The following is a 57277-nucleotide window of genomic DNA, read 5'->3' as shown; positions in this document are numbered from 1 at the left end:
CAGGGTGTTCACGGAGGCGGCGGCGTCCAGGCTGGCGCCGGGCAGCGGCAGCGGGCCGTCCAGGTCGGCGATGTGGGCGCGCACCCGCGCGTCGAGCAGGAGGTCGTCGTCGAGGGTGGCGGCCACGTCCACCGCGTGGACGAGGGCGGCGGGGGAGTCGAGCAGCACGCGGGTGAGGCGCCCGGGTCCGCAGCCGAGGTCGGCGACGACGGACCGCGGTCCCGGCTGGGCGAGTCTTGCCACGTTCTCGAACCGTCCCACGCCCCCGAGCGTAGGGGGAGGAGCCACCGCCGGCGCCTGGTCGGGGGGCTGCACCGTACGTGAAGTGCTCGTCGCACGGCGTCGCCACGCAGGCCCGTCCGCGTGAATTCCCTGCGCCGATCCGGGGAAGAACGCCCCGTCCAACCCTCACGTAGCGTGCGAGTCGCCGGAGCCGACCTAGCATGGCGGTCCACGCCGGAACGGGTCGCGGGGGGTCCGCACCGGCGTCCCGGTGGGCGCGCGGCGGGACCGCGCAGGCCGCGGCGGGGAGCGCACGGAGCGCGGGCGTCGTGGGGCGGCAGGCCGCACGGCACACGAGGGGGGCGGACATGGACACCAGCACGACGGCTCGGCCGCGGCACGCGAGCGCCGAGGTCCCCACGCCGCGCAGGCGGCGCGGCAGGCTCGTCGCCGGCGCCCTGGCGCTGGTGCTGGCCGGCGGGGCGGCGGGCTGGACCGCCCGCGGTGCGCTCGACCCCGCCCCGCCCGCCGCCCCGAACCCCGGTGCCGCCCAGGCCCCCTCCCAGGGTGCCGCGCCGTCGTGGATGCCCAACCCGCACGTGCCCGCCGCCGAGCGCGACACCAAGTGGACCTGCACGCAGACGCACACCGTCTCCGACGTCGCCGCCTTCGAGCAGTACCTCGGCCGCCCGGTCGACTGCGTCGTCGTCTTCAGCACCGACAAGGACTGGGGCACCCTGACCCTGCCGTGGTTCGCGGTGAACTCCCCCGAGGGCAAGGACTGGGGCGCCTGGGTCGGCGAGGCACCCGAGGAGCGCACGCTCGTCATCTCCCAGTCGCTGGTGCCCAACGAGCCCCCGTCCGACTGGCGGGCGCGCGGTGCCGCCGGGGAGTACGACCGCTACTGGCGCCAGTTCGGCCAGACCCTCGTCGACGAGGGCCTCGGCCGCTCCGTCATCCGCCTCGGGTGGGAGTTCAACGGCGACTGGTACGAGAACCACTACGTCGGCGCGAGCGCCGAGGAGCGGGAGCAGTGGAAGGAGTACTGGCGCCGCGCGGTGCGGGCGCTGGAGGTCCCCGGCTCGCAGTTCGAGATCGACTTCAACCTCGCCGAGGGGCTGCAGAACTCCGTCGCCGTCGCCGAGCTGTACCCCGGTGACGAGTACGTCGACATCATCGGCGTCGACGTCTACGACTCCTACCTCGCGCCCATCGACCCCTCGGCCCGCAACCAGGCGCGCAACGCCAAGGAGAACGGCGTCGCCGACCTCGTCGCGTTCGCCCGCGAGCACGACAAGCCGCTCAGCCTGCCCGAGTGGGCCATGGTCTCCCCGGACAGCGGCACGCAGGGCGGCGGCGACAACCCCGTCTTCATCGACCAGATGGCCGACTTCGTGCGCGACAACCCGGTGCGCTACCAGGGCTACTTCAACGTGCCGGACGGCGGCGTCGGCATGACGCTGGCCGACGCGCCGCAGGGCTCGGCGCGCTTCCTGGAGCGCTTCGGCCCCTCGGGCGACGCGGCACCGACCGGCTCGTGAGGGCGGTTACCCTCGTGGCCGCCTTCGTCAGCGCGCGCCCCGCGGGGTGCCCCGTGCCCAGGGATGGTGCCGTGCCCCTCGAGTGTCCGACCCTCCCGCGGGGACGTGAGCGGTGAGCCTGCTCGCGAAGCTGCGCTCCGGTGGCGCAGGCCGCGTCGTGTGGAACCTGGGCGACCAGGTGGTGTGCAGCGTCAACAACGCGCTGCTGTTCTTCCTGATCGCCAACGCCTTCCCCGCGGCGGGCAGCCCGCACGTCGGCGCCTTCGCCATCGCCTTCGTCGCGTACGTGATCGGGATCGGCGTCACCCGGGCCCTGGCGACCATGCCGCTGGGGATCCGCTTCGCCGGTGAGCCCCCGGAGCGGTTCCGCCCCGCGGCCGCGGGCGCCCTGGGCACGTCGCTGCTGCTGGGCGTCGTCGGCGGGGCCGCCAGCGCGGTGGTCGGCTGGACGCTGGGCGGTGCGCTGGGTGCCGCCCTGCTGGCTCTGGGGGCGGCCCTGCCGGCGCTGCTGCTGCAGGACTCCTGGCGCCAGGTGCTGCTGGCCCTGAAGCGCCCCGCGGCCGCCCTGGCCACGGACACGGTGTTCCTGCTGCTGCAGATCGCGGCGCTCGTGCTGCTCATGCGCTCCGAGCACGGCTCGGTGGCGCCGTTCGTCCTGGCGTGGGGTGCGGCGGCGCTGCTGGCCTCGCTGCTCGGCGTGTTGCAGCTGCGCCTGCTGCCGAGGCCCGCGTCGGCGCGCCGGTGGGTGCTGGACCAGTGGTCGGTGACGCGCTACCTGGTGCCGGAGTTCGTCCTGCAGCAGCTCGGGGTCAAGCTCGTCATCCCGGTGGTGGCGTTCCTCAGCACGCTGGGTGCGGCCTCGGCGCTGCGGGCGGGGGAGTCGCTGACCAGCCCGGCGACGATCGTCGCGGGCGGCCTGCTGTCCTTCGCGATCCCGGAGCTGTCCAGCCGCCGCCACGACCTGGGGGTGCGGGGCTGGCGCCTGGCCGCGACCGCGGTCTCGGGGCTGGTGGTCCTCACCGGGCTGGCGTGGGGCGCGGTGGTCCTGCTGCTGCCGGACACGGCCGGCACGTGGCTGCTGGAGGGCACGTGGGAGGGCGCCGAGGCCGTGCTCCTGCCGATCGTCGTGGGTCAGGCCGGCGCGGCCGCCGCGGTGGGACCGGCGGCCGCCCTGTACGCGATGGACCGCGCGGCCGTGACGTTCCGCATCAACGGCGTCTACGCGCTGCTCGCCCTGGTGTTCTCGGCGGTGGGTGCGGTCCTCGACGGGGCACCGGGTGCGGCGTGGGGCGGCGCGGCGGCGTTCTGGCTCGTGGTGCCGTGGTGGTTCCTCGCGGTGCGCCGCGAGTCCGCGGCCGTGGTGGCGGCGCGGGCCGGCGGGCAGGGCGACCCGAGCCCCTCCGAGGGGGCCGGCGCCCACGCCTGACGCCCCTTCCCGGGGCGCCCGCGACCCGCACGTGCCCGACCCGCACGGTGGTGCTGCGTGCACGCACGGGGGGGCCCGGTGGCCGCACCCGGCCACCGGGCCCCCTCGTGCGTGCGGCCGGTGTCAGCGCTGGTGGCCGTCGCGGGCGAGCTCCTCCAGGACCGTGCGCTCGACGGCGGCGCTGTCGGCGGGGTTCATGTCGGTGAACTGCACGACGGCCTCACCGGCGCCGGCCCGCAGGACCTCGCCGCGGGCGTGGACCTCGACACCCTCGTCGAGGGTGACGCTGACCTCGACGGTCTCGTGGGCCGCGGGCAGGTTCTCGCCGCCCAGCCGCACACCGGTGCGGGAGATGTCGATCGTGGTGACCTCCTCCTCGAAGCCTGCGCCGACGACCTGGGCGGGGCGCCGGGTGTGGGCGCGCACCGCGCCGCGCCGGGCTTCGTTGGCGAGCAGCACCACCCCGGTGAGGGCGAGCTCGTCGTCGCGGTGGGCCTGGGCGACGGCCTGGAAGACGGCGAGGGAGCCGCTCTGCTCCATCCGCGCGCTGGCCCAGACCCGGCGGCCGTCGAGCATCTCGACGGTGCCCGGGTCCATGCCGACCTGGCTGGTCACCACGAGGCCGGACGCGCTCGCCGTCCACGAGCGCACGGTGCCGACGTGGACGACGGCCGTGCCCGTGGGCATGAGGGTGACCTCGGTGCCGGGGGCGGGGCCGTCGGCGGTGAGGACGTCGCTGTGTTCGAGTTCCATGCGCGCTCCCGTCCAAGTAGCTGTCCAATGACGCTACGTCACAAGAGGAGCATGGCACGACCTGACGCCCACGGGCGGAGCAACGGCGCGGACGCCGGGGCGCGTGCAGGTACCGGACCTCAGGGGCGCCAGACCCCCAGGCCGTTGGGGGCGGCCGGCTGCAACGTCGGGCGCACCGGCGCCGGGGCGGTCGCCTCCTGCGCCGCGCCCCGGTGCGCCGCGCTCCCCCGTCGCCGGCCCGCGTCGAAGCGGCTGCCCACGAAGAGGGTGCACAGCGGCAGCAGCAGGTAGAGGATCTGCGGCTGCAGCAGCCCGGCGAACAGGATCGAGTCGGCGAAGACGCCGCCGACGGCCAGCGTCGGGGAGGGCGCGCGGCGCAGCACCGCGACGGTCACGAAGACCGTGAAGAGGAGCGAGGCGGGGACCCCGTACTCCAGGACCAGCTTCGGGGCGCCGGCGAAGTTCAGGGGCAGGCCGGTGGCGGCGAAGACGGCGTCGGCGGCGGCGTCCGCGCCCCCGGGGCCCAGGCCCGTCAGGAAGGTGACCGGGTCCTCCCGCCAGGTGCGCTCGATGAATTGGAACGGCTGCACGAAGCGCAGGCTGGCGCTGGAGTTGGTGTAGGACGTCTCGTCGCTGCGGTCGACGAAGATGTCCCCGAGCGGGGTGGCCAGGGCCGCGAGGAGCAGCACCGCACCGCCGCCGGCGACGCGCACCGTCCACCAGCCGCCCCGGCGCACCGCCAGCACCAGGAGCCCCACGGCCATCAGCAGCAACCCGGTGCCCGCGACGGCGCAGACCAGCCCCCCGGTGAAGAGCAGCACCCGGAGCGGCCGGGCGCCCCGCACCAGCGTGGAGAGCAGGGCGAGGGCCAGGAACTGGGAGAAGATCGACGGCTCGACGAAGACGAAGGCGTTGGCCTTGATGACGCTGGAGCCGTACTGGATGGGGTAGGAGGTGTTGTAGCCCGCGAACGTGAAGTCCGGCGGCAGCGCCTCCTGCACGTAGTCCGTGTAGGCCCACACCCCCGCGAACTGGGCGAGCACCTGGCCGATCCCCACCACCGCGAACACCATCATGATCTTCTCGAAGCGGTCCAGGACCCGCGGGTAGAGGTGGTGCGCCGCGGGGTGCACGCGGAAGCAGAACGCGGACCAGACGACGACGAGCAGCAGCAGGGACGGCACCGAGGCCTGGGCCCCGAGGAGGAACGCGCCGATCGCGGCGAGGCAGCAGCCGGCCACTGCCATCAGGTACGTCCGGACGGCCCTGGCGTGCTCGACGACGTCCCCGAGGTACAGCAGCCACGCGAGCACCGGCAGCACCACGAGCATCGACAGGGCCACGGGCGCGCCGAGCGGGAGGGCGACGCGCTGCAGGACCGTGGCCGCGAGGACGATGACGGTGCAGGCGGCCAGGACGCGGCGCTCGGTGGCCGGGCCGGCCCGCACGATGCGGACGTCCTGCGCGTGCGGGGACTTGCCCGTCGGTTCCACCATCAGCCTGCGCACGTCCCTCGTCGTCGGATCGGTCGTCGGATCGGTCGTCGGGTCGGGGCGGTCCTCGGCGCTGCGCCGTCGGGGCGGCGGGTCCCGCGACCCACCATGCTAGGCGCGCGCTCCCGTGCGGCGGTCCGGTCGCGGAGGAGGCTCTGCGCGGATCGTGGGCCTCTCACGCGTTCGGGTGAACGCCGGTGTGGCATTCGTGGAGGTCGGACGGCATCCGGTAATGCGGTGCGCCCGGGATGGGATAGTGATTCGGGACCGGCGCCGACGGGGGGCACGGCGGGCGCCTGCGGAACCCTCGCGCGGCGGCCGGCTGTGCTCGTCGCCGGAGAACCGGTACACGACGTTCGGTGCCCGCTCGGGCACGCGGAGCACCACGGGAGGGCGGACAGTGGCGACACCCACGGGGTCGGGGGACAGGGCGGGTGCCAGCGCGCTGGCGGCGATCGTGCGGCACCGGCGGCGGCTGCTCGCGGTGGCCGCCCTGTGCGGCATCGCGGGGTTCGCCGGGGGCAGCGCCGCGCTGACGCCCAGCTACTCGGCGACCGCGGTCGTCACGCTCTCCTCGGACCGGCCCTTCGACCCGCAGGGCAACAGCGGCCCGCTGGGCGACCCGACGAAGTGGGCCACCGCGCAGTCCGGTGTCGCGCAGTCCCGCGCCGTCTTCGACCGGGCCCGCCAGCGGGTGCCGGCGCGCGAGCGCGAGGAGTTCCGCGACCAGGTCGAGATCCTCCCGAACAACGAGTTCAACCAGGTGGCGGTCACCGCGACGGCCGCCGACGCCGCCGACGCCGCGGCCGTCGCCGACGCCGTGGCCCTGGCCTACCGCGAGCTGCGCGCCGACACGGTCCGCACCCAGACCGCACAGGCCCTGACACAGGTCAGCGACGCGGCGACGCGCCAGCGCATCCAGCTGGCCTCGGTGACCTACGGCGACGGTGTGGCGATCCTCGACAACGCCGAGGTCCCCACGTCCCCGTCCTCGCTCTCGCCGCTGGCGCTCGGCGCCCTCACCGGCCTGGCGGGCCTGCTCGCCAGCGGTGCCTTCGTCGCGTGGCGGGCCCACGTGCGCCAGCGGGTGGCCGGCTCCCCCCTGCCCGACGTCGCCGAGCTGGGGCGCTGGCCCAGCGCGCCGTCGTTGCAGGCCCTCGCCGATCCGCACGGCGCCCAGGCCCAGAGCGGTGGGGTCGTCCTCGTCGGCATCCAGCACCTGGGGCACCTGCGCACCCCGCGCCTGGAGGTCGGCAGCATCCTGGTGACCGCCGTCAGCGGTGAGGGCGGCGGCCTGGCCGTGGCCCTGGCCGCCGCCGCGGCGCGCTCCGGCCGCAGGGTGGTCCTCGTGGACGCCGACGAGCGCGGCAGCCGCCTGTCGGCCTTCAACGCGCCCGTGGACGTCCAGCCCGCCGGGCGCCGCGCCGCCGTGGACCGGCCCCGGCCCTGGGTGATCGGGGTGGGTGCGACCGTCGACGTTCTGGCGCTGGGCGTGCGCCACCTGCAGCCGCGGGCCGTGGGTCTGGCGCTGCAGCAGCTCGTGGAGGACGGCTACCTCGTGATCGTCGTGGGCGGGTCCGTGCTGGACAGCCCGGCGGCCTTCGCGGTGGCCGGCGAGGTGGACGCGGTGCTCGTGCAGGTCGAGCCGGAGCCGTCCGCGGACCTGGTCAGCAAGACGGTCCAGCGCCTGCAGATCGCGGCGCCGGCGGTCGTGGCGCAGGTGGTCGTGGAGGACGCCGCGGAGCGCCTGCCGCTGGAGGCCGCCGAGGCGCCCCAGCCGGCGCTCCGCCGGGCGCCCGAGGAGCAGGGTGGCGTGGACAAGATCTTCGCCCCCACGGAGCCGAGCACCCGTTCCTGACGGGCGGCGACGCGAGAGGGCCCCGGGCGCACGCCGCCCGGGGCCCTCTCGCGTGTCGCACCCCCTGGGGGCTCAGCCGGTGGGGGCGACGTCCCCGGCCCAGGCGGCGGTCTGCCTGGCGACGCCCTCCCAGTCCCCGGGGGCGAGCCAGCCCGCCTCGGCGTGGGTGGCCAGCGGCACGCGCGGGGCGAGCAGCACCCTGCGGCGGGAGGGCCGGCGCAGCGCCCGGACGTCGACGGCCGCCTTCATCGCCGTCAGGTAGACCGAGCGGGCGAGCCTGCGGGCGGGGTCGGTGCCCTCCGCGGCCGCGTGGTGCCGCACGAGGTCCAGCGGCCCGAAGCGGGGGATGCCCTGCAGGGTGAGGCAGCTGGTGTGGTCGAAGTCCCCACCCGACAGGGAGCACAGCGTCAGCAGCCGCTCGTCCTCGCGCAGGGTCCCCGCGCGGGCGGCGAAGGTGCTGGTGGTGCTCACGCACGGGACCCACCCGTACCCGGCGGGGCCGTCGGTGCCCGCGGGCGGGTACCGGGAGGACCAGTAGGGGGTGAAGTAGTCGCCCCACGTCCCGCCGGCCCCCTCGCCCAGGCCGCCCAGGGCGCCGGGCGCCCACAGGTAGTCGTCCTCGGCCAGGAGGACCAGGTCGGCGGCGTCCCAGGCGCGCTCGCGGGGCAGGGCGAGCCCGCGCAGGTAGCTGCGCCGGTTGCTGCCCGCCGTGATCGGCACGGTGCTCCCCCAGGCCTCCATGACCTCGAGCCGCTCCGCCGGGAGGGGGCCGTCGTTGAGGAAGACGACGTCCACCTCGCCCTCGCCCCGGGCGACCTCCACGGCGCGGCAGAAGGACTGCAGGCACGACAGCTTGCTGTACCAGCCGGGCCGGTTCTTGGAGTTCTCACCGCCGTGGGACCGGTAGATCGCGTGCAGTCTCACGCCAGCCTCCGCTCGCCGGGTGCGGGCGGCGCCCGTCGCGCGGCCTCGGTCCCCAGGGCTCCGGCAGCCCTTCGACCATCGTATCGAGGGGACGTCGCCCGGCGGTGCATCGGGTGGGCGGCGGAGGGCGTTACAGAACAATCCGGCGCTTCCCCCTCAAGGAGCAGCGCCACCGGCCCGATCCCTCATGTGTCAGCAACAACGCAGGACCCGCCAGACGCAGCAGCGCCTCCCGGCCCCAGCGTCACGACACCTTTGAGGTTGATCCCGCCATGTCCAAGCTTTCCCGCTTCCTGCTCGGCACGGTGGCCGTCGCCACCGCCTCCACCGGTTTCACCACCGTCGGTGCTTCCGCGGAGACCCTCGACACCCACCGCATCGGCACGGGCACCGCCACCGTCACGGACGCGGCGGGCAACGTCTGGTCGGCCGGCCGGAACTTCGTCGGCGGCAACCAGGTCGCGGTCGCCACGACCGCCGCCATCGCGGGCACCACCTCCCCGAAGCTGTACCAGTCGGAGCACTACGGGATGTCGGCCTTCAACCTGCCGGTTCCCGCGGGCAGCTACGACGTGACGCTGAAGATGGCGGAGACGTACTTCAACGCCGCCGGGCAGCGGGTGTTCTCGGTGAACGCCGAGGGTGCGCGCAAGCTCACCGACGTGGACATCTACAAGGAGGCCGGCAAGAACCGCGCCGCCGACAAGACGTTCGCCGTCGACGTGGCCGACGGGACGCTGAACCTCGGTTTCGCCGCCCGGGTCAACCACCCCAAGGTCTCCGCGATCGAGGTCAAGCGCGTCGCCCGCACGACCGTCCCCGCCGTGCCGACCGCCGTCCGCGTGAACGCCTCCACCGCTGCGGTGCAGGACTCCGCAGGTGCGACCTGGGCCGCCGGCAACGGTTTCACCGGGGGTTACCAGGTCTCCGGCGCCACCACCGCGGACATCGCGAACACCGTCGACGACAAGCTCTACCAGTCCGAGCACTGGGGCATGACGGCGTGGAAGACCCCGGTCCCGCAGGCCGGCACCTACGAGGTCACCCTGAAGATGGCGGAGACCTTCTTCGGCGCGGCCGGGCAGCGCGTGTTCTCCGTCGACGCCGAGGGTGCGCGCAGGCTCACCGACGTCGACATCTTCCGCACCGTCGGCAAGAACGTCGCCCACGACCGCACCTTCCTCGTCGGCGTCACCGACGGGACGCTGGACCTCGGCTTCTCCGCCAAGGTGAACAACGCCAAGGTCGGCGCCATCCAGGTCAGGCTCGTGGACAGCGTCGTGGCCCCGGCCCCGGCTCCCGCCCCGGCCCCGGCCCCGGCTCCCGCCCCGGCCCCGGCCCCGGCTCCCGCCCCGGCCCCCGCCCCGGCCCCGGCTCCCGCACCGGCCCCTGCCCCCACCCCCGTGACGTCCGGTTCGTGGAAGTCCGGTTCCGCCGGTGTCGGCATCGCCGACGGCTCCTTCGGCGCCTGGCGCGGGACCCCGGTCGCGATCGCCGCGACCTGGGTCGACAACAACGCCGCGGCCGCCGGCATGTGGCAGCTCGACGCCGGCAAGGAGTTCGGCGCCTGGCAGAAGGACCTGGACATCGCCGTCGGCGCGTTCGACCACGGGGAGAGCTGGCACGCTGCCGCCGCCGGTTCCTACGACGCGCGCTGGCGTTCCTCGCTGGAGACGCTGAAGCGCAAGTGGGGCACCCGTCCGGGCACCGTGTACATCCGCTTCGCCCACGAGATGAACGGCAACTGGTACCCCTGGTCCGTCAACTCCGGCAACGTCGAGGCGTTCAAGGCCGGCTGGAAGCGCTACCGCGCGATCCAGCAGCAGGTCTTCCCGCAGAGCAAGCTCGTCATGAACATGAACCGCGAGTCCGTCGGCTCCGGCTTCGACTGGCGCCGGTCCTTCCCGGGCGCGGGCCAGGTCGACGTCATGGGCGTGGACTACTACAACAACTACCCGTACGCCGGCACGGTGGAGTCCTTCCGCTCGCACCTGTTCCAGACGGACGGCTGGGGCGCCCCCAAGGGCCTCGGTGCGCACCTCGCCCACGCCCAGAGCGTCGGTCTGCCGCTGAGCATCTCCGAGTGGTCGGGCAACGCCGACGCCGGTGACTCCGCGGGCTGGATCCAGGGCATGCACGAGTTCTTCAAGACCAACGGCGGCACCGGCGCGGGCAAGTTCCTCTACGAGGTGCAGTTCAACGTCGACCGCGACAACCGCCGCTGGATCCTGACGCCCGGCGTCACCCGCATGCCGGCCTCGTCCGCGAAGTACCGCGAGCTCTTCTGATCCTCGCCGCACGGCTGTACCCACCTGTGACCGGCGCTCCGGTCGAGGTGTCCGCACGTCCCCGCTGAGGGGAGCAGGTGCCGGGCCGGGATCCTCCCGGCCCGGCACTTCTGCGTGCGGGGCGGGGTGTCCGGGCGCGGGGCTCGGGTGTTGAGTTGGAGGGGGGTCGCCATCCAGCATCTCTGCGTGGTGGGGACATCACTAAAAGTAGCAGCCCCTGGGCCAAGTTGTCCACCCGTGCGAGCGAATTGGATGCGGAGCGTGGTGATGTCCCGCATTCGGGCTAGGTGGGTGGCGAAGTTCCGGTCCGGCCACCCCGGCCCTGGCTACACTCGGTCGCGCCGCACGGCTGGCCGGGGGGGCCTCCGACGGGCTCGCGCCCCGCGGTCGACGGCTCGCACGCACTCTGGGGGGACCATGGCCGCCACGCGGACCATCGCTGCAGCAACGCTCCTGGCCTCGACCATGGTCGGCCACGTCCTCTATCCCGTGGCGCTGCACGCGGTCGCCCGCCGCAGGCCGCAGCCGCAGGTCCCCGCGCCCCGGGAGTGGCCCGCCGTCACGGTCCTGGTCCCGGCGTACCTGGAGGCCGGCGTCATCGCGGCCAAGGTCGACAACGTCCGCAAGAACGGCTACCAGGGCGAGCTGGAGATCCTCGTCGTCGCCGACGGTGACCCCGAGACCGCACGGATCGCCGAGGCCGCCGGTGCCCGCACCCTGCTGCTGCCCGAGCGCCGCGGCAAGTCGCAGGCCCTCAACGCCGGGGTGGCCGCCGCCTCGCACGAGATGGTCGTCATCAGCGACGCCAACAGCGAGCTGGAGTACGACGCCCTCGGCTACCTCGTCTCGGCCCTGCTCGTCCCGGGCGTCGGGGCCGTCGCGGGGGAGAAGCTCGAAGGTGACGGCGGCGAGCTGGCCTACTGGCGCTTCGAGTCCTGGATCAAGCGCAACGAGGGGCGGATGGGCACCACGCTCGGCCTGGACGGAGGGCTGTGCGCCGTGCGGCGCTCCGCGTGGCGGGACATCCCCGCCGACATCTCCAACGACGACTTCTGGGTCGCCCTGGACCTCATGGAGCGCGGGCTGAACGTGGCCTACGAGCCCAAGGCCCTCATGCGCGAGGAGTCCATCGGGGAGCTGGGCCTGTCGTGGGAGCGCAAGACGCGGGTCCTCGGTGGCGGCCTGTGGGTCATGTGGCGCAAGAAGCACCTGCTCTCCCCGCGGACCGGGTTCGTCGGCGTCCAGCTGTGGGGGCACAAGGTCTGGCGCTCCACCCTCGGCCCCCTCAGCCACCTCGGGCTGCTCGGTCTGGCCGCGGCCTCCGCGCGCCGCAGCAGGCTCGCGCGCCTCTTCCTCGCCGGCCACGCCGTGGCCGGCGGCGCCCTCCTGGCACAGGAGAAGGGCGCGCAGGTGCCGCTGCCGGGCAAGGTGGCGGCGCAGGTCCTGTACCTGCAGGCCGTCGCGCTCGGCGGCATGCGGCGCTGCCTCAAGGGCGACCGCGTCCTGCGCTGGAGCAAGCCCGCCCGCTGAGACCGGTCGTGGGCGCCGGGCGGTCCCCGGCGTTCTCGCCACCGTGCGACCGGTACACCACGTGCGGGGTTCGCGACCTCCGCCCCCGCGGGGACCGTTCCCCACCCTCCCGTCGCGGGAGGGCCTCAGCGACCCGTCCGGGTCACTCCATCACGACCCTGCCCGCGACCGTGGCGCGGCCCGTCGTGACCCCCTTGACGTACGCCCAGTGCTGGCTCGCGAGGTCGCCCTCCCGCGTGAGGGTGCGCTGGAGGGCGCGTGCCGCGTAGCCGGAGGCCAGCGCGAGCGTGAGCGTCCGGGCCGCGGTGGGGGAGTGGTGGCGCCTCAGGTACCGGGCCATGGCGGCCCCGCGCAGGCGCAGCATCTCCAGCGACGGTGCGCCGGAGCCTCCGGCGGAGTGCCGGACCAGGACGTCCGTGCGGAGCTTCTCGTACATCCCCGCCGTCCGCGCCTGCCGGCCGTAGGCCACGTCCTCGTTGTAGACGTAGAAGTCCTCGTCGAAACCGCCCAGGTCCAGGAACGTGCTGCGCCGCACCGCCATGCACGCCCCCGTGGTCCAGTCGACCTCGATGGGCTCGTGGGGTTCGGGGCGCGCGAACAGCCCCGCGCGGGGGAACAGCTTGTGCAGGCCCGCGCTGTGCACCAGGGCCCGGCGCACCGTCGGCTCCCACCCGCCGACGCCGAGCTCGACGCGGCCGTCGGTCCCGACCATGGTGGCCGCGCTCGCCGCGCAGGTGGGGTCCTGGGCGACGTCGGCGACGATCGCGGTGAGCGCCTCGAGGGTGGGCCGGGAGTCGGGGTTGCCGAAGACGAGGAACTCGTGCCCGGACGTGCGCGCACCCATGTTGGCGGCCCTGGCGAACCCCTTGCCGCCGCCGGAGTCGACGTAGCGCCCGTGCGGGCGGGCCTCGACGAGCTCGCGCACGCCGTCGACGTTCTGCGCGTTGTCCACGACGACGACCGGCAGGTCCACGGGCAGGCCCTCGAGGAGGCCCTGGATCTGGGGGGCGCTGCGGTAGCTGACGAGGACGAGCTCGACGTCGAAGCGTCCCGGGCCCGCGGGGGTGCCCTGCGGCTGCCCCTGCACCTCGGTCGTCATGTTCCGTTCCCCCCGTCGAGCGGCCGCCCGCCGTGCCTGACCGGCACCGTGATTCTCCGTGCTGGCGCACGCCGCAGTCCAGTATCGGCGCAGGCCCGTTGCCTCCGGCACCGGTATGGGCGGACCCGTCCGCCTGCGGGCGCGCTTTCACCCGTCCGGCGGTCCGTCCGCCCCCCGGCGGGTGTGCGCGGGCGGCCCGCCGGGCGCCGTCTGGTAGACCGGAGGCCGGGCGGGGGCCGCTCGTGGCCACCGTGCGTGCTCGCGCGGTGGCGCAGACGTGAGGGGGAGTGCGTGGGGGACGTCGACGGGCGCCGGGCGTGGGTCGTGGCGAAGCAGCTGCCGGCCAGGACGGACTCCGGGGGGCGCCAGCGCATCCGCGCGGTCGTCGACACCTACGCGGAGGTCTTCGACGACGTGCAGGTGGTCGGGTTCGAGGGCTGGGACGACTGGCGCTCGCAGGTCCCGGCACACGTGACGGTCCACCCGGTGGACGCCCCGCGGCCGACGGCCCCGGCGCTGCTGCGCAGCTCGGTGTTCGCGGGCAAGTGGTTCTCCATGGAGGTCCGCTCGCTGCTGGCCTCGCAGGTGCGCGGCCGGGACGTCGTCCACGTCGACTTCCCGCAGATGGTCGTGAACGTGCCCTCCGACGTGCGGATCGACGTGCTGGACATGCACAACGTCGAGGCCGACCTGCTGCAGCGCAGGCTGAGCACCGAGCACCCGCGGGCCCGCTGGCTCCTGCAGCCGGAGGTGGCCCGCTTCCGCCGGTTCGAGCGGGCCGTCGCGCGCCGGGCCGAGCACGTCACCGCGTGCAGCCGGCGCGACCAGGAGGAGCTCGCCGCGGCGGGGATCGGGAGCATCCTCGTGCCCAACGGCGCCTCGAGCGCGCACGGCGAGGTCGCCCCGCAGCCGGGGAACGCCTCGGCCCTGTTCGTCGGCGCCGCGGACTACGGCCCCAACCGGGCCGGGCTGCGGTGGTTCCTCGACGAGGTGTGGCCCGACGTGGTCGCGCGCCTGCCGCACGCCCGGTTCACGGCGGTGGGCCGCTCGCTGGCCGCGGCGCACCCCCGGCCGGAGGGGGAGCCGGCCGGGGCGGAGTTCCACTCCGACGTGCCCGAGGTCGACCCGTACTACGACGGCGCCGACGTGTGCGTCGTGCCGCTGCTGTCCGGCGGCGGCACCAAGATCAAGCTGGTGGAGGCGATGTCGCGCGGGCGGGCGGTCGTCACGACGTCCCTGGGGCTGGAGGGCCTGGAGGAGCACCGCGACGCGGTGCGCGTCGCGGACGGGGCGGGCGCCTTCGCCGACGCCCTCGTGGAGCTGCTGGGCGATGCGGCGCAGGCCCGCCGGCTGGGGGCCGCGGCGGCCGCCGCGGTGGACCGCGACTTCTCCTGGCCCACAGCCATGACTCCGCTGCGTGACCTGCTGCTACGTCTGCGCGACGACTGACGTCCGGGCGGGCGATCGCTGGTCTGACCTGGTGAATGTCACCGGGAGTGATCGATCACGTGTAGTACTGTCTGGCGCGCTGTGCTCGTGCGCAGGAGCCACAGGTTCGGACACAGGTCCCGGCGCGGATTCGTGGGGGGTACGCGTCGCCCGAGGGGCTGTCCGCGCTGCCTGCGACACCCCCGCTCTTCCACGCCCGGCCCGGGGGGGCCGGGCAGGCCGGAACAGACCGAGTGAGGGAATCCAGGCATGACCGAAGCGACCAGTCCGCGTGACATCCCCGTCGTCATCCTCTGCGGAGGCATGGGGACCCGCCTGCGCGAGGCCAGTGAGAAGCTGCCCAAGCCCCTGGTGGACATCGGCGGGCGCCCCGTCCTGTGGCACATCATGAAGCTCTACAGCCAGCACGGCTTCCGCAAGTTCGTGCTGTGCCTCGGCTACAAGAGCGACATGATCAAGCGGTACTTCCTCGACTACCGCCTCAACGCCGGGGACTTCACGATCAACCTCTCCACCCAGGACGAGCCGGAGTTCCACTCCCTCGGCGTCCAGGAGGACTGGGAGATCACCTTCGTCGAGACGGGCCTGACCACGGCCACCGCCGCCCGCATCTTCCGCGTGCAGCAGCACCTCGACGCCCCGCGCTTCTGCCTCACCTACGGCGACGGCATCGGCGACGTCGACATCACCAAGACGCTGAAGGACCACGAGGCCGGCGGCCGCCTGGCCACCGTGACCGCCGTGCACCCCTCCAGCCGCTACGGCGAGATGCACGTGCAGGACGGCGCCGTCGTGGAGTTCAACGAGAAGCCGACCCTGGCCGACGGCTGGGTCAACGGCGGGTTCTTCGTCTTCGAGCGCGAGTTCGTCGACCGCTACCTCGAGGACGACCCCGAGGTCATGCTGGAGTCCCGGCCCCTGCAGCGCGTCGCCCGCGACGGGGAGCTCACCCTCTCCGCGCACGAGGGCTACTGGCTGGGCATGGACACCTACCGCGACTGGACCGAGCTGAACAAGCTGTGGGACTCCGGTCAGGCGCCGTGGAAGACGTGGGAAGACTGAGGCTCGAGGGAACCGGAGAAGCACCGTGAAGATCGTCGTCACCGGGACCGAGGGCTACCTCGGCTGCCTGCTCGCCCCCACCCTGCTGGACGCCGGGCACTCCGTGCTGGGCATCGACACCGGGTACTACAAGAACGGCTGGCTCTACAACGGCGTGTCCGCGTCGGTGGAGACCCTCGCCAAGGACATCCGGCACATCACCGAGGCCGACCTCGAGGGCGCCGACGCCGTCGTGCACATGGCCGAGCTGTCCAACGACCCGCTCGGCGAGCTCATCCCCGACGTCACCTTCGTCGTCAACCACCAGGGCTCGGTGCGCCTCGCCGAGACCGCCAAGCGCGCCGGCGTGGAGCGCTTCGTCTACATGTCGAGCTGCTCCGTGTACGGCGTGGCCGAGGGCACCGTGGACGAGACCTCCCCGGTCAACCCGCAGACCGCCTACGCCGAGTGCAAGGTGATGGTCGAGCGCGACCTCGCCCCGCTGGCCGACGACGACTTCTCGCCGACGTTCATGCGCAACGCCACCGCCTACGGTGCCTCCCCGCGCCAGCGGTTCGACATCGTGCTGAACAACCTCACCGGCCTCGCCTGGACGACCGGGAAGATCGCCATGACGTCCGACGGCTCGCCGTGGCGCCCGCTCGTGCACGGTCTGGACATCGCCAAGTCGATCCGCGCGGTGCTCGACGCCCCCCGCGAGGTCGTGCACAACCAGGTGTTCAACGTGGGCGACTCGAAGCAGAACTACCGCGTGCGCGAGATCGCCGAGGCCGTGGGCCGCGCCCTGCCGGAGGCGCAGATCACCTTCGGTGAGAGCAACGGCGACAACCGCAGCTACAAGGTGGCCTTCGACAAGATCCACTCCGAGCTGCCGGGCTTCTCCTGCGACTGGGACGCCGACAAGGGCGCCGCGCAGCTGGTCGAGGTGTTCCGCGCCATCGACCTGGACGCGGAGACCTTCACCGGCCGCGGCCACACCCGGCTCAAGCAGCTCGAGCACCTCATCCGCACCGAGCAGCTCGACAAGGACCTGTTCTGGCGGAACTTCGCCGGCACCGCGGCGGAGGGGCGCGCGTGAAGATCACCACCACGCACGTCGAGGGCGTCGCGATCATCGACCTGGAGACCCGCGAGGACTCCCGCGGCTTCTTCGCGCGCACCTTCTGCCGCGAGGAGTTCGAGCAGGCCGGTCTCGTCCCGGCCGTCGAGCAGTGCAACCTGTCCTACAACCACAGGGCCGGGACGCTGCGCGGCATGCACTTCCAGGTCGACCCGGCCCCCGAGGCCAAGCTGGTCCGCTGCACCGCCGGCGCGGTGCAGGACATCATCGTCGACATGCGCCCGGGGTCCCCGACCCGCCTGCAGCACGTCGCGGTGGAGCTGACCGCGGACAACCGCCGCGCCCTGTACGTCCCGCCGTACTTCGCGCACGGCTACCTCACGCTGACCGACGGCGCCGAGGTCTTCTACCAGGTGAGCCAGAGCTACACCCCCGGCACCGAGCGCGGCCTGCGCTACGACGACCCGGACCTGGCCCTGCCGTGGGCCGTGCCCGTCACCGTCGTCAGCGACAAGGACCGCAGCTGGAAGCTGCTGTCCGAGGGGGCGGTCACCGAGTGATCATCGTCGACAGGGCGCTGCAGCAGCGCCAGGCCGAGGGCCGCCCGATCCGCGTCGCCCTCGTCGGTGCCGGCTTCATGGGCCGCGGCTTCGTCAACCAGGTCGTGAACTCCGTGCCCGGCATGGAGCTCGTCGCCATCGCCAACCGCACCGTGTCCAAGGCCCGCGACGCCTACGAGCAGGCCGGCGTCACGGGCGTGGTGGAGGCCGACGACGTCGCGGGCGTCGAGCGGGCGATCTCCGCCGGGACCCCCGTCGTCAGCGCCTCCTACGAGGCCGTCGTCGGCGCCGGGCAGGTCGACGCGGTCGTCGAGGCCACCGGCAACACCGAGTACGGCGCGCACGTCGTCCTGCACGCCATCGAGTCCGGCAAGCACGTCGTGCTGCTCAACGCCGAGGTCGACGGCACCGTCGGCCTCGCCCTGCGCACACGCGCCGAGAAGGCCGGGGTGCTCTACACCGGCTGCGACGGCGACCAGCCGGGCGTGCAGATGAACCTGCTGCGCTTCGTCAGGGGCATCGGCGTCACCCCCCTCGTGGCGGGCAACATCAAGGGCCTGCAGGACGAGTACCGCAACCCCACCACCCAGGAGGGGTTCGCGAGGCAGTGGGGGCAGGACCCGTACATGGTCACGAGCTTCGCCGACGGCACCAAGGTGTCGTTCGAGCAGGCCCTCGTCGCCAACGCCGTCGGGTTCAGCGTGGAGAAGCGCGGCATGCGCGGCGCCGACCACCGCGGGCACGTCGACGAGCTCGTCAAGGCGTACGACGTGGACGCGCTCAAGGAGCTCGGCGGGGTCGTGGACTACGTCGTCGGGTCGAAGCCCGGCCCCGGCGTGTACGTCCTCGGCACCCACGACGACCCGAGGCAGAAGCACTACCTGAACCTGTACAAGCTGGGCGAGGGCCCGCTCTACAGCTTCTACACCCCGTACCACCTGTGCCACTTCGAGGTGCCCCTGACGGTGGCCCGCGCGGTGCTGTTCGGCGACCCGGCCATCCAGCCGTCCGACCGCGTCACCGTCGAGGTCGTCACGAAGGCCAAGACGGACCTGGAGGCGGGCAAGGAGATCGACCGCCTCGGCGGGTACGACACCTTCGGGGTGGCCGAGCGCGCCGACGTCACCGCCTCGGAGCGGCTGCTGCCCATGGGTGTGGCCGAGGGGTGCGTCCTGAAGCGCGACGTCGCCAAGGACGAGGTCCTCACCTACGACGACGTGGTCCTGCCCGAGGGCCGTCTCATCGACGCCCTGCGCGTGGAGCAGGCGGCGATCCTCGCCGGCTGACCACCCGCACGCGCGCGCGGCCGCCGCTCCTCCCCGGGGCGGCGGCCGTCGTCGCGTCCGGGCCTCCTACGGTGGCGCGGTGACGACTCCTCCTGCGGGTGCCCGCGAACCGGCGGGCACCCCGGCGCCGCCCGGCCGCCTCGACGTCGGCGTCCTCGGCGCCGGCCGCGTCGGGCCCGTGCTCGCCGCCGCCCTGCGCGGGGCGGGCCACCGCGTGGTCGCGGTCGGCGCCCGCAGCACCGCCGGTGCCGAGCGCGTCGCGGCCCTGCTGCCCGGCGTGCCGCTCGTGGCGCCCCCCGCCGCCACCCGCGCGGACCTGGTCCTGCTCGCCGTGCCCGACGACGCCCTCGCCCCGCTGGTGGCCGACCTGACCGCGGCCGGTGCCTGGCGGGCGGGGCAGCTCCTCGTCCACACCAGCGGCCGGGTGGGCACCTCCGTCCTGGCCCCCGCCGCCGCGGCCGGGGCGCTGCCGCTGGCCCTGCACCCGGCCATGACGTTCACCGGGACGAGCCTGGACCTCGCCCGGCTGGCCACCGCCTGCTTCGCCGTCACCGCGCCCGCGGCGCTGCTGCCGGTGGCCGAGGCCCTGGTGCGCGAGTGCGGTGCCACGCCGGTGGTGGTGGCCGAGGAGGACCGCCCGCTCTACCACGCGGCCCTGGCGCACGGGGCGAACCACCTCGTCACGCTCGTCGCCCAGGCCGCGGAGGCGCTGCGGGCCGCGCTGCCGCAGGCCGACCCGCAGGCCGGTCCCGAGGTCGTGGAGCGCGTCCTGCGACCGCTGCTGCAGGCCGCGCTGGACAACGCCCTCGCCGCCGGGGACGGAGCCCTGACCGGCCCGGTGGCCCGCGGTGACGCCGGGACGGTGGCCACCCACCTGGCGGTGCTGCGGGCGCGGGCGGGCACCGGGACCGCGGCCGTCTACGCACGGGTGGCGGGGGCCGCGCTGGAGCGCGCCACCGGGTCCGGCAGGCTGGCCCCGGCGGCCGCCGCGGCCGTCCGGGCCGCGCTGGAGGTGCGGCCGGAACTCGGGGCGCCCGGCGGCGCCGGGGAGAGGAGCGACGGGTGACCGACCTCGTGGTGGCGCGCACGCGGGCCGAGCTGGACGCCGCGCGGGACGCGCTGAGCGGGCCGGTGGCGGTCGTGATGACGATGGGCGCCCTGCACCGCGGGCACGCCGAGCTGGTGCGCCGGGCCCGCGAGCGGGCGGCGAGCGTCCTGGTGACGATCTTCCTGAACCCGCTGCAGTTCGGGCGCGGGGAGGACCTGGCGCGCTACCCGCGCACCCTCGACGCGGACCTGGAGCTGTGCCGCGCCGAGGGCGTCGACGTGGTGTTCGCCCCCGGCCCCGACGTCGTCTACCCCGAGGGTGAACCGGGGATCCGCGTCAGCGCAGGCCAGCTGGGCACGGTGCTGGAGGGCGCCAGCCGCCCCGGCCACTTCGACGGCGTCCTGACCGTCGTGTGCAAGCTCCTGCACCTGACGCGCGCGGACCAGGCGTACTTCGGGCAGAAGGACGCCCAGCAGCTGCTGCTGGTGCGCCGCATGGTGCGCGACCTGGACCTCCCGGTGGAGGTGGTGGGCGTCCCGACGGTCCGCGAGCCGGACGGCCTGGCCCTGTCCAGCCGCAACACCTACCTCACGCCGTTCGACCGCGAGGTCGCGCTCTCCCTCAGCCACAGCCTGCGGGCGGCGGCGGAGGTGGCCGCCGAGGGCCCCAGCGCGGTCCGCCGGGCGGCGCGGGACGTGCTGCGCGCGGAGCCCGCCGCCCGGGTGGACTACCTGGCGCTCGTGCACCCGGTGACGCTGCAGGACGTGCCCGAGCACCACCGCGGGGAGGCCCTGCTGGCCGTGGCGGCCAAGGTGGGCTCCACCCGCCTCATCGACAACGTGCCCCTGAGCATCGGCAGCGCCTGACCGCCGTTCGTCCCTGACAGCCCGCCTGCGGGCACGGGCCGGCGCGCCGGTGCCCCCGCGCGGTGTGTCGCCCGGTGCCCGCAGGCAGGCTGTCGGCACGAGGCGCCGCGCTCGCCCGGGGCGCCCCCGGCGCGCGGATAGCCTGGCCCGGTGAGCGAGGAGAACCACCAGGCCCCTGCCGGCCCGACCGAGCACGACACCGAGCACGATCCAGCGGACGACCTGCCCGAGCAGGTGCGGGTCCGCCGGGAGAAGCGCCAGCGGCTCCTGGACTCCGGTACCGACCCGTACCCGGTCGGGGTCGCCCGCACGCACTCCCTGCGCGAGGTCCGCGAGGGGTACGGGCACCTGCAGGCGGGGGAGGAGACCGGTGACGTCGTCGGTGTCACCGGCCGGGTGGTGTTCGCCCGCGGCACCGGGAAGCTGGCGTTCGCGACGCTGCAGGAGGGGGACGGCACGCGCCTGCAGGTGATGGTGTCGCTGGACGGGGTCGGCGCCGACGCGCTGGAGCGCTGGAAGTCCGACGTGGACCTCGGCGACATCGTGTTCGTCGCCGGCCGCGTCATCTCCTCCCGGCGGGGGGAGCTGTCCGTGCTCGCCGGGGAGTGGGCGATGGCCTCGAAGTCGCTCCGCCCGCTGCCGGTGCTGCACAAGGAGATGTCGGAGGAGACCCGCGTCCGGCAGCGCTACGTCGACCTGCTGGTGCGCGAGGAGGCCCGCCGTGCCGTGCGCGCCCGCGCGGACGTGGTGCGCTCGCTGCGGCGCACGCTGGAGGACCGCGGCTTCACCGAGGTGGAGACCCCGATGCTGCAGACGCAGCCGGGCGGTGCCGCGGCGCGGCCGTTCGTGACGCGCTCCAACGCCTTCGACATCGACCTGTTCCTGCGCATCGCGCCGGAGCTGTTCCTCAAGCGCTGCGTCGTCGGCGGCATCGAGCGGGTCTTCGAGATCAACCGGAACTTCCGCAACGAGGGCTCGGACTCCACGCACTCCCCGGAGTTCGCCATGCTGGAGGCGTACGAGGCGTGGGGCGACTACGACTCGATCGGGCGGCTGACGAAGGACCTCGTGCAGCAGGCGGCGACCGCGGCGTTCGGCGGCACCGCGGTGACCCTCGCGGACGGCTCGGAGTACGACCTCGGCGGGGAGTGGGCGAGCATCTCCATGTACCCGTCCCTGTCCGGAGCCCTCGGGGAGGAGATCACCCCGGCCACGCCGGTGTCCGCGCTGAAGGCGCACGCCGCGCGGCTGGGCATCTCCGTGGACGAGGTCCGCTGGGGCCACGGAAAGCTCGTGGAGGAACTCTGGGAGCACTGCGTGGGAAACTCGCTGCACGCCCCGACGTTCGTCCGGGATTTCCCCGTGGAAACCTCCCCGCTCACCCGCGCGCACCGCAGCGTGGAAGGTGTGGTGGAGAAGTGGGACCTGTACGTTCGGGGTTTCGAGCTGGCGACCGGGTATTCGGAGCTGGTGGACCCCGTGGTGCAGCGGGAGCGGTTCGAGGCGCAGGCGCGCCTGGGTGCGCTCGGCGACGACGAGGCCATGCGCGTCGACGAGGACTTCCTGCTGGCCCAGGAGCACGCCATGCCGCCCAGCGGCGGGATGGGCATGGGGATCGACCGCCTGCTCATGGCCCTGACCGGCCTGGGCATCCGGGAGACCATCCTGTTCCCGCTGGTCAAGCCCCGCTGAATCCCCCGGGCGCGTCCGCCGGGCGGCCCGGGCGCGGCGGCTCCCGGTGCGGGCGGGGATTTCCGCCGGCGCCGGGAGCGTACGCTGGGTGGGTGGACGTCGTCTCCGCCCTCCTGCCCTCCGCGGGCATCCTCGTCCTCTTCGTCGTGGTGATCCGGGCGATGCTGCACGGTGACCGTCGTGAACGTGCCGCCCTGGCCCGGATGGAGAAAGAGCGCGGTGATTCCGCGGACACGCGCGACACGGCCTCCTGAGCCTTTTGACAATACCCGCCGAAATCGTCATGATCTGTTGGTCGGACGATTTCGGCGGGTCTTGTGCCTGCGTGCGTGAAAGGGAACACCCCATGGCTCAGAAGGTTCAGGTCCTGCTCGTCGACGACATCGACGGGGGCGAGGCCGCGGAGACCATCACCTTCTCCCTCGACGGGGTGACCTACGAGATCGACCTGTCCGACGAGCACGCCGGGGCCCTGCGGGACGCCTTCGCGCCGTGGGTCGGGCACGCCCGCAAGGTCGGCGGTCGCAGCGGCGGCGCCGCCCGCAAGTCCGCCCCCGCAGCCCCCAAGCAGCGCACCGGGCAGGCCGCCCCCACCGGCGGCTCCGGCGGTGTGGACACCGGCGCGGTGCGCACCTGGGCGCGCGAGAACGGCTACACGGTCTCGGACCGGGGACGCATCTCCGCGGAGATCATCAAGGCCTACGAGGACGCGCACGCCGACAGCTGAGGCGACCGCGGGGCGTGCCGGTCCCGTCGCTAGGGTGAGGGCGTGCGGACCCACGAGGCTGTCCTGCGCCGCATCGAGGCGGACCTGGCCTGCGGGGACCTGCGCGTCGGCGGGCGGCTCCCCCCCGAGCGGCTGCTCGCCGAGCAGCTCGGCGTGAGCCGCGCCTCCGTGCGGGAGGCGATCCGGGTGCTGGAGGCCATGGGCGTGGTCCGCTCGGCCGTGGGGTCGGGCCCGGACTCCGGGACGGTCGTCGTGGGGGATCCCGCCGCGCCCCTGACCGCGGCCCTGCGGCTGCACCTGGGCACCCGGGCGCTGCCCATCGCCGATCTCGTGGAGGCGAGGGTGCTGCTGGAGTCCTGGGCGGTGGCCGCCGCCGCGCAGGGCGACGGGGCGCGGCACGGGGGAGCGGAGGAGCAGCTCGCCCGGGCCGAGGAGCTGCTCGACGCGATGGACGACGAGCAGCTGAGCCCGGAGCGCTTCCACTTCCTCGACGCCGAGTTCCACGTGTCCCTGGCCGCCGCCGCGGGCAACGTCCTGGTGACGACCGTGATGGTGGCCCTGCGCGAGGCCGTGCACGGCTACGTGATGGCCGCGGTGCCGTCCCTGCCCGACTGGCCCGGCACCGCGCGCCGGTTGCGCGCGGAGCACCGCGAGGTGGTGCGGGCCGTGCGCGCCCACGAGGCGGACCGGGCCGTGCACGCCGTGCGCGCCCACATCGAGGGCTTCACCGCCGAGGCGGGGCTGAGCACCACCGGGCGCTGAGCCGCGGGGATCATCCTTCCGTCGCCGCTGCCCCGCCCTTCGTCCCCGCCCCGTCGTCCCTGTGGCGCCGCCACCGGCTACCCACGGCCGATCCTCGCTCACCGCTCCACCCGACAAGCTCCTCGTAGTCGTCACGAGGAGGACACATGATCGAGGCAGTCGGCCTCCGCAAGGTGTACGGGAGCAAGGTCGCGGTCGACGACCTCACCTTCACCGTGCGCCCGGGCATCGTCACCGGTTTCCTGGGGCCGAACGGCTCCGGCAAGTCCACCACCATGCGCATGATCCTGGGGCTGGACCGTCCCACCGCCGGGACCGTCCTGGTCGACGGGATCCCCTACGCCCGCCACCGCAACCCGCTCGGCGCCGTCGGTGCCCTGCTGGACGCCAAGGCCGTGCACACCGGCCGCTCCGCCTACCGGCACCTGCAGGCCGTCGCGGCCACCGCCGGCATCCCGGCCTCCCGCGTCGCCGAGGTCGTCGACCTGGTGGGGCTGCGCGAGGTCGCCCGCAAGCGCGCCGGCGGGTTCTCCCTCGGCATGGGCCAGCGCCTCGGCATCGCCTCCGCCCTGCTGGCGGACCCCTCGACCGTGATGTTCGACGAGCCGGTCAACGGCCTCGACCCCGACGGCATCCTCTGGATCCGCAACTTCATGAAGCACCTGGCCTCCGAGGGGCGGGCGGTCTTCGTCAGCTCCCACCTGATGAGCGAGATGGCGCTCACCGCCGACCACCTCGTCGTCATCGGCCGCGGCCGTCTCATCGCCGACGAGCCGGTCCAGGCGTTCCTCGACCGCACCACCCCGCGGGGGGTGACGGTCCGCTCCCCCCAGGTGGAGGAGCTGCGGGAGCTCGTCACCGCGGCCGGGGGCCGGCTGCTCCCCGGCGCGGACGGGGCGTTCGACGTGGCCGGGGTGAGCGCCGCCCTCATCGGCGACCTCGCCGCGCGGCGCGGGGTGGCCCTGCACGAGCTGACCCCCCAGCGGGCCTCGCTGGAGGAGGCGTTCATGGAGCTGACCGCCGGAGCCGTGGAGTACCAGGCGCAGCAGTCGCCCCCGGGGGCGGCACCCGGCACGACGACCCCGCACGTCCAGCAGAAGGTGGCCCAGGAGGTGGCCCGATGAGCGCGACGACCCTCGAGAAGAACTCCGCCGGGATCCCGCAGTACCGGGCGCCGGAGCACCGGCTGACCTTCGCGGGCATGGTCCGCTCTGAGTGGGTCAAGTTCTGGAGCGTTCCCTCCGTGGTCTGGACGATGGTGGGCGCCGTCGTCGTGACCGTCGGGTTCGGCGCCCTGCTGTCCTGGGGCGTCTCCACGGACCTCGACGACGCCGGGGCCCCGCCCGAGATGGACTTCACGACGCTGTCGCTGGTCGGCGCGCAGTTCGCCACGCTGATCGTCGCGGCGGTCGGCGCCATCACCATCGCCGGGGAGTACTCCACCGGCATGATCCGCACCACCCTCACCGCGGCCCCGCGCCGGGTCGCGGCCCTGGCGGCCAAGGCGCTCGTCCTGGCGCTGAACGTGCTGGTCGTCATGGCCGTCGCGGTGTTCGCCGCCTTCTCCGTCGGCCAGGCGATCTTCGGCACGGTGGACGCCGGCGCCTCGCTCGGCGACGACGGCGTCCTGCGGGCCGTGCTGGGGACCATCGGGATGCTGGTCGGCGTGGCACTGGCCGGCCTCGGCCTCGGCACCCTCATGCGCAACTCCGCCGGCGCGATCTGCACGATGGCGGCGCTGCTGCTCGTGGTGCCGGGCCTGCTGCTGCTCGTGCCGGAGAGCTGGGGCGGGGACGTGCTGCGCACGTACTTCTTCGCCAACACCGCCAACGCGTTCACGATGGTCACGGTGCCGGAGGACTCCCTGTCGCTGGGCCCGGCCATCGCCTGGTTCACCGCGTGGGTGCTCGCCTTCCTCGGCCTGGGCGCGCTGCGGATGTCCCGCCGCGACGTCTGAGCACGCGCACGACGGCCCGGTCCCCTGCGGGGGACCGGGCCGTCGTGCGTTCGGCGGGGCGTCAGCCGACGAGCACGACCGCCAGCGTGCGGGGGCCGTGCACGCCCTCGACGCGGTCCAGCTCGATGTCGCTGGTGGCGCTGGGGCCGCTGATCCACGTCAGGGGGCGGGTCGCGTCGAGCCGGGCGACGGCCTCGGGGACCGTCTGGACGACCTGGTCGGCGTGGACGACGACGAGGTGCCGGTCCGGCACGAGGGAGATCATCCGCCGGCCCTGCCCCGCCGAGCCGTCCAGCACGACGGTCCCCGTCTCGGCGACCGCCACCGCGCACCCGGTGAGGACGGCGTCGACGGCCCCGACGTCCTCCGGGGTGAGGGTGCCGTCGTCGTTGGTGATCCGGACCTGACCGCTGGAGAGCCACTCCACGCCGAAGTCGGGGGGTGCCACGACGTGCGAGGCGCCCCAGGAGGCCAGCACGTCGCTCACCGTCTCCGGGATCTCGTCCGGCCCGCAGCGCAGCACCGTCGCCCTGTAGTCCTCCACCCGCTCGGCGAACAGCTCCAGCACGGGCGCCGAGCCCGGGGCGTGCTCTCCGGTGGCGCGGTACTCGCGGGGGACGTCGCGGGGCTCCACCCGCGCCTCCGCCAGCGCGGCGCGGATCTTCGCCAGGACCTCGTCGCGGGCCGTGCTCATCCTCGCTCGTCCTCCTCCTCGTGGGTGCGGGCCCACCACTGCCGGAAGGTCTCCGCCGGCGGCGCGGGTGCGTCCCGGCTGCGCATCCACCCCGACAGGGGCGGCGGCGCCGCCGAGATGCGGCCATCCTTGCCCGCGAACAGGCGTCCCGCACCCAGGGCCTTCTCCGCCAGGACGAACCGCTTCTCGTCGCTCATCACCCAGGACGCGGCGGCCATCGCGGCGGCCTCCGCGCTGGGCGGCACGTGCCGCTCCCTGCGGGCGGCGCGGTCGGTCTCCACGGCGCGGGCCCGCAGGTGCACGAGCAGCGACGGGATGTCGATCTTGACGGGGCAGGCGTCGAAGCACGCCCCGCAGAGGCTCGAGGCGTAGGGCAGGGACGCGTTCGGGTCGTCGTGGTCGCCCATGCCGGTGAGCTGGGGGGTCAGGACCGCGCCGATGGGCCCGGGGTAGGTGGAGCCGTAGGCGTGCCCCCCGGCGCGCTCGTAGACGGGGCACACGTTCAGGCACGCCGAGCACCGGATGCAGTGCAGCGCGGCGCGGCCCACCTCGTCGGCCAGCGCCCGGGTGCGGCCGGCGTCCAGCAGCACGAGGTGGAACTCCTGCGGGCCGTCGCCCGGGGTGACGCCCGTCCACATCGACGTGTAGGGGTTCATCCGCTCGCCGGTGGAGGAGCGCGGCAGGAGCTGCAGGAACACCTCCAGGTCCCGCCAGGTGGGCACGACCTTCTCGATGCCCATGACGGTGATGAGGGTCTGCGGCAGCGTCAGGCACATCCGGCCGTTGCCCTCGGACTCCACGACCGTGAGGGTCCCGCTCTCGGCGACCCCGAAGTTCGCGCCGGAGACGGCCACGCGGGCGGAGAGGAACTTCGCCCGCAGGTGGGCGCGCGCGGCCATCGCCAGCTCGCGGGGGGAGTCGGTGGTGTCCGGGTCGAACCCGGGCATGGAGCGGCGGAAGATCTCCCGGATCTCCGCGCGGTTGCGGTGGATCGCCGGGACGAGGATGTGGCTGGGGCGGTCGCCGCCGAGCTGGACGATGAGCTCGGCGAGGTCCGTCTCGACCGCCGCGATGCCCTCGGCCTCCAGGTGCTCGTTGAGGCCGATCTCCTGGGTGGCCATCGACTTGACCTTGACGACCTCGTCGGAGCCGGTGGCGCGCACCAGGTCGGTGACGATGCGGTTGGCCTCCGCCGCGTCGCGGGCCCAGTGCACCACGCCGCCGCGCGCGGTCACGTTCTCCTCCAGCTGCACGAGCAGCTCGGGCAGGCGCGCCATGACGTCGGCCTTGACGGCGGAGCCCGCGTCGCGCAGCGCCTCCCAGTCGGGCACCTCCCCGACGACGGCGGCGCGCTTGCCGCGGATGGTCCTGGTGGCGTGCCCGAGGTTCGCGCGCAGCTGGGTGTCGCCGAGGGCCGTGCGCGCGGCGTCGGGGAACGTCCTGGAGCCGCGCAGCGGGCCGGCCTCCGGTGCGCCGGGGCCGCGGCGGGGGATGCCGAGGAACGTGCTCACCGGCGGGCTCCCTCGGAGGCGATCGCGGCGCTGTCCTCGGTCGAGGCGAGGATCTCCGCGAGGTGGACGGTGCGGGTGCCGACCCGCATGCGGGACAGGCCCCCGCCGATGTGCAGCAGGCAGGAGGAGTCCGAGGCGGAGCAGACCTCCGCGCCGGTGCTCGCGACGTTGCTCAGCTTGTCGGCGAGCATCGCGGTGGAGGTGTCGGCGTTCTTCAGGGCGAACGTGCCCCCGAACCCGCAGCAGGAGTCCGCCTCGGGCAGCTCGACGAGGCGCAGGCCCTTCACGTTGCGCAGCAGCTCCAGGGGCTTGTCGCCCACGCGCAGCATCCGCAGGGAGTGGCACGTGGGGTGGTACGTGACCCGGTGGGGGAAGTACGCGCCGACGTCGGTGACGCCGAGGACGTCGACGAGGAGCTCGGACAGCTCGTACGTCCTCGCGGCGACGGCCTCGGCGCGGCGGGCGAGGTCCTCGTCGCCGGCGCGGCGGGCGACCATCGCGTGCTGGTGGCGCACGGACCCGACGCAGGAGCCGGACGGTGCGACGACGACGTCGGCGTCGGTGAGGGCCTTCTCGAACACCTCGACGTGGTGGCGGACCACGCGGGTGGCGTCGGTGAGGTAGCCGGTGTTGGTGTGCATCTGGCCGCAGCAGGTCTGGGCGGTGGGGAACGTCACCTCGTGGCCGAGCCGCTCGAGCAGGGCGACGGTCGCCTTCGCCGGCTCCGGGGTCATGGCGTCGGCGAGGCAGGTGACGAAGAGGGCGATGCGCATGGCGCTCCATCGGGCCGGGCGGCGGTCGGGGGGGTGTGGTCTGACCACAGTATGCGCGGTGTCCCGGCCCTCGCGCCAGCACTTCTCAGGAGGTGAACCGCACGTCCGCCCCCGCCTGCGGCGCGAGGAACCCCAGCAGGCGTGCGCCCTCGGCGAGCACCGCGTCCGCCTCGCGCCCCAGCGCCAGCGACGGGCGCACCAGCAGGGTCGCCGAGCCGGGGGAGCGGCGCAGCGCCCACGTCGCGGCCACCAGGCCGTCGACGAGCACCGTGCCCACCGCGCCCCCGGGCCCGCCCGGCAGCGGCACGTGCTCCGCGTCGGCCACGACCCGCGAGCGGTCGGCGTACCCGAGCGTGACGTTGTCGTACTCGGGCAGGAACCGCACCGGCGCGGGGACGTCACCGCCCGGCAGCGCTCCGCCGGGCACGTCCCACAACTGCGCGCCGTCCTCGCCGCGGAACTCCCTCAGCTGCGGCCGGAGCCGCTCCACGACCTCCCGCAACCTGGTCAGCCCGCACCACGCCTGCACGTCGCGCACCCCCGCGGGGCCGAACGCGCGCAGGTACCGCACGACGAGCGACTCCAGCGCGGCGTCGCGGTCCGCGACCGCCGCGGGCCGGCCCAGCCAGTGCTCCAGCGTCGTCAGCGCCGCACGCCCCGACGCCCCCCACAGTCCCCGCGGGGTCACCTGCACGACCGGCACGAGGTAGCTGAACGCCCACGCGAGGGCCTCGGGGTCCAGGTGGGCGAACCGCCCGGCCAGCACCGGCGCGAGCTCCGCGCGGGTCCGCGGGCGCTCGGCCACCGCCGACGCCGCGTACGCCAGCGCGGGTGCGACGTCGTGACCGCGCAGCGCCCGGCCCCACGCGGTGCCCGCGAACGTGCGTTCCATCACCGGCTGGACGAGGGGCCGCAGGAGGACGGCGTCGTCGGCGGTGAGGGTGTGGATCGTCGTGCGCAGGGTCGCGGTGCGCACCAGCCGGCGCGCCGCCAGGGACGCGGAGGCCACCAGCGGGTCGAAACCCGCCAGCCGGTTCCACAGGGCGGTGTAGGGCACGGCGGGGACCTGCGCCTGCAGCCCGGTGAGGTCGTGCACCACGTCCTCGGGGGAGGAGCGCGCCGGCTCCAGCAGCAGGTGGCGGGCGAGGGTGGCCCGCCCCAGCGAGCGCCTCGGCAGCACAGGGGTCACGCGGCGAAACGGTAGGGCCGGCCCGCCGCTCCCGTCACGGGCCGGCAGCGGCGGCTCAGCCGTGGGAGCGGGTGTACCGGGTCTCGACGGCGACCAGGCCGACGACGAGGATCCCGACGCCCGGCAGCGCGAGCGGGGGCAGCATCCACGCCAGCAGCCCGACGAAACCGGCGGCCAGCGCCACGAGCGCGGACCCGGTGGGGTCGGCACCCGAGCGCCGGGCCGCCGCCACCACCAGGGCCCGCCAGGAGGCGCCCGGGGACCACTGCGCCGCCGCCCGGAACGCGACGACGAGCGCGGCGGCGGCCAGGGCGAGCGCCACCCAGCGCAGGACCCCACCACCGGGCAGCGCGCCGCTGGAGGCGACGAGCACGTTGAACCCCAGGACGGCGAGGAGGGCCAGCAGGAGGAGCGAGACGCCCCAGGAGCCGCGCGTGGCGGTGCGGGCGTCGCGCAGCAGCAGCCGCACGCCGGAGGCCTCGCCCTCGACGTGGGAGCGCAGGTGGCGGGTGCCGGCGGCGAGGACCGGCAGCGCCGTGAGGAGCGGGAGCGCGAGCACCCCCACCACCACGCCGGTCAGCAGGCACTCGGCGAAGAGCTCGAACCCGTCGCGGGGCGAGCTCCGGCGCCGTGCGGCCGGGGCGGGGGAGGGGGTGCTCGCGGAGGAACCCATGACGGGATCCTCAGCCCTTCAGGCCCTGCGTCGCGACCCCGTCGACGAGGTAGCGCTGGAACAGGAAGAAGAAGAGCATGACCGGGATCAGGGCCAGCACCGACATGGCGATCATGGCGCCGTAGTCGGAGACGCTGGTCTGGTCCACGAAGAGGCGCAGCGCCAGCGGCAGGGGGTACTTCTCCGGGTCGTTGAGGTACAGCAGCGGCCCGAGGAAGTCGTTCCAGCTCCAGATGAAGGCGAAGATCGAGGAGGTGATGATCGCCGGGCGCATCAGCGGCAGCATGATGCTCGTGAAGATCCGGACGTGCCCGCAGCCGTCGATGCGCGCCGCCTCGTCCAGCTCACGCGGCAGGTTCTTCATGAACTGCACCATGAGGAAGATGAAGAACGCCTCGGCGGCGAGGAACTTGCCGATGAGCAGGGGCACGAACGTGTTGATCAGGCCGAGCTTGTTGAACACGATGTACTGCGGGATGATCAGGACGTGGAACGGCAGCAGGAGCGTGCCGATCATCAGCGCGAACCACAGCTTCCGTCCCACGAAGTCGATGCGGGCGAAGGCGTAGGCGGTCACCGCCGAGGACAGCACCGTCCCGATCACCGAGAGGATCGCCAGGAACAGCGAGTTCCAGGCGAACGTCCACGACGAGATGCCGCCGATGCCGGCCAGTGCCCTGCGGTAGTTGTCCAGGCTGGCGTCGGTGGGCAGCAGGGACGCGTTGCCGATGATCTGGTTGGTCGGCTTGAGCGACGACATCACCATCCACAGCAGCGGGTAGAGCACCACCGCCAGGATGGCGAGGGACACCAGGTGCACGAGCACCGAGCGCAGGAGGGCTCCCTGCTGGCGGCGGGGGGTGCCGGGCGCGGCCTTCCCCGGCTCGGCCAGGGGTGCGGCGGTCGCCGTCGAGGTCGCGGTGCTCACTTCGTCTCCCCGCTGTAGTGCACCCAGCCCTTGGAGGTGCGGAACATGACCCAGGTGATGAGGCCGATGACGACGGCCAGCACCCACGCCATCGCGGAGGCGTAGCCCATCCGGGCGTCACCGAACCCGCGGATGTACAGGTACAGGGTGTAGAAGAGGGTCGAGCCGGCCGGTCCACCGGCGCCGCCGGAGATGATGAAGGCCGAGGCGAAGACCTGGAAGGCGTTGATCGTCTCCAGGAGCAGGTTGAAGAAGATGACCGGGGAGAGCATCGGGACGGTGATGTTCCAGAACTGCCGGACCGCTCCCGCCCCGTCGCACGCCGCCGCCTCGTAGAGCTCGCGCGGCACCTGCTTCAGGCCGGCCAGGAAGATGACCATCGGCGCCCCGAACTGCCAGGTCGCCAGCAGGATCATCATCGGCATGGTCTTGTCCGGGTCGCCGACCCAGCCGCCGGCCTGGAACCCGACCCCGGTCAGCCCGAGGTCGACGATGCCGCCGTCGGAGAACAGCGCCTTCCAGACGATCGCGATGGAGACGCTGGCCCCGATGAGGGAGGGGGCGTAGAAGGCCGAGCGGTAGAAACCCTGCGCCTTCCGCCCGCTGTTGAGCAGGAGGGCGATGGCCAGCGCGGCGGCCAGCTTGATCGGCGTCCCCACGACCACGTAGATCAGGGTGACCTTGACCGACTGCAGGTAGCGCGGGTCGTTGAAGAGCTTCTCGAAGTTCTCCAGGCCGATCCACTTCGGGGACCGGAAGAGGTTGTAGTCGGTGAAGGCGAGGTACAGCGACGCCAGCATCGGGCCCGCCGTCAGGGCGAGGAAGCCGATGAGCCAGGGGGCGAGGAAGGCGTAGCCGGACCAGGTCTCCGCCCTCCGCGCCCGTCGGTGGCCGACGGGCGCGGAGGCGGAGGCGGCACCGCGGAGCGGGTTGGCCTCGACGGTGCTCACTGCTCCAGGGCCGCTTCCGCCTCGGTGAACCACTCCTCGACGGCCTGGTCGACGGTCAGGCGGCCGTAGTTGATCTCCTCGGCGAGGCGCAGGAGCTCCTTCTCGAGGCTGCCGAAGCCGGCGGGCAGCGGCGCGGGGCTCTCGTCGAGGTCCGCGGCGATCGCCTCCTCGTACGCCAGCACCTGCGCGTCCGGACCCTCGGCCGCCACGGCGTCGCGCTGGGTCTTGGAGGCGGGGACGCCGCGGGAGGTGCCGAAGATCTTGCCGACCTCGGCGTCGTTGGTCATGAAGTCGACGAACTCGGCCGCGGCCTCGGGGTTCTCGGTGTTGGCGCCGACCGCGTAGAGCATCGAGGGCTTGACGAAGAGGCCCTTCTCGCCGCCGGTGGTGGGCGGGGTGAGCATCTCGATCTTGGCGGCGCCGGAGTCCTTCAGGTAGCCGGCGAGGAAGTTGTCCCAGCTCATCTCGGTGGCGGTGAGCTTCGCGCCGAACACCGACAGGGGCGCGATCTGCGTGACGCGGTCGGCGGGGACGACCGCCTTCGCCTGGCGGAGCTCGGCGGTGGACTCCAGCCACTTCTTCAGGTCCGCCTTCTCGATGGCGAGCTTGCCCTCCTCGTCGAGGAGCGCCTTGCCCTCCTGGCGCAGCTTCATGTCGAAGAGCCAGAGCACCCCGCTGTAGTCACCGGCGCCCCAGACGTTGCCGGCGCCCTTGGCGCTGGCCTCCTTGATCCAGGCGTTGTACTCCTCCCAGGTCATGCCCTCCTTCGGCGCCTCGACGCCGAGCTGGGTGACGATCTCCGGGTTGTAGTACATCGCGAGGGCGTTGGTGCCGATCGGGACGCCGAAGGTGCCCTCGTCGATCTGCCCGGCCGGCAGCAGCGACTCGTCGATGCCGCTGAGGTCGACGCCGCCCTCGACCTCGCCGAGGTCGAGCAGGGCGCCGCGGTCGGCGTACTGGCGCAGGTAGGAGAAGTCGAACTGCATGACGTCCGGCAGGCCACCGCCGGCGGCCTCGGTGGACCGCTTCTGCCAGTAGCCCTCGTAGTCGGTGAAGTTGGGCTTGACCTTGATGTCGGGGTTGGCCTTCTCGAAGGCCGCGATCGCCTTCTGCATCCGGTCGGCGCGGTCCTGGCTACCCCACCAGGTGTAGGTGATCTCGACGGGGCCGCTGGGCTTCTCGGAGGTTCCTCCGGAAGCCTCGCCGGCCTCGCCACCACCGCAGGCGGTCAGTCCGAGAGAGGCGGCGCAGAAGATGGCTGCGGCGGCGAGGAGGGGACGGTTCTTCATCTCGGAGCTCCGTTGCTCGGTCGTGGCGGGCTCGTCCGGACTTCCGGATCGAGGTCGGGGGCAAGCGCTTACCGGGGACGGTAGGCTCAGGGGACGGCCCCGGTCAAGCACTTCTTTGAAACGTTTTTACCATGATCATGTGAACGTGCACAGGGTGGTGTGCACAGCTCCGCGGGAGGGCCCGGGGCCCGGGGGGCTTGACACGATCTGCAAACCTTTGCGGTGTGGTGGCGACCGATGGCGGGAGGCCCATGTCCGTGACGATCCACGAGGTGGCACGCCGGGCCGGGGTGTCGGTGTCGACCGTGTCCAGGGCCCTGTCGGTCCCCGAGCTGGTCAGGACCGCCACCCGCGAGCGCGTGCTGGCCGTGGCGAGCGAGCTCGGCTACCAGCCCAACCGCGCCGCCCGCGGCCTCATCACCGGCCGCACCGGCAACATCGGCGTCGTCGTGCCCGACGTGGCCAACCCCTTCTTCTCCGCCGTGCTCAAGGGCTGCCACGGCCGCGCCCGCGAGTCCCAGCACGTCGTCTTCCTCGCCGACGCCGAGGAGGACCCCCGCGTCGAGGCCGAGGTCGTCGCCGCGATGGCCAAGCAGGTCGACGGCATCGTGCTGTGCTCCGCGCGGATGACCGCCGAGCAGCTCGACCGCCTCGTGGGCGTGGCCCCCCTGGTCCTGCTCAACCGGGAGGTCCCCGGCATCCCGTCGGTCCTCATGGACTCCGCCGACGGCATGCGGCAGGCCGTCGAGCACCTCGCCGCCCTCGGCCACCGCCGCGTGGCGCACCTGTCCGGCCCCGCGTCCTCCTGGTCGGCCGGGCAGCGCCGTGCGGGCCTGCGCGAGGCCGCCCCCGGCTGCGGGGTGGAGGTCGTCGAGCTCGGCCCCTTCGCGCCCACCTTCCAGGCCGGGCTGCAGGCCGCCGACCTCGCGCTGGCCGCGGACGTCACGGCCGTGCTGGCCTACAACGACCTGATGGCCCTGGGCGTGCTGAGCCGCCTGGCGGCCCGCGGGGTGGACGTGCCCACCGCCATGAGCGTCGTGGGCTTCGACGGCATCGAGATGTCGGGCATGACCACCACGCCGCTGACCACGGTCGGCATGCCGACGGAGGCGGCCGGGCGCGCCGCGGTCGGCCTCCTGCTCGACGTCCTCTCCCGCCCCGACCCCGGCCGGGGCGTCCTGCACACCCTGCCCACCCAGCTCATCGTCCGCGCCACGACGGCCCCCGCCGCCCGCGGTCCGGCCACCGCACCCGCAGCACCCGCCCCGGGCACCCGCCCGGCCGCCCCGACCCCGGAGGACCCGCAGTGAGCACACCAGCAGCCACCACGACGGCACCGGGCACGCCGGCCGCCGACCCCGCCCCGCTGACCGGGGGGGCCGTCGACGCGGCGGGCCTGCTGGCCGCGCTGCGGCCCGTCCCGCTCCTGCCCGTGCTGCGGCTGTCCACCGCCGAGGAGGCCGTCGCGATGTCCGGGCGCCTCGCCGGCGCCGGCCTGCGGGTGCTGGAGCTCACCGCGACCACCGCCGGCTGGCCGGAGGCCGTGGCCGCCGTCCGCGCCGCCCACCCCGGGGCCGTCGTCGGCGTCGGCACCGTCACCACCACCGCCGACGCGGAGCGGGCCCTGGAGGCCGGCGCGCAGTTCCTCGTCAGCCCGTGGCCCGCCCCGCAGGTGCGGCCGGTCGCCGCCGCGGCGGGCGCGGTGTTCCTCGAGGGGGGCTGCACGCCCGGCGAGGTCGCCGACGCCGCGTCCCGCGGCCCGGCGAAGGTGTTCCCCGCCCACCTCGGCGGGCCGTCCTACCTCCGCTCCCTGCTGGCCGTCCTGCCCGGTGCGCAGCTCGTCCCCACCGGTGGCGTCCGCCTGGCGGACGTCCCCGCCTGGCTGGCCGCCGGCGCCGTCGCCGTCGGGGTCGGCTCCGACCTGTCCGCCCCCGGCGACGTCGCCGGGCGCGTGCAGGAGCTCCTGGCCCGCATCGCGCAGGACGGGGGCACCCCCGCATGAGCACCACCCGCTACGACGTCCTCGTCCTCGGCGAGGTCCTCGTCGAGCTCTCCGCCCCCGGCGACCTGCACGACGGCGCCGAGCTGCGCCTCGGCTTCTCCGGGGACGCGCTGAACGCCGCGGCCGCCGCCGCCGCGGCCGGTGCCCGCACCGCCCTGCTCGCCCGCATCGCCGACGACGAGCTCGGCGAGGCCCTGGAGCGCCGCGTCGCCGAGCTCGGCGTGAGCACCGAGCTGCTGCGGCGCGTCCCCGGCCAGCACGGGGTGTACTTCGTCTCCGCCGACCCCAGCGGGAGGCGGGAGTTCGTCTACGTCCGCCGCGGCAGCGCCGGCTCCACCCTGGAGCCCGCCGACGTCGACGCCGCGGGTGTGGAGGAGGCGGGCCTCGTCCTCGCGAGCGGTATCGCCGTGGCGATCTCCGACTCCGCCGCCGCGGCCGTCGAGCACGCCGCGCGGCGGGCCCGGAGGTTCGTGTACGACCCGAACTTCCGCCCCCGCCTCACCACCGCGCAGGCCGCCGCCGCGGCGCTGGCCCGGCTCGCGCCCTTCGCGGAGGTCGTGACCCCCGCCTGCCCCGGGGAGACCTCGGCGCTGCTCGGCACCGACGACCCCGTCGAGGGCGCCCGGCGCGCCCGCGCGCTGGGCGCCTCCGCCGCGGCCGTCACCCGCGGCGGCGACGGCGTCCTGCTCGACGACGGCACGGACGTGCAGGACATCCCCTCCCTGCCGCCGCCGGCGCTGGTGGACCAGACCGGTGCGGGGGACACCCTCCTCGGCACCGTCGCGGCGCGCCTGGCCCTCGGCGACGACGTGGGCACCGCCGTGCGCCTCGGCTGCGCCGCGGCCTCGCTGTCGCTGCAGGGCCGCGGCGGCACCGGGTACCTGCCCCCCCTGGCCGAGACGCGGGCGCACCTCGCCGCGCACGGGCGGGCGGCCGACGAGGCCGCCGGGGTGCTCCGGTGACCGCCGCCCCCCAGGCGCCGGCCACCGGTGCGCTGCTGCGCCTGGCCCCGGGCGACTCCGTCGCGGTGGCGCGCGCGGAGCTGCCCGCCGGCAGCCGCGTCCGCCTCGACGACGGCCCGGAGCTGGTGCTGCGCGCCGACGTGCCCGCCGGGCACAAGGTCGCCCTGGCGCACGTGCCCGCGGGGCAGCCGGTCCGCAAGTACGGCCAGCTCATCGGCCTGGCGTCGGCGGACATCGCCCCCGGCGACCACGTCCACGTCCACAACCTCGCCTTCACCGCCTCCCAGGCCCGCGCCGACGAGCACGTCGGCGTGGACGCGCGCGCGGTGCCCCTCGTGCCGCACGCGGAGCGCGCCACCTTCGACGGCTACGTGCGCGCCGACGGGCGGGTCGCGACCCGCAACTACATCGGCATCCTCACGTCGGTGAACTGCTCGGCCACCGCGGCCCGGCGGATCGCCGACACCTTCCGCCACTCCGGGGAGCTGGAGGCGTACCCCGACGTCGACGGCGTCGTCGCCCTCACCCACGGCACCGGCTGCGGCATGGACTCGGCGGGGGAGGGCGCGGCGCTGCTGAGGCGCACCATCACCGGCTACGCCCGGCACCCCAACTTCGCGGCGCTGCTCGTCATCGGGCTGGGCTGCGAGGTGAACCAGGTGGCCGAGCTCACCCGCGGCTTCGAGCTGCCGGCGGACGTCCCCGTGGTGCCCATGACCATCCAGGAGCTCGGCGGGACCGTCCGCACGGTGGCCGAGGGCGTCGCCCGCATCCGGGAGCTGCTGCCCGTGGTGGACGCCGCGGAGCGCCGGCCGGTGCCCGCGAGCGAGATCGTGCTCGGCCTGAACTGCGGGGGCAGCGACGGCTGGTCCGGCATCACCGCGAACCCCGCCCTCGGGGTGGCCTCCGACCTGCTCGTCGCGCAGGGCGGCACCTCCGTCCTGGCGGAGACCCCGGAGATCTACGGCGCCGAGCACCTGCTCACCCGCCGCGCCACCAGCGACGAGGTCGCGCAGAAGCTGCTGCGCCGCATCCGCTGGTGGGAGGAGTACACCGCGGCCCACGGCGGCAGCATGGACAACAACCCCTCGCCCGGGAACAAGGCGGGCGGCCTGACGACGATCCTGGAGAAGTCCCTCGGCGCCGTCGCCAAGGGCGGCACGAGCCCGCTGGCCGCGGTGTACGAGTACGCCGAGCCGATCCGCGGGCGGGGCTTCGCCTTCATGGACACCCCCGGCTACGACCCGGTGTCGGTGACCGGCCTGGTCGCGGGCGGCGCGAACGTCGTGTGCTTCACCACCGGCCGCGGCTCGGTGTTCGGGTGCAAGCCGGCGCCGAGCATCAAGCTCGCCACGAACTCGGAGGTGTTCCGCCGCATGGGCGACGACATGGACGTCGACTGCGGGCGGATCCTGTCCGGGGAGCAGACCGTGGAGGAGGCCGGCCGCGAGATCTTCCGGCTGGTGCTGGACGTGGCCTCGGGCCGGCGCAGCAGGAGCGAGGAGCTCGGGGTGGGCGACGAGGAGTTCCAGCCGTGGCAGCTCGGGGCGGTGATGTGATGCGGCGCCTGGCCCTGGACACGCTGCACCTGGCCGGTGCCGGGGTGCGCCCGCGGGTGGACCCCCGCTCCCTCAGCACGGGGATCGTCCACCTCGGCATCGGCGCGTTCCACCGCGCGCACCAGGCGGTGTTCACCGAGGACGCGATCGCCGCGGCCGACGGCGGCTGGGGCATCTGCGGTGTGACGCAGCGCAGCCGCGACGTGGTGGACCAGCTCGGCCCGCAGGACGGGCTGTACTCGGTGCTGCAGCGCAGCGCCGACGGGGTCGGCCTGCGCGTCGTCGGCGCCGTGCGGGAGCTGCTGTTCGCCGCCGAGGAGGTCGGCAGGCTGCTGGGGCTGCTGGCGAGCCCCGCCGTGCGCGTGGTCACCCTGACGGTGACGGAGAAGGGCTACCGCCACGACCCCGCCACGGGCCGGCTGCGGACGGCCGACCCGGAGGTCGCCGCCGACCTCGCGGGCCGCCTGCCCCGCACCGTGGTGGGGCAGCTCGTGCGCGGCCTGCAGGCCCGCCGCGCGGCGGACGCGGGCGGCATCACGCTGCTGTCCTGCGACAACCTGCCCGCCAACGGCGCCGTCCTGCGCGGCCTCGTCGCGGACTTCTGCGCCGCGCTGCCGCCGGCGGAGGGCGGGCCGCTGGCGCGCTGGGTGGAGGAGTCGGTGCGCTTCCCCTCCTCGATGGTGGACCGCATCGTGCCCGCCACCACGCAGGAGGACCGCGCCGAGGCCGGCAGGCTGCTGGGGCTGGAGGACCGCGGTGTCGTCGTCACCGAGCCGTTCAGCCAGTGGGTCGTGGAGGACGACTTCGCCGCGGGCCGCCCGGCGTGGGAGCGCGCCGGTGCCGTGCTGACCGCCGACGTCGCGCCGTACGAGGCGATGAAGCTGCGGCTGCTCAACGGCAGCCACTCCACCCTGGCCTACCTGGGGGCGCTGGCGGGTCACGCCCACGTGTCGGACGCGGTGCGGGACGAGGGGATCGCCGGGGTCGTGGAGCGGCTGATGGCCGAGGACGTCACGCCGACGCTGGCGGTGCCGGACGGTTTCGACGTCGCGCGGTACCGCCGTCAGCTGCTGGACCGGTTCGCGAACCCCGCCCTGCGGCACCGCACCGTGCAGATCGCGATGGACGGCACGCAGAAGCTGCCGCAGCGGCTGCTCGGCACGGTCGCGGACTCCCTGGCGCGCGGGCACCGGCCGCGGGCCGCCTGCCTGGGGGTGGCGGCGTGGATGCGCTACGTCTCGACGGCGCGCTCGGAGGCGGGGGAGCCGCTGCCGGTCGACGACCCGCTGGCGGACCGGCTGCGGGAGCTGACGGCACCGGCCGGCTCCCCGGCGGACGTCGTGGCGGCGCTGCTGTCGCTGGAGGAGGTCTTCGGCGCCGAGCTGCCGGCGGACCCGGTGTTCACCGGGCTCGTCACGGATCAGCTGGAGGCGCTGACGCGCGGCGGGGTGGCCGCCGCCGTCCGCGAGACGGTCGCGGGCTGAGGAGGAGGACGACGTGGTGGAGCGGGCGGGCAGGCGTGTTCTCGTCACCGGCGGCGGGACGGGGATCGGGCGGGCGATCGCGCTGGAGCTGGCGCGCGCCGGTGCGGACGTGGCGGTGACGTACCGCACCCACGACGCGGCGCCCGTCGTGGCGCAGGTGGAGGCGCTCGGCCGGCGGGGTGCGGCGTTCGCGCTGGACGTGACGGACGCGGCGCAGGTTCCGGCCGTCGTCGCGCGGGCGGCGGAGTTCCTCGGCGGCATCGACGTGCTGGTCAACAACGCGGGCGGCCTGGTGGAGCGGCGGCCCGTGGAGGGGATCGACGAGGAGTTCTTCCGGCACGTGCTGGACCTGAACCTCGTCAGCGCGTTCTCGGCCGTGCGCGCGGTGCTGCCCCACATGCCCGACGGCGGGCGCATCGTCTCGATCAGCTCGCTGGCCGGGCAGAACGGCGGCGGCGCCGGTGCGGTGCCGTACGCGACGTCGAAGGCGGCGCTGGACGGCCTGACGCGCGCGCTGGCCAAGGAGCTGGCGCCGCGGCGGATCACGGTGAACTCGGTGGCCCCCGGGTTCATCACCGACACCCCGTTCCACGAGCGGTTCACCCCGGAGGCCGCCCGGCGGGAGTCGGTGGCCCGCATCCCGCTGGGGCGGGCGGGGGAGCCGGAGGACGTGGCCGCCGCGGTGGCGTTCCTGGTCTCGGAGCGGGGCGGGTTCTGCACGGGGACCGTGGTCGACGTCAACGGTGGCGCCTGGGTGCGCTGACCCACGGCTCACGAGGCCCTCCCCGCCGCGCAGGCGGGGAGGGCCTCGGCGCGTCCCGGGCCGCCGGGGTTCCCGGGAGGCCGGGGTTCCCGGGAGGCCGGGGTTCCCGGGCCGCCGGGTTGCCGGGGTTCTCAGGAGGCCGGGGTGGCGGGCACCTCCGCGACCGCCGGCACCGACAGCGGGGGGAGCGCCTGCGCGGGAACGGCGGGCGGCAGGGCGGCCCCGGCGGGGGCGGCGTGCGCGGGGGCGGACTGCGCGGGGGCGGACTGCGCGGGGGCGGGCTGCGCGGGAGCCGTCGCGGCGGTCCGGCCACGCCGCACGAGGGCGGCGACGCCGACGAGGGTGCCCAGGGCGCTCAGGGCCGTGACGACCGCGATGGCGGACACCATCCCGGGCGGCAGCGTGCCGGGGACGGGCGCCCCGGTGGTGGCGGTGACGGCGCTGACCACGGCGAGCGTCACCGCGCCGCCGACCTGGACGCTGGTGTTGACGAGCCCGGAGGCCAGCCCCTGCTCGGAGTCCGCGACGCCCGCGGTGGCCTGGGCGTTGATCGAGGGGAACGTCAGCGCGAACCCGACGCCGACGAGCAGGATCGTGGGGAGCAGGAACTCCGCGTACGGCGCGCCGGGCTGCACCCGCAGGAACAGCGCGTACCCGGCGGTGAAGGCCGCCATGCCGACGGCGATGAGGCGCGCGGTGCCGAACCGGGCGAGGACGACGTCCATCTTCGTGGCGCTGAGGACGACGAGCAGGCCGGCGGGCAGGAAGCCGAGCGCCATGGCCAGCGGGGACCAGCCGAGGGAGTTCTGCAGGTAGAGGGTGACGACGAACTGGAAGGAGAAGTACGCGCCCGCCATGACCGCGCCGGTGAGGTTGGCGTGCACGAGGCTCGCGGAGCGCAGGATGCCCAGGCGCACGAGCGGGGTGCGGTGCCGGCGCTCGACGGCGACGAACAGCACGCCGAGGACGGCGCTCGCGGCGAGGGTGCCCCAGGTGGCGGGGGCGGCCCAGCCGCGCTCGGGCGCCTCGACGAGGGCGTACACGAGCAGGAGCAGGGCGGCGGTGACGGTGGCGGCACCGGTCAGGTCCAGGGTGCGCCAGGACAGCGGTGCCCGGGGCGCGCGGGGCACGACGGCCAGGCCGGCGAGGACGAGGGCCAGGGCGATGGGGCCCGGCACCAGGAAGGTGGCCCGCCAGCCGAGCTCGGTGAGCAGGCCGCCGGCGACGAGGCCGAGGGAGAAACCGCTCGCGCCGCAGACGGTGTAGATGCTCAGGGCCCGGTTGCGGGCGGGCCCCTCGGCGAACGTGGTGGTGATGATGGAGAGCCCGGCGGGCACGGTGAAGGCGGCGGCGACGCCCTTGACGAAGCGCAGCGCCACGAGCGCGAGCTCGTCGGAGAGGAACGCGCTGGCCACCGAGGCGAGGCCGAAGACGGTCACGGCGACGAGGAAGACCGGGCGGCGGCCGAGCAGGTCGGCGGCGCGCCCGCCGAGCAGCAGCAGGCCGCCGTAGCCGAGGACGTACCCGCTGACGATCCACTGCAGGGCGGCGGGGTCCATGCCGAGGTCCGCGCCGAGGGAGGGCAGTGCGACACCCACCATGGAGATGTCGAGGCCGTCGAGGAACAGGGCGCCGCACAGGACGACGAGCAGCATCCAGGTGCGGCGCGACCAGCCCGTGCCGTCGGTGACCACGGGGTTCGCGGGGGTCCCGCCGGGAGCGGGTGGGGCGGAGGAGGTCATGGCCCCACTCTTATGCACACGCATTTGATGCGCAAGCATTATTTTCGTGTGCATCGACCCAGCTCCCGGGGGTACACTCCCCGCGTGCCCCAGGTCCCGGACGAGACGCTCGCGGAGGCCTGGCACGCCCTCATGGGCCGCTACAACCGCCTCACCGCCCGCCTCGACCGCGAGCTGGAGGCCGCCCACGGCCTGTCCTCCAGCGAGTTCGAGGTCCTCCAGCAGCTCCACGCCTGCGCCGCGCAGGGCAAGCTGCGGATGGCCGACCTCGGCGAGCGCGCCCACCTCAGCCAGAGCGCCCTCTCCCGCCTCGTCGGCAGGCTCGAGCGCGACGGCCTCGTGCGCCGCGACGCCTGCGCCGAGGACCGCCGCGCCGTGTGGGTGCTCGTCACGGACGAGGGCCGGGCCCGCTACGAACAGGCCCGGCCCACCCAGCGCGCGATCCTGCGCACCGAGACCTGGTGCGCCCAGGTCGCCCCCGAGGGCTGAGCCGCCCCCGGGGCCCGGCCCGCGGATTCCTCAGTCCTCCCGGGACTCCTTCACCCGGGCCACCAGCTGCGTCGGGTTCACGAACCGCAGCGCCACCACGAGGATCAGCACCATCGTGAGCGTGTAGACCACGCCCATCGCCGAGACCAGCTGGCGCGCCTCCCCGCCGCCCGAGGCCGTCATCGCCCGGTAGATCGCCACCACCAGCGTGTCCGAGGACGGCCCCGACACCAGGTACGTCAGCTCGAACATCCCCACCGTCCGCACCAGCACCAGGATCGACGCGGCCAGGATCCCCGGCACCAGCAGCGGCGCCAGGATCCGCGTGAACACCCGGCGCATGTCCGCCCCGCACATCCGCGCCGCCGACTCCACGGCGGGGTTGATCTGCTCGATGAACGGCGTCATCGTCATGATGACGAACGGCACCGAGGGCACGAGGTTCACCAGCACCACGGCCGTCAGCGTCCGGCCCAGCCCCAGGTTGTACATCACCGTCGCCAGCGGGATGCCGAACGTGATCGGCGGCATCAGCACCGGCAGCAGGAACAGCAGCGTCACCACCCGCTTGAGCGGGAAGTCCCGGCGCGCCAGCACGTAGGCCGCCGGCACCCCGACGAGGACCGACAGCACCACCACCAGCAGGGACACCGCCAGCGTCACGCCGATGACGCGGGTCAGGCCGAACCGCTCCCACGCGCCGGTGTACCAGTCGGTGGTGAACGACTCCGGCAGCCACGTCGTGAACCACGTCCGGGCGAAGGAGTCCACGACGACGCTGACGATGATGCCGATCAGGAACACGAAGAAGGCCGCGATGCCGGCCCACACGAACCACGTCCCCGGCGAGGCCGCGAGGGAGCGCCCGCCCGGTGGGCGGGACGGCCCCCGCGGCGGTGCCGCGCCGTCGCCGCGCCGCGCCGGGACGTCGGTGGTGACGGCCATCAGCCCTTGCCCCCCGTCGAGCCCTTGTAGAGCAGCGACCGCCACAGCAGGACGACCGCGACGACCCCCAGTTCCACCGCGCCCATGACGACCGCGATGGTCGAGGCCAGGGCGTACTCGTTCTGCTCGCCGAACGCCCGGTAGGCCATCAGGGACATCACCCGCGTGCTGCCCATCGGGTCCCCGACCAGCCGGGCGGAGGGGAACACGCTGAACGCCAGCACGAACGTGAGGATGAACGTCGTCGCCAGGCCCGGCGCCAGCAGCGGCAGCGTGATCCGGCGGAAGCGCTGCTTCCAGTCGGCCCCCAGCGTCCGCGCCGCGGCCTCCAGCGACGGGTCGATCCCCGACAGGTACGAGGAGATCAGCAGGAACGCGAACGGGAACCCCGAGATGACCAGGGACAGCGCCACCCCCCAGTAGTTGTTCACCAGGGCCAGCGGCTGGTCGACCACGCCCAGGGCCAGCAGCGTCCGGTTCACCCAGCCCTGCCGGCCGAGGAAGATGAGCATCCCCTCCGCCGTGAGCACCGTGCCCAGCGTGATGGGCAGGACCAGCAGCGTCGTCAGCAGCCGCTTGCCGCGGAACCTCGGGCGCAGCTTGAACGCGATCGGCACCGAGACCAGCACGTTGAACAGCGCCACCGGCAGCGCCAGCCGCATCGTCAGCCACACCGACTCCGACAGGAACGGGTCGGAGAAGAAGGCGGCGTAATTGGCCAGCAGCCCCGCGCCCCAGCGCTGCTGGGTGAGGGCGGACGGCTGGAGGGTCAGGCCGATGCCGTAGGAGAACGGGTAGACGAACAGCGCCAGGGCGAACACCAGGGCGGGCACCAGCATCAGCAGGCTCCGGTCCACGCCCCGCTCGGCGAGCCGGTGCTGCAGGCCGGCGGTGCCGCGGGGGTGCTCCCGCCGCGCGGCCATCACGCCACCCCGGCCATGCCGGGGCTGCCCGCCGGCGCCGCCGCGGCCGCACCGAGGTCCAGCGGGTACGCCAGGGCGCGCGAGGCGTCGATCGTCAGCTCGACCGGGCTGCCGACGGCCGGCGCGTGGTCGGCGTGCACGTGCAGGACCTGCCCCGCCGGGGTCGTCGCGGTGACCGCGAACTCCCGGCCGTGGTACTCCACCACCGCGACCGAGGCGCGCAGGTGGTTGCCGCTGCGCACCCCCACGGCCGGGGAGGTCACCACGAGGTCCTCCGGGCGGGTCGCCACCCGCACGCGGTCCCCCGGGACCAGGCGCCCCACCGCCGTCGCGGTGAGCGTGAGGCCCCCTCCCGCGACCACCACCGAGGAGCCGTCCGCCGACGTCACCTCCAGGTCCAGCAGGTTGCGGTAGCCCATGAAGTCCGCGACGTGCCAGTTGGCGGGGGAGTCGTGCAGCTCGGCGGGCGTGCCGACCTGCTGCACGCGCCCCTCGCGCAGCACGACGAGGCGGTCGGCCAGGGACAGCGCCTCCTCCTGGTCGTGGGTCACGTACACCGTGGTCAGCCCCAGCGACTGGTGCAGCCCGCGGATCTCGGTGCGCATGTCGAGGCGCAGCTTGGCGTCCAGGTTGGACAGGGGCTCGTCCATGAGCACCAGCCGGGGCCGCAGCACCACCGCCCGGGCGATCGCCACGCGCTGCTGCTGCCCGCCGGAGAGCTGGCCGGGCAGCTTGTCCGCGTGCTGCTCCAGCTTCACCAGCGCGATGGCCTCCGCCACGCGGCGGGCGGTCTCCTCCCTGGGCACGTTGCGCATCTGCAGGCCGAACGCCACGTTCCTGCGCACCGACAGGTGCGGGAAGAGCGCGTAGTTCTGGAACACCATGCCGAACCCGCGCTTCTCCGCGGGCAGGGTGTCCACGCGCTCGCCGTCGATGAGGATCTGCCCGTCCGTGAGGGGCAGCAGGCCGGCGAGGCAGTTCAGCGCGGTCGACTTCCCGCAGCCGGAGGGGCCGAGCAGGGCGATGAACTCCCCGGAGGAGATGGTGAGGTCCAGGCCGTCCAGCGCGGTGTTCCCGCCGAACCGGCGGCCGACGCCGCGCAGCTCGAGCGTCCGGAAGGGGGTGGCGGTGATGGCCATGGTCACTTCTTCTCGAACTTGCCGGCGCCGACCTGGCGGTCCCAGGTGTCGAAGGCCGCGACGAGCGCCTCCGGGGACAGCTGCGTCTCGACGGGGCGGGAGGCGATGGCGTCGTCGTACCAGTCGCGGCCGAACTTCGCCACGAGGTCCTGGGCGGCCTGCGGCGCCTTGTCCAGCGTGGCCTCCTCGATCGCGGGGCCCGGGTAGAGGTAGCCGGTCTCGTAGGCCTTGGCGTTCTGCTCCGGCGTCAGCGCGTCCTGCAGCATCAGCAGGACGGCCGACACCTTGCCCGCCGACAGCCCCTTCGGCACGGCCGCGTAGTGTGCGTCGGCGATCCAGGTGGACCCCTCCAGCTGCGCGACCTCCAGGGTCGCCGGGGCGCGGCCCGCGGCGCGGGGCTCGATGTCCCAGCCGAGGGTCATGGGGGTCAGCGACCACGTGTTGTCGGCCATGTTGGTGATGACCTGCCCGGTGCCGGTCGGGTAGTTCTCCACGTACTGCCCGAGCTCCTCCAGGTACGCCCAGGTCTTGTCCCAGCCCTTCACGGGGTCCTTGGGGTCGGCGTCCCCGAGCAGGTACGGCAGCCCCTGCAGCCAGGTGCGGCCCGGGCCGCTGTTGGCCGGGCGCGCGTAGCCGAACCGGCCCGGGTTGGCCTTCGCCCACTCCAGCACCTCCTGCGGGGTGCTGGGCGCCCGGTCGGCGGGGATGTCGGCGGGGTTGAACTGCAGCAGCGGGCCACCGGGGGTGTAGGTCAGCAGGACGCCCCTGCCCTGTCCCAGCTCGGCCGCCTTCTGCGCGCCCTCGGAGTAGCCCTCGCGGTTGCTCAGCCGGTCGCCGTGGTCGCCGACGACGTCCACCCACAGGTCCTCCCCGATCCCGGAGGACAGACCGTCGATGCCGGTGAGGACGAGGTCGATGGAGTGCTGGCCGGAGTCGACCTGCGGCTTGATCGTGCCCACCACGTCGGGCGCGCCGCCGCTCTCCCAGGTGACGGCGGAGACGACGTCGGGGTTCTCCCGCGCGAAGGTGTCGAACGCGGACTTGGTGATGCGCTGCGCCCCGGCCACGTCGAGGATGTGCAGCTCGACGGGTGCGGAGGGCTTCTCGGGCACGTCACCGGGCGCGGAGGCCGGCGGGGCGGCCGTGCCGGGTGCCTCGGGGGCGCTGCACCCGGTCGCGGCGAGCGCCGTCAGGGCCACCCCGGCCATCGCGAGCTTCAGGCGGGAACGGACGGACATCGGGGTCCTCCAGGGGTTCGGCCGGTACTCCGGCGGAGCGGGCGGGATCCGCGGCGGCCGGCGCGGCGTCGTCGCCGTCGTGCCGTCCGCCCGCGGGCGTCTCGGGGGACCTCGCTTCGGTCCCGTCCGGGCCCGGGCGTCCCCGGGCCCGGGAATCAGCTCGGTGGTGCGGTGGTGCCGCGCACGACCAGCCCCACGGGGAGCTGGACGGACGTGCCGGCGCCGCGGGGCGCGCGGACGCCGCCGTCGACGAGGCCGATGAGCATCTCCACCCCGGCGCGGCCCTCGCCGACCCGGGGCAGGGCGACCGTCGTCAGCCCCGGCGGGGCGAGCTCGGCGAGCGGGATGTCGTCGAAACCCACCACGCTCATGCGCTCGGGGACCGCCACGCCGCGCTTGGCGAGGCGTGAGCAGACCCCCAGGGCGACCAGGTCGTTGTAGGCCAGCACGGCGGTCACCCCGCTGGCGATGGCGAGGTCCGCGGCGGCCACCCCGCCGGAGAAGTTCGGGGCGAAGTGCCCCAGCCGCACGACCTCGGTGTCGGGGTGCACGGCGGTCGCGACCTCCAGGGCGGCCAGGCGCTCGCGGCCGGACCAGGAGGTGCGCGGCCCGGCCACGTAGGCGATCCGGCGGTGCCCCAGCGCCCGCAGGTGGTCCACCGTCTGGCGGACGCCGTCGGAGTCGTCGACCGTGACGGACGGGATCCCGCCGGAGCGCCGGTTCACCAGCACCAGCGGGCACTCGGCCGCCATGTCCTCGATCTCGGCGTCCGACGCGCGCGGGGAGCACAGCACGATGCCGTCCACCTGCTTGGCGAGGTTGTGGACCAGGTCCACCTCCTGTGCCGCGTCCTCGTCGCTGTCGGCGACGAAGACGGCGTGGCCGGTGGCCCGCGCCCTGCTCTGCACGCCCTTGGTGACGGAGGCGAAGAACGGGTTCTCCAGGTCCGGGACCACGAGGCCGAGGTTCCCGGTGCGGCCGGTGATGAGCCCGCGCGCGGCGCGGTTGGGGCGGTAGCCGAGTTCCCGGGCGACGGCGAGCACCCGGGTGCGGGTCTCGTCGGAGACGACGTCCGGTGCCGAGAGGGACCTCGACACCGTGGAGGCGGAGACCCCGGCGGCGCGGGCCACGTCGCGAACGGTCACGCCCACGGGCCCACCTCCTTCGCGTGCCGGCTCCGTCACCTGGCGCGCCATCCTGCAAACGGTTGTAGCCGCGTGTCAAGGGTTTCATTCCGGAAGGTTCCGGCGGCGGTGCCCAGGACGCGGGAAGCGTCTTCGCCTGCCGCGCTGCGGCTCCTTGCGGCCCTGCGGCAGCCGGGCCATGATGGCGCCGCCACGACGGCCTGAAACACCGTGGAACGTTCCGGAAGAGGCCGGTACCCGCCGGGGCGGCGCCGCCCGCCGGCCGGCCCGCGCACCGCCCCGGCGGCACCCGACAGGAGAGCCATGAAGATCACCAGTGCCGACGTCGTCGTGACGAGCCCCGGGCGGAACTTCGTCACCCTCAAGCTCACCACCGAGGACGGGCTGGTCGGCTGGGGCGACGGCACCCTCAACGGCCGCGAGCTCGCCGTCGCCTCCTACCTGCGCGACCACGTCGCCCCGCTCCTGCCCGGGCGCGACGCGCACCGGATCGAGGACACCTGGCAGTTCCTGCACCGCGGCGCGTACTGGCGCGGCGGCCCCGTGACGATGTCGGCGATCGCGGCCGTCGACGTGGCGCTGTGGGACCTCAAGGCCAAGGCCGCCGGCATGCCCCTGTACCAGCTGCTCGGCGGCGCCAGCCGCACCGGCGCCCTGGCGTACTGCCACGCCTCCGGCTCCGACCTGCCCGCGCTGTTCGACTCCATCCGCAACCACCTCGACCTCGGCTTCCGCGCCGTGCGCGTCCAGTCGGGCGTCCCCGGGCTGGGCAAGGTCTACGGCGTCGGGCGCGACCAGCGGCCCGGGCAGCGCTACGACTACGAGCCCGCGGGCCGGGCCGCCGCACCCGTGGAGGAGTCGTGGGACACCTCCGCCTACCTGCGGCACGTCCCGCGCGTGCTGGAGGCCGTCCGCGAGGAGTTCGGGCCCGCGCTGCACCTGCTGCACGACGCCCACCACCGGCTCACGCCCAACCAGGCCGCGCAGCTCGGCCGGGCGCTGGAGCCCTGCGACCTGTTCTGGCTGGAGGACTGCACCCCGGCGGAGAACCCGGAGTCCCTGCGCCGGGTGCGGCAGCAGACCACCACGCCGCTGGCGATCGGCGAGGTCCTCACCGGCGTCCAGGACTACCGGGTGCTGATCACCGAGCAGCTCGTCGACTACGTCCGCTCCTCCGTCACCCACACCGGGGGCATCACCGGCATGCGGCGCCTGCTGGACCTCGCGGCCCTCTACCAGGTCAAGTCCGGGATGCACGGGCCCACCGACATCTCCCCGGTGGGCATGGCCGCGGCCCTGCACCTGGACCTGGCGATCCACAACTTCGGCATCCAGGAGTTCATGGAGCACTCCCCCACGACCCTGGAGGTGTTCCGCACGAGCTACACCTTCACCGACGGCCTGCTGCACCCCGGCGACGAGCCGGGCCTCGGCGTGGAGCTGGACGAGGAGGCCGCCGCCCGCTTCGGGTACGTCCCGGCGCACCTGCCCGTGAACCGGCTGGCGGACGGCACCCTGCACGACTGGTGAGCGGAGACGGCCCGGCTCAGCGGTCCATGAAGGCGTCGAAGGCGACACCGGCCGCGGCGGCCAGCCGCCAGTCGAGCGCGTCGTCGTGCACGGTGACCCGGTAGACGTCCCGCACGCGCACCAGGCGCTCGACGGACATCACCACCGAGCCCTGCGCGTCGGTCACGTCGAAGTGGATCGGCAGCACCCACGGCAGGTTGCCGACCACGTCGACCAGGCGCCGCACGAGCGGGAGGACCGAGCCGCGCTCCCGGGCGGTCAGCTCCCCCCGCGGCGTGCCGAGGCGGTAGGTCGAGCGGGCGAAGGAGGCCACCGCGTCCTTGCGCAGCGTGCCGAGCCGTTCCCCGGTGGGACCGCAGATGTCGTAGGAGCCGGCGAGGTCGACGACGTTGCGGGCCGCGAGCGTGAACGCGACCCGGCGGTCCTGCTCGTCGCCGTAGAAGGTGACGTGCTCGCGCAGCGAGAAGCGTTTCTGCTCGGCGTGGGCGAGGAGCGTCTCGGTGCCGCCGTCGGTGCGGACGACCTCGTAGCGGTTCTGCACCACGGTGAGGCGCTGGCTCAGCTGCAGGGTGTAGCTCATGGTTCCTCGCAGGGATGTCGCGGGCGGGCTGGTGTGCTGGAGGAACGCTCTCCCAGCGGCCGGGCCGGCGGCATCCCCCGCGGGGGCCGTGCGGGGCGCCGATGGTCGTGGCGCGCCCGCCGCCCGGCACCGGCGGGTCCGACCTGCGGCGCGGCGTTCCCGACGAACGGGTGGGAGCGGGACGCGGTGGCGGGAGCGCGGGGGAGGGGACGGGATCAGGGGGCCGTGAGCGCCGCGGCCAGCCGCTGCGCCGTGCCGGGCCCGCCCTCGGCCAGGAACAGCGACGGCTCGGCCAGCTCCAGCTCCAGCACCACGGGGGTGCCGTCGTCGCCGCGCACCAGGTCCACCCGCGCGTACAGCGGGGTGCCGAAACGGGCGGTCACCACGTCCAGGGCCGCCCGGGCGACCGCGACCTGCTCCGGGGTGGCGACGTGGCCGCCGGTGACCTCGGGGACGAACAGCCCGGTCTCCTCCCCGGCGCGGGGCAGGTCGACCCGCTTGTGCGCCGCGTGGCTGTAGCGCCCGGCGAGGAAGACCAGCGGCCACTCCCCGTCCGCCGCCACGGACGCCAGCAGCGGCTGCACCAGCGCGCCGAGCCCGCGGTCGTGCAGGCGCTGCACGTGCGCACGCGCCGCGTCGTGCTGGGCGGGCCCGTAGGAGGCGGCGTCCCGGCTGCCCGCACCGACGGCGGGCTTCACCACGAACCCGCCGGCCGGGAACAGCGGCGCCGTGCCCGGCTCGGCGAACTCCGTCGGCACGACGGGCACGCCCGCGGCGGCGAGGTCGGCGAGGTAGTGCTTGTCCAGGCTCCAGCGCACGACCGGAAGCGGGTTGCGCAGGTCCGTGCGGCCGTCCACCACCTCCAGCCACGCCAGGAACGCGGGCAGGTGGTCGGTGTAGTCCCACGTCGAGCGCAGCACGGCGCGGTCGTAGGAGGCCCAGTCGACCGCCGGGTCGTCCCAGGCCACCACGTCCACCGCGACCCCGGCCGCGGCCAGGGCGGCCAGCGCGGCCGGCTCGTCGGGGTCGAGGCCGCAGGCCGCCCGGGCGCTCACCCACGCCAGCCGCCGCACCCGGGGGGTCCGCACGCCGGGAGCCGTCACGCCGGGCAGCCTAGGGGCCCTCCGCGGAGGAGGGACGAACCGGTGGCCCCGGCACCGCCGGGTGAAGCCGGGGCCACCGGGGCCTGTCAGCCCCGCAGGGCGGGGTACACCTGGCGGGGCAGGGTCACGGTCAGGTCGACCGCGGTCTCCACGGCCTCCTCCAGGCAGAGCTGCCGCGCCACCACCAGCTCCGCCAGGAAGCCGGAGTCGACCCGGCGCGCGACGTCGTGCCGCGCCGGGATGGAGGCGAACGCGCGGGTGTCGTCGACGAAACCGGCGGTGTTGTAGAAACCGGCCGTCTCCGTGACCGCCTCGCGGAAGCGCCGCATCGCCAGCGGCGAGTCGAGGAACCACCACGGCGCGCCCAGGAACATCGCCGGGTAGGCGCCGGCCAGCGGTGCCAGCTCCCGGGAGTACGTCGTCTCGTCGATCGTGAAGACGACGCAGCGGAAGCCGGGGGAGAAGCCGAACGCGTTGAGCAGCGGGCGCAGGCCCCGCACGAAGTCGACCGGCTGCGGGATGTCGAAGCCCTTGTCCGCGCCGAAGCGGTCGGACACCCCCGGGTCGTGGTTGCGCAGCACCCCGGGGTGGATCTGCATGACGAGGCCGTCCTCGCTGCTCATCCGCGCCATCTCGAAGAGCATGTGGGCGGCGAACGCCCGCCCCTCGGCCGCTCCCACCGCGCCGGAGCGGGCGGCGGCGTAGATGCGCTCGGCGTCCGTGCGCTCCAGCGGCGTGGTGTCGGCCGTCAGGTGACCGTGGTCGGTGGCCCGCGCGCCGCGGGCGATGAAGTGCTGCCGGCGCAGGCGCAGCGCCTCCAGGAAGCCGGCGTAGCTGTCCACCTCGGTGTCCGCCGCCGCGCCCAGCTCCTCCACGTCGCGCTTCCAGGTCGCGCGGTCCAGGTGCACGACCGCGTCGGGGCGGAACGTCGGCACCACCTCACCGCCCCAGCCGGAGGCGGCCAGGGCCGCGTGGTCGTCCAGCGGGTCCGCCGCGCCGTCGGTCGTGGCCAGGATCTCCAGCCCGAAGCGCTCGTACAGCGCGCGCGGGCGGAACTCCGGCCGCGCGATGCGCTCGGCGAGGTGGTCGTAGATCTCGTCGGCGGTCTCCTCCGAGGGGTGCACCCGCACGCCGAACACGTCGTGCAGCTCCTGCTCCAGCCAGAAGCGGCTCGGGGTGCCGCGGAACAGCCGCCACCCGGCGCAGAAGCGCCGCCAGATCGCGCGGCCGTCCTGCTCCACCGGTCCGCCGTCGCGGCGCGGCACGCCGAGCTCCTCCGGCCGCACGCCCTGCGAGACGAGCATCCGCGTCACGTAGTGGTCGGGGACCACGAGGAGGCGGGCCGGGTCGCCGAACGGCTCGTCCCGCGCCAGGACCGAGGCCTCCACGTGCCCGTGCATGCTGATCAGGGGCAGGGCGCGGACCTGCCCGTAGATCTCGCGGGCGACGGCGCGCACGGCGGGATCGGCGGGGAGGATGCGGTCGTCGTCGAGCTCGAGGGGTCGCACGGGGGCTCCAGGGGTCGCAGGGCGCGGCGGCGGGGCGCTCGGGGCGCGGGAGGTGCTCAGAGCGGCAGGACGTCGTCCGCGAGGACGGGCAGCCCCGTCTCGAACGAGCGGTTGGCGGCCAGGCCCGTCAGGAGCGAGCGCGCCCCGTCGAGGTGGGTGGAGGCGCGCCCCAGCGGGTCCGGGCCGGCGGGCGGGCCGAAGATGTCGGCGAGCATGCGCTCGTCGCCGCCGCCGTGCCCCGCGCCCGTCGTGTCCGGCAGCTCCAGCTCCTGCGGGCGCTCCCAGTGCCGGCGCAGGACCAGCCGCGGGCCGACCTCGGCGTCCCCGGCCTCGGCCCCGTGCAGGGCCTCGCCCTTGACGCGGCCCGCCGTCCCGGCGTCCACGAAGGAGTTCTCCACCACGTCCAGCTCCAGGCGGCCGGCGCTGCCGTTGAAGGCGACGCGGTAGCCCTCCCAGGGGGAGTACGCGGTGAGGTGGTAGCTCATCGTCGCCCCGCTGCGGTAGCGGACCGCCACGGTCATGTCGTCCTCGATGGTGACGCCGGGGGCGAAGACGTTCTGGTCGCGGTGGTAGCCGTCCTCGTGCTCGGCGTCCAGGTACAGCGCGCGCAGGGAGGGGGAGTCGGCCAGGTGCACCGCGAAGGGGTCCCCGGCCGCCTCGGGCGAGCCGTGCGCGCGCTCGTAGCCGCGGGCCAGGCCGCGGCGCCGCCCGTTCTCCTCCCCGTAGAAGAAGAGCCGGCCGAGGCCGAAGACGAGCTCGGGGGAGGAGTCCACCCACCAGTTGACGAGGTCGAAGTGGTGGGTGGCCTTGTGGACCATGAGGCCGCCGGAGCTGGCCTTGTCCCGGTGCCAGCGGCGGAAGTAGTCCGCGCCGTGGCGGGTGTCCAGCAGCCACTCGAAGTGCACGGAGCCGACCTCGCCGATCGCCCCGGAGGCGAGGACCTCCCGCACCCGCGCGTGGGCGGGGTTGTAGCGGTAGTTGAAGGTGACGGTGACCTTCCGGCCGGTGGCGGCCTGCGCGTCCAGGATGCGCCGGCAGCGCTCCGCGTCCACGGTCATGGGCTTCTCGGTGACCACGTCGCAGCCGGCGTGCAGCGCCGCGACGATGTACTCGTCGTGGGTGCGGTCCACCGTGCAGACCACCACGGCGTCCACCCGCCGCTCGGCGAGCATGGTCGCGAAGTCGTCCGCGAGGTAGGTGGGGACGGGGTCGTGGGCGTGCTCGTCGAGCAGTGCCTTGTTGTGGACGTCCATCCGCGTCTGGTTGACGTCGCAGAAGGCCACCAGCTCGTTGCGGTCGGCGTGGGTCGAGGCGAGGGCGCGCACGTACATCTGCGCCCGGCCGCCGAGCCCCACGATCGCGTAGCGGGTCCGGCGGTGCGGGGTGGGCGCGTCGCTCATGGGCACTCCTCCGTGCGGACCTGGGAGCCGGTGGCGCCCTCGCCGCCGGTGCCCTGAAAAGGTTTGTGACGATCTAGCCCCGTCGGGGCCGCCCGTGTCAAGGGCGGCGTGGCGCGAGCGCGACCGAACCGTGTCCGGAGGGGGGCTTGCCGTCGTGCAAACGTTTGCGGTCAAATGCCGCCAGCAGGCGGACAGCCTCGGGAAAGCGCTTGACGGAGGGGTGCCGGTGTGCCCCAATGGTCGGGCCGCCGGTGGGTGCCCGCCCCGACCCACCTCGTCGGCCAGTCAGAGATCGAAGGAGATCGTCATGACCCACCCCCGCACGCGGCAAGCCGGCACCACCCCCGCGGCCGCCCGCCCCGCCCGCAGGCACGTCCTGGCCGGAGCGCTCGCCCTGACCCTCCTCGGCACCGCCGCCTGCGGTGGGGGCTCCAACCCCGCCGAGCAGGCCGCGAGCCAGGCCCCGAAGACCGACGAGCCCGTCGTCCTCACCGTCGCCTGGTGGGGCGGCCCCGCCCGCGCGGAGAACACGCAGAAGGTGCTGGACCTCTACACCAAGACCCACCCCAACGTGACCTTCAAGACGCAGTGGCAGGGCTACAGCGGCTACTACGACAAGATCAACACCTCGGCGGCGGGCCGCAACGCCCCCGACATCATCCAGATCGACAACCGGGTGCTGCGCGAGTACGCCAACAAGAAGCTCATCGCCGACCTGACGCCCTTCCAGGGGGAGGCGCTGAAGACGGACGAGTTCAACGAGAAGCTCCTCGGCACCGGCCAGCTCGACGACAAGCTCTTCGCCGTGCCGCTGGCCTCCAACACCCAGACCTTCGTCGTCGACAAGAGCGTCGTGGAGCCGCTCGGGGCGCTGCCGCCCGAGACCGGCTGGGCGAGCTGGGAGGAGTTCGGCGCCTGGGCCCGGAAGGTCACCGACGGCACCGGGAAGAAGGTCTGGGGCACCCGCGACGAGAGCGCCAACGTCAGCGCCTTCGAGTACTGGCTGCGCCAGCAGGGCAAGAACCTCTACGACGGGCAGGCCCCCGGCTTCACCGTGCAGGACGTCACCGCCTGGCTGACCCTGTGGGACGGCCTGCGCAAGAGCGGCGCCGCCTCCCCGCCCGAGGTCAGCCAGCCCGCCAACGCCGGTGACATCTCCAAGAACACCGTCGCCACCAAGCAGACGGCGGCCACCTTCAGCTACGACAACCAGCTCACCGAGCTGGCCAAGGCGACGGACCACCAGCTGGTGCTCATGCCCCTGCCCGGTGACGTCGAGGGCGCCTACGACCGCCCCTCGCAGTTCTTCACCACCTACGGCCGCGGGGAGAACGTCGCCACCGCGGTGGACGTCATCAACTTCTTCGTCAACGACCCCGAGGCGGGCAAGATCCTCGGCACGGAGCGGGGGCTGCCGCCGAGCGCCACCGTGCGCGAGACGGTCACCCCGAGCTTCTCGGAGCAGCTGAAGTACGTCGTCGACTTCCACGAGAGGGTCGTCGAGGGCGCCGGTGACACCCCGCCGGTCCCCGCGCAGGGTGACGCGCAGGTCGGCAAGCTGCTCACCACCGCCGCCGAGAACGCCGCCTTCGGCCGCCAGCCCATCCCGCAGGCCGCGGAGGAGTTCGTGTCCCAGGTCACCTCCGAGCTCAAGCGCGCCGGCGGCTGACCACCCACGACCCGACGACGGACAGGAGCGCCCCTGTGGCCGACATCCTCAACCGGCGGGACGCCGCACGGGCCGGGGCCGCACCGGCGGCCCCGGCCCGCCCGGGCAGCCCCCGCCGCAGGCGCGAGGCCGTCTCCGGCTACGTGTTCCTCTCGCCCTGGCTCCTCGGGCTCTTCGGCATCACCCTGCTGCCGATGCTGTACTCGCTCTACCTCAGCTTCACCGACTTCGACCTGCTGCAGGACCCGCAGTGGATCGGCACCGAGAACTACGTCCGCATGTTCACCGACGACCCGCAGTTCTGGAACTCGGTGAAGGCGACGGTCCTCTTCGCCCTGGTCTCCGTGCCGCTCAAGCTCGCCGTCGCGCTCGGGGTGGCCCTGCTGCTCTACCGGGACCGGCGGGGCGTGGGCTGGTACCGCTCCCTGTACTACGTGCCCTCGCTGCTCGGCGGCAGCGTCGCCATCGCCATCGTGTGGCAGACGCTCTTCGGCGGCTCCGGCGCCATCAACCAGATCCTCGGCTACGTCGGCATCGAGGGACGGAGCTGGATCACGCACCCGGACACCGCCCTCGGGACCCTCGTGCTGCTCGCGGCGTGGCAGTTCGGCGCCCCGATGGTGATCTTCCTCGCCGGTCTCAAGCAGATCCCGACGGAGATGTTCGAGGCCGCCTCCCTCGACGGTGCCGGGCGCTGGCAGCAGTTCTGGAACATCACCATCCCGATGCTCTCCCCGGTGCTGTTCTTCAACCTGGTGCTGGAGACGATCGCCGGCTTCCAGGGCTTCACCGCGGCCTTCGTCATCTCCGGCGGCACCGGCGGCCCGGCCGACTCCACCCTGCTCTACACCCTGTACCTGTACCTGCGGGGCTTCGGGGACTTCCAGATGGGCTACGCCTCGGCCATGGCGTGGGTGTTCCTCATCGTCCTCGGCATCATCACGGCCGTCGTCTTCCGGACCGGCTCCATGTGGGTCCACTACGCCGACGAGGGGGAGCACTGATGACCACCGCCCCGGACACCCTCGCCGCGGCGCCGCTGGCGCCCGAGCCGCCCCGGCCCGCCGCGGTGCGCAGGCCCTGGTACAACGGCACCGCCGCGCACGCGGTCCTGATCGCGCTGCTGGTGGTCGCCCTCTACCCGATCGCCTACATGTTCGGGACGTCGCTCAAGGCGCCGCAGGAGATCGCCAACAACGTCAGCATCCTCCCCGAGCGGTTCACCCCGGGGAACTACGCGGAAGGCTGGCGGGGCATCCCGGGGGTCACGTTCGCCACGTTCTTCGCGAACAGCGTGATCGTCTCGCTGGGCGTGGTCGTGGGCAACGTCGTCTCCTGCGCCCTGGCCGCCTACGCCTTCGCCCGGCTGCGGTTCCCGCTGCGCGGGTTCTGGTTCGCCCTCATGATCGGCACGCTGCTGCTGCCGCACCACGTCCTCGTGGTCCCGCAGTACGTGCTCTTCAACAACCTCGGCTGGGTCAACACG

General features: G+C 74.2%; 52 protein-coding genes (2 of these 52 running past the window's edge). 29 read left to right on the top strand and 23 right to left on the bottom strand.

The window, feature by feature from the left end; genetic code table 11:
- A protein-coding gene (locus ACYQBY_RS17160) for a methyltransferase domain-containing protein (RefSeq protein ID WP_459645074.1) crosses the window boundary here: on the bottom strand, positions 1-261 show its beginning. The gene continues 465 nt to the left of window position 1, outside the view; 261 of the gene's 726 nt are visible here — the first part of the coding sequence; the start codon lies at positions 259-261; its stop codon lies off the left edge, out of view.
- A gap of 329 nt (positions 262-590) precedes the next feature.
- On the opposite strand from ACYQBY_RS17160, the gene ACYQBY_RS17155 reads away from it, so the two are divergent.
- Positions 591-1763 (top strand): glycosyl hydrolase, encoded by a 1173-nt coding sequence (locus tag ACYQBY_RS17155; protein WP_459645073.1) that lies wholly within the window; start codon positions 591-593, stop codon positions 1761-1763.
- Between the two features lie 112 nt (positions 1764-1875).
- Complete coding sequence (locus tag ACYQBY_RS17150; protein WP_459645072.1) at positions 1876-3189, top strand: MATE family efflux transporter; 1314 nt, start codon at positions 1876-1878, stop codon at positions 3187-3189.
- 123 nt (positions 3190-3312) lie between these two features.
- Here the strand turns inward: ACYQBY_RS17150 and ACYQBY_RS17145 are convergent, their stop codons facing one another.
- Positions 3313-3942, bottom strand: a complete 630-nt coding sequence (locus ACYQBY_RS17145) for a PilZ domain-containing protein (RefSeq protein WP_459645071.1) — start codon at positions 3940-3942, stop codon at positions 3313-3315.
- 119 nt (positions 3943-4061) lie between these two features.
- On the bottom strand, positions 4062-5450 hold the full coding sequence (locus tag ACYQBY_RS17140) for a hypothetical protein (RefSeq protein ID WP_459645070.1): 1389 nt from the start codon (positions 5448-5450) through the stop codon (positions 4062-4064).
- Positions 5451-5835: 385 nt separating this feature from the next.
- On the opposite strand from ACYQBY_RS17140, the gene ACYQBY_RS17135 reads away from it, so the two are divergent.
- A complete protein-coding gene (locus tag ACYQBY_RS17135; protein WP_459645069.1) occupies positions 5836-7293 on the top strand; it encodes a YveK family protein in 1458 nt (485 codons plus the stop codon).
- Positions 7294-7365: 72 nt separating this feature from the next.
- Here ACYQBY_RS17135 and ACYQBY_RS17130 read toward each other — a convergent pair whose 3' ends face one another.
- Positions 7366-8217 carry a hypothetical protein gene (locus ACYQBY_RS17130; RefSeq protein ID WP_459645068.1) on the bottom strand — a complete coding sequence of 284 codons (852 nt, stop codon included), beginning with the start codon at positions 8215-8217 and terminating at the stop codon, positions 7366-7368.
- A 272-nt stretch (positions 8218-8489) separates the two neighbouring features.
- Between ACYQBY_RS17130 and ACYQBY_RS17125 the strand changes: the two genes are divergently transcribed.
- Both ACYQBY_RS17125 and ACYQBY_RS17120 read left to right on the top strand, forming a co-directional pair.
- Positions 8490-10505 carry a malectin domain-containing carbohydrate-binding protein gene (locus tag ACYQBY_RS17125; protein ID WP_459645067.1) on the top strand — a complete coding sequence of 672 codons (2016 nt, stop codon included), beginning with the start codon at positions 8490-8492 and terminating at the stop codon, positions 10503-10505.
- A gap of 417 nt (positions 10506-10922) precedes the next feature.
- Positions 10923-12035 carry a glycosyltransferase gene (locus ACYQBY_RS17120; protein ID WP_459645066.1) on the top strand — a complete coding sequence of 371 codons (1113 nt, stop codon included), beginning with the start codon at positions 10923-10925 and terminating at the stop codon, positions 12033-12035.
- A 142-nt stretch (positions 12036-12177) separates the two neighbouring features.
- On the opposite strand, the gene ACYQBY_RS17115 is transcribed toward ACYQBY_RS17120, so the two are convergent.
- Positions 12178-13134 (bottom strand): glycosyltransferase family 2 protein, encoded by a 957-nt coding sequence (locus tag ACYQBY_RS17115; RefSeq protein ID WP_459645065.1) that lies wholly within the window; start codon positions 13132-13134, stop codon positions 12178-12180.
- A gap of 291 nt (positions 13135-13425) precedes the next feature.
- On the opposite strand from ACYQBY_RS17115, the gene ACYQBY_RS17110 reads away from it, so the two are divergent.
- The 13 genes from ACYQBY_RS17110 to ACYQBY_RS17050 all read left to right on the top strand — a co-directional run bounded on the left by ACYQBY_RS17110 (position 13426) and on the right by ACYQBY_RS17050 (position 25603).
- Complete coding sequence (locus ACYQBY_RS17110) at positions 13426-14583, top strand: glycosyltransferase (protein ID WP_459645064.1); 1158 nt, start codon at positions 13426-13428, stop codon at positions 14581-14583.
- 249 nt (positions 14584-14832) lie between these two features.
- On the top strand, positions 14833-15645 hold the full coding sequence (rfbF, locus tag ACYQBY_RS17105; RefSeq protein ID WP_459645063.1) for a glucose-1-phosphate cytidylyltransferase: 813 nt from the start codon (positions 14833-14835) through the stop codon (positions 15643-15645).
- Between the two features lie 25 nt (positions 15646-15670).
- Positions 15671-16723, top strand: coding sequence for an NAD-dependent epimerase/dehydratase family protein (locus ACYQBY_RS17100; protein WP_459645062.1), 1053 nt, complete (start codon positions 15671-15673; stop codon positions 16721-16723).
- Positions 16720-17265: a dTDP-4-dehydrorhamnose 3,5-epimerase gene (rfbC, locus tag ACYQBY_RS17095; protein WP_459645061.1), complete on the top strand. Its 546-nt coding sequence runs from the start codon at positions 16720-16722 to the stop codon at positions 17263-17265. The genes ACYQBY_RS17100 and rfbC overlap by 4 nt, the downstream gene beginning before the upstream one ends.
- Positions 17262-18551, top strand: a complete 1290-nt coding sequence (locus ACYQBY_RS17090) for an NAD(P)H-dependent oxidoreductase (RefSeq protein WP_459645060.1) — start codon at positions 17262-17264, stop codon at positions 18549-18551. Before rfbC ends, ACYQBY_RS17090 begins: the two co-directional genes overlap by 4 nt.
- A gap of 79 nt (positions 18552-18630) precedes the next feature.
- Positions 18631-19617, top strand: coding sequence for a Rossmann-like and DUF2520 domain-containing protein (locus ACYQBY_RS17085; RefSeq protein WP_459645059.1), 987 nt, complete (start codon positions 18631-18633; stop codon positions 19615-19617).
- Entirely contained in the window at positions 19614-20465 is an 852-nt protein-coding gene (gene panC, locus ACYQBY_RS17080) for a pantoate--beta-alanine ligase (RefSeq protein ID WP_459645058.1), read from the top strand. The genes ACYQBY_RS17085 and panC overlap by 4 nt, the downstream gene beginning before the upstream one ends.
- 150 nt (positions 20466-20615) lie before the next feature.
- Complete coding sequence (gene lysS / locus ACYQBY_RS17075; protein ID WP_459645057.1) at positions 20616-22157, top strand: lysine--tRNA ligase; 1542 nt, start codon at positions 20616-20618, stop codon at positions 22155-22157.
- Positions 22158-22249: 92 nt separating this feature from the next.
- Positions 22250-22411 carry a hypothetical protein gene (locus tag ACYQBY_RS17070; protein ID WP_459645056.1) on the top strand — a complete coding sequence of 54 codons (162 nt, stop codon included), beginning with the start codon at positions 22250-22252 and terminating at the stop codon, positions 22409-22411.
- A gap of 92 nt (positions 22412-22503) precedes the next feature.
- Entirely contained in the window at positions 22504-22884 is a 381-nt protein-coding gene (locus tag ACYQBY_RS17065) for a histone-like nucleoid-structuring protein Lsr2 (protein ID WP_459645055.1), read from the top strand.
- A 42-nt stretch (positions 22885-22926) separates the two neighbouring features.
- Positions 22927-23646, top strand: coding sequence for a FadR/GntR family transcriptional regulator (locus ACYQBY_RS17060; protein WP_459645054.1), 720 nt, complete (start codon positions 22927-22929; stop codon positions 23644-23646).
- A 146-nt stretch (positions 23647-23792) separates the two neighbouring features.
- The gene (locus ACYQBY_RS17055; protein ID WP_459645053.1) at positions 23793-24770 is read left to right on the top strand and encodes an ABC transporter ATP-binding protein; all 978 of its coding nucleotides are present in this window, start codon (positions 23793-23795) and stop codon (positions 24768-24770) included.
- On the top strand, positions 24767-25603 hold the full coding sequence (locus tag ACYQBY_RS17050) for an ABC transporter permease subunit (RefSeq protein ID WP_459645052.1): 837 nt from the start codon (positions 24767-24769) through the stop codon (positions 25601-25603). Before ACYQBY_RS17055 ends, ACYQBY_RS17050 begins: the two co-directional genes overlap by 4 nt.
- A 61-nt stretch (positions 25604-25664) precedes the next feature.
- On the opposite strand, the gene ACYQBY_RS17045 is transcribed toward ACYQBY_RS17050, so the two are convergent.
- The 8 genes from ACYQBY_RS17045 to ACYQBY_RS17010 form a co-directional block, all read right to left on the bottom strand.
- Positions 25665-26297 (bottom strand): LutC/YkgG family protein, encoded by a 633-nt coding sequence (locus ACYQBY_RS17045; RefSeq protein ID WP_459645051.1) that lies wholly within the window; start codon positions 26295-26297, stop codon positions 25665-25667.
- Positions 26294-27808 (bottom strand): LutB/LldF family L-lactate oxidation iron-sulfur protein, encoded by a 1515-nt coding sequence (locus ACYQBY_RS17040; protein WP_459645050.1) that lies wholly within the window; start codon positions 27806-27808, stop codon positions 26294-26296. Before ACYQBY_RS17040 ends, ACYQBY_RS17045 begins: the two co-directional genes overlap by 4 nt.
- Positions 27805-28581 (bottom strand): (Fe-S)-binding protein, encoded by a 777-nt coding sequence (locus tag ACYQBY_RS17035; RefSeq protein ID WP_459645049.1) that lies wholly within the window; start codon positions 28579-28581, stop codon positions 27805-27807. The genes ACYQBY_RS17040 and ACYQBY_RS17035 overlap by 4 nt, the downstream gene beginning before the upstream one ends.
- 85 nt (positions 28582-28666) lie before the next feature.
- On the bottom strand, positions 28667-29770 hold the full coding sequence (locus ACYQBY_RS17030; protein WP_459645048.1) for a winged helix DNA-binding domain-containing protein: 1104 nt from the start codon (positions 29768-29770) through the stop codon (positions 28667-28669).
- A gap of 55 nt (positions 29771-29825) precedes the next feature.
- Positions 29826-30443, bottom strand: a complete 618-nt coding sequence (locus ACYQBY_RS17025) for a hypothetical protein (protein WP_459645047.1) — start codon at positions 30441-30443, stop codon at positions 29826-29828.
- A gap of 10 nt (positions 30444-30453) precedes the next feature.
- Complete coding sequence (locus ACYQBY_RS17020; protein ID WP_459645046.1) at positions 30454-31371, bottom strand: carbohydrate ABC transporter permease; 918 nt, start codon at positions 31369-31371, stop codon at positions 30454-30456.
- Positions 31368-32321, bottom strand: a complete 954-nt coding sequence (locus ACYQBY_RS17015) for a carbohydrate ABC transporter permease (RefSeq protein WP_459645045.1) — start codon at positions 32319-32321, stop codon at positions 31368-31370. The genes ACYQBY_RS17020 and ACYQBY_RS17015 overlap by 4 nt, the downstream gene beginning before the upstream one ends.
- On the bottom strand, positions 32318-33610 hold the full coding sequence (locus ACYQBY_RS17010; RefSeq protein WP_459645044.1) for an ABC transporter substrate-binding protein: 1293 nt from the start codon (positions 33608-33610) through the stop codon (positions 32318-32320). The genes ACYQBY_RS17015 and ACYQBY_RS17010 overlap by 4 nt, the downstream gene beginning before the upstream one ends.
- A gap of 251 nt (positions 33611-33861) precedes the next feature.
- Between ACYQBY_RS17010 and ACYQBY_RS17005 the strand changes: the two genes are divergently transcribed.
- From ACYQBY_RS17005 to ACYQBY_RS16980, 6 genes are all read left to right on the top strand, one after another.
- Positions 33862-34920, top strand: a complete 1059-nt coding sequence (locus ACYQBY_RS17005) for a LacI family DNA-binding transcriptional regulator (protein WP_459645043.1) — start codon at positions 33862-33864, stop codon at positions 34918-34920.
- 89 nt (positions 34921-35009) lie between these two features.
- Positions 35010-35612 carry a bifunctional 4-hydroxy-2-oxoglutarate aldolase/2-dehydro-3-deoxy-phosphogluconate aldolase gene (locus tag ACYQBY_RS17000; RefSeq protein ID WP_459645122.1) on the top strand — a complete coding sequence of 201 codons (603 nt, stop codon included), beginning with the start codon at positions 35010-35012 and terminating at the stop codon, positions 35610-35612.
- Positions 35609-36574: a PfkB family carbohydrate kinase gene (locus ACYQBY_RS16995; RefSeq protein ID WP_459645042.1), complete on the top strand. Its 966-nt coding sequence runs from the start codon at positions 35609-35611 to the stop codon at positions 36572-36574. Before ACYQBY_RS17000 ends, ACYQBY_RS16995 begins: the two co-directional genes overlap by 4 nt.
- Positions 36571-38133 (top strand): UxaA family hydrolase, encoded by a 1563-nt coding sequence (locus ACYQBY_RS16990; protein ID WP_459645041.1) that lies wholly within the window; start codon positions 36571-36573, stop codon positions 38131-38133. Before ACYQBY_RS16995 ends, ACYQBY_RS16990 begins: the two co-directional genes overlap by 4 nt.
- Positions 38133-39617 (top strand): mannitol dehydrogenase family protein, encoded by a 1485-nt coding sequence (locus tag ACYQBY_RS16985; RefSeq protein WP_459645121.1) that lies wholly within the window; start codon positions 38133-38135, stop codon positions 39615-39617. Before ACYQBY_RS16990 ends, ACYQBY_RS16985 begins: the two co-directional genes overlap by 1 nt.
- A gap of 13 nt (positions 39618-39630) precedes the next feature.
- Positions 39631-40380: an SDR family NAD(P)-dependent oxidoreductase gene (locus ACYQBY_RS16980; RefSeq protein WP_459645040.1), complete on the top strand. Its 750-nt coding sequence runs from the start codon at positions 39631-39633 to the stop codon at positions 40378-40380.
- A 131-nt stretch (positions 40381-40511) separates the two neighbouring features.
- On the opposite strand, the gene ACYQBY_RS16975 is transcribed toward ACYQBY_RS16980, so the two are convergent.
- Complete coding sequence (locus ACYQBY_RS16975) at positions 40512-42122, bottom strand: MFS transporter (protein WP_459645039.1); 1611 nt, start codon at positions 42120-42122, stop codon at positions 40512-40514.
- Between the two features lie 84 nt (positions 42123-42206).
- Between ACYQBY_RS16975 and ACYQBY_RS16970 the strand changes: the two genes are divergently transcribed.
- Positions 42207-42611, top strand: coding sequence for a MarR family winged helix-turn-helix transcriptional regulator (locus ACYQBY_RS16970; RefSeq protein WP_459645038.1), 405 nt, complete (start codon positions 42207-42209; stop codon positions 42609-42611).
- A 30-nt stretch (positions 42612-42641) separates the two neighbouring features.
- Here ACYQBY_RS16970 and ACYQBY_RS16965 read toward each other — a convergent pair whose 3' ends face one another.
- The 5 genes from ACYQBY_RS16965 to ACYQBY_RS16945 form a co-directional block, all read right to left on the bottom strand.
- On the bottom strand, positions 42642-43556 hold the full coding sequence (locus tag ACYQBY_RS16965) for an ABC transporter permease (RefSeq protein WP_459645037.1): 915 nt from the start codon (positions 43554-43556) through the stop codon (positions 42642-42644).
- Positions 43556-44479 carry an ABC transporter permease gene (locus ACYQBY_RS16960; protein ID WP_459645036.1) on the bottom strand — a complete coding sequence of 308 codons (924 nt, stop codon included), beginning with the start codon at positions 44477-44479 and terminating at the stop codon, positions 43556-43558. The genes ACYQBY_RS16965 and ACYQBY_RS16960 overlap by 1 nt, the downstream gene beginning before the upstream one ends.
- Positions 44479-45618 carry an ABC transporter ATP-binding protein gene (locus tag ACYQBY_RS16955; protein ID WP_459645035.1) on the bottom strand — a complete coding sequence of 380 codons (1140 nt, stop codon included), beginning with the start codon at positions 45616-45618 and terminating at the stop codon, positions 44479-44481. The genes ACYQBY_RS16960 and ACYQBY_RS16955 overlap by 1 nt, the downstream gene beginning before the upstream one ends.
- 2 nt (positions 45619-45620) lie before the next feature.
- On the bottom strand, positions 45621-46856 hold the full coding sequence (locus ACYQBY_RS16950) for an extracellular solute-binding protein (protein ID WP_459645034.1): 1236 nt from the start codon (positions 46854-46856) through the stop codon (positions 45621-45623).
- Positions 46857-47011: 155 nt separating this feature from the next.
- Complete coding sequence (locus tag ACYQBY_RS16945; RefSeq protein ID WP_459645033.1) at positions 47012-48001, bottom strand: LacI family DNA-binding transcriptional regulator; 990 nt, start codon at positions 47999-48001, stop codon at positions 47012-47014.
- Positions 48002-48304: 303 nt separating this feature from the next.
- Here ACYQBY_RS16945 and manD point away from each other — a divergent pair, with 303 nt between their 5' ends.
- Positions 48305-49531 (top strand): D-mannonate dehydratase ManD, encoded by a 1227-nt coding sequence (manD, locus tag ACYQBY_RS16940; protein ID WP_459645032.1) that lies wholly within the window; start codon positions 48305-48307, stop codon positions 49529-49531.
- A gap of 16 nt (positions 49532-49547) precedes the next feature.
- Here the strand turns inward: manD and ACYQBY_RS16935 are convergent, their stop codons facing one another.
- From ACYQBY_RS16935 to ACYQBY_RS16920, 4 genes are all read right to left on the bottom strand, one after another.
- Entirely contained in the window at positions 49548-50111 is a 564-nt protein-coding gene (locus ACYQBY_RS16935; protein ID WP_459645031.1) for a hypothetical protein, read from the bottom strand.
- Between the two features lie 215 nt (positions 50112-50326).
- The gene (locus ACYQBY_RS16930; RefSeq protein WP_459645030.1) at positions 50327-51214 is read right to left on the bottom strand and encodes an ATP-grasp domain-containing protein; all 888 of its coding nucleotides are present in this window, start codon (positions 51212-51214) and stop codon (positions 50327-50329) included.
- A gap of 86 nt (positions 51215-51300) precedes the next feature.
- Positions 51301-52722: a glucuronate isomerase gene (uxaC, locus tag ACYQBY_RS16925; RefSeq protein ID WP_459645029.1), complete on the bottom strand. Its 1422-nt coding sequence runs from the start codon at positions 52720-52722 to the stop codon at positions 51301-51303.
- A 56-nt stretch (positions 52723-52778) separates the two neighbouring features.
- The gene (locus tag ACYQBY_RS16920; protein ID WP_459645028.1) at positions 52779-54122 is read right to left on the bottom strand and encodes a Gfo/Idh/MocA family protein; all 1344 of its coding nucleotides are present in this window, start codon (positions 54120-54122) and stop codon (positions 52779-52781) included.
- A gap of 307 nt (positions 54123-54429) precedes the next feature.
- Here ACYQBY_RS16920 and ACYQBY_RS16915 point away from each other — a divergent pair, with 307 nt between their 5' ends.
- The 3 genes in view from ACYQBY_RS16915 to ACYQBY_RS16905 are tightly spaced (at most 35 nt apart) and all read left to right on the top strand, a layout consistent with a single transcriptional unit that may run on beyond the window.
- Positions 54430-55791, top strand: coding sequence for an ABC transporter substrate-binding protein (locus ACYQBY_RS16915; RefSeq protein WP_459645027.1), 1362 nt, complete (start codon positions 54430-54432; stop codon positions 55789-55791).
- A gap of 35 nt (positions 55792-55826) precedes the next feature.
- On the top strand, positions 55827-56795 hold the full coding sequence (locus tag ACYQBY_RS16910; RefSeq protein WP_459645026.1) for a carbohydrate ABC transporter permease: 969 nt from the start codon (positions 55827-55829) through the stop codon (positions 56793-56795).
- On the top strand, positions 56795-57277 hold the 5' portion of the coding sequence (locus tag ACYQBY_RS16905; RefSeq protein WP_459645025.1) for a carbohydrate ABC transporter permease. The gene runs 423 nt beyond the window's last position; the window shows 483 of its 906 coding nt (coding positions 1-483); it begins with the start codon at positions 56795-56797; its stop codon lies off the right edge, out of view. The genes ACYQBY_RS16910 and ACYQBY_RS16905 overlap by 1 nt, the downstream gene beginning before the upstream one ends.

The sequence above is a fragment of the Kineococcus anabasis genome, from assembly GCF_054590795.1.
Note: the sequence above shows the minus strand (reverse complement) of the source record. Positions and strands in the feature narration are given on the sequence as shown.

Coding starts and splice junctions, on each gene's coding strand:
- ACYQBY_RS16935 (WP_459645031.1), bottom strand. CDS start 50,111: ATGAGCTACACCCTGCAGCTGAGCCAGCGCCTCACCGTGGTGCAGAAC.
- ACYQBY_RS16960 (WP_459645036.1), bottom strand. CDS start 44,479: ATGGCCGCGCGGCGGGAGCACCCCCGCGGCACCGCCGGCCTGCAGCAC.
- rfbF (WP_459645063.1), top strand. CDS start 14,833: ATGACCGAAGCGACCAGTCCGCGTGACATCCCCGTCGTCATCCTCTGC.
- ACYQBY_RS16985 (WP_459645121.1), top strand. CDS start 38,133: ATGCGGCGCCTGGCCCTGGACACGCTGCACCTGGCCGGTGCCGGGGTG.
- ACYQBY_RS17145 (WP_459645071.1), bottom strand. CDS start 3,942: ATGGAACTCGAACACAGCGACGTCCTCACCGCCGACGGCCCCGCCCCC.
- manD (WP_459645032.1), top strand. CDS start 48,305: ATGAAGATCACCAGTGCCGACGTCGTCGTGACGAGCCCCGGGCGGAAC.
- ACYQBY_RS17055 (WP_459645053.1), top strand. CDS start 23,793: ATGATCGAGGCAGTCGGCCTCCGCAAGGTGTACGGGAGCAAGGTCGCG.
- ACYQBY_RS17120 (WP_459645066.1), top strand. CDS start 10,923: ATGGCCGCCACGCGGACCATCGCTGCAGCAACGCTCCTGGCCTCGACC.
- ACYQBY_RS17125 (WP_459645067.1), top strand. CDS start 8,490: ATGTCCAAGCTTTCCCGCTTCCTGCTCGGCACGGTGGCCGTCGCCACC.
- ACYQBY_RS17115 (WP_459645065.1), bottom strand. CDS start 13,134: ATGACGACCGAGGTGCAGGGGCAGCCGCAGGGCACCCCCGCGGGCCCG.
- ACYQBY_RS17045 (WP_459645051.1), bottom strand. CDS start 26,297: ATGAGCACGGCCCGCGACGAGGTCCTGGCGAAGATCCGCGCCGCGCTG.
- ACYQBY_RS17035 (WP_459645049.1), bottom strand. CDS start 28,581: ATGCGCATCGCCCTCTTCGTCACCTGCCTCGCCGACGCCATGACCCCG.
- ACYQBY_RS16965 (WP_459645037.1), bottom strand. CDS start 43,556: ATGGCCGTCACCACCGACGTCCCGGCGCGGCGCGGCGACGGCGCGGCA.
- ACYQBY_RS17155 (WP_459645073.1), top strand. CDS start 591: ATGGACACCAGCACGACGGCTCGGCCGCGGCACGCGAGCGCCGAGGTC.
- ACYQBY_RS16920 (WP_459645028.1), bottom strand. CDS start 54,122: ATGAGCGACGCGCCCACCCCGCACCGCCGGACCCGCTACGCGATCGTG.
- ACYQBY_RS17025 (WP_459645047.1), bottom strand. CDS start 30,443: ATGGGTTCCTCCGCGAGCACCCCCTCCCCCGCCCCGGCCGCACGGCGC.
- ACYQBY_RS17050 (WP_459645052.1), top strand. CDS start 24,767: ATGAGCGCGACGACCCTCGAGAAGAACTCCGCCGGGATCCCGCAGTAC.
- ACYQBY_RS16975 (WP_459645039.1), bottom strand. CDS start 42,122: ATGACCTCCTCCGCCCCACCCGCTCCCGGCGGGACCCCCGCGAACCCC.
- ACYQBY_RS16915 (WP_459645027.1), top strand. CDS start 54,430: ATGACCCACCCCCGCACGCGGCAAGCCGGCACCACCCCCGCGGCCGCC.
- ACYQBY_RS16995 (WP_459645042.1), top strand. CDS start 35,609: ATGAGCACCACCCGCTACGACGTCCTCGTCCTCGGCGAGGTCCTCGTC.
- ACYQBY_RS17005 (WP_459645043.1), top strand. CDS start 33,862: ATGTCCGTGACGATCCACGAGGTGGCACGCCGGGCCGGGGTGTCGGTG.
- ACYQBY_RS17065 (WP_459645055.1), top strand. CDS start 22,504: ATGGCTCAGAAGGTTCAGGTCCTGCTCGTCGACGACATCGACGGGGGC.
- ACYQBY_RS16955 (WP_459645035.1), bottom strand. CDS start 45,618: ATGGCCATCACCGCCACCCCCTTCCGGACGCTCGAGCTGCGCGGCGTC.
- ACYQBY_RS17010 (WP_459645044.1), bottom strand. CDS start 33,610: ATGAAGAACCGTCCCCTCCTCGCCGCCGCAGCCATCTTCTGCGCCGCC.
- ACYQBY_RS16950 (WP_459645034.1), bottom strand. CDS start 46,856: ATGTCCGTCCGTTCCCGCCTGAAGCTCGCGATGGCCGGGGTGGCCCTG.